Raw genomic sequence first — 56,847 nt, 5'->3', positions numbered from 1 at the left:
GCGCGTCTCGCCGAGCCTGCCCGGTGCCACCTGGTACGAGGTCGGCGGCGGCACCCTCGACGACGCGATCCGGCTGGCCGGCGAGATCAAGGCGGGCCGCTACGACGCGGTCGTCGGCCTCGGCGGCGGCAAGATCATCGACTGTGCGAAGTTCGCGGCGGCCCGGGTGGGCCTGCCGCTGGTCGCGGTGCCGACGAACCTCGCGCACGACGGTCTGTGCTCGCCGGTCGCCACCCTCGACAACGACGCGGGCCGCGGCTCCTACGGCGTGCCCAACCCGATCGCGGTCGTCATCGACCTCGACGTCATCCGCGAGGCCCCGGCACGCTTCGTGCGCTCGGGCATCGGGGACGCCGTCTCCAACATCTCGGCGATCGCGGACTGGGAACTGTCCCACCGCGTCAACGGCGAGAAGATCGACGGCCTGGCGGCCGCCATGGCCCGCCAGGCCGGCGAGGCGGTGCTGCGGCACCCCGGCGGCATAGGGGACAACGACTTCCTCCAGGTGCTCGCCGAGGCGCTGGTGCTCAGCGGTATCGCCATGTCGGTGTCGGGCGACTCCCGCCCGTCCTCCGGCGCCTGCCACGAGATCAACCACGCCTTCGACCTGCTGTTCCCTAGGCGTGCCGCCAGCCATGGCGAGCAGTGCGGACTCGGCGCGGCCTTCGCGATGTACCTGCGCGGAGCCCACGAGGAGTCCGTGTACATGGCCGATGTGCTGCGCCGGCACGGACTGCCGGTGCTGCCGGAGGAGATCGGCTTCACCGTGGACGAGTTCGTCCGGGTCGTGGAGTTCGCTCCGGAGACCCGGCCCGGCCGCTACACCATCCTCGAACACCTCGACCTCAAGACCCACCAGATCAAGGACTTCTACGTCGACTATGTCAAGGCCATCGGTAGCTGAACTCCGTCCGGTCGTGCACCCCGCTGGGGTCAAGGACCGGCGCAGCGGTGAGCACTGGATGGGGCGCCTCTATATGCGTGAGGTGTCCCTGCGGGTGGACCGCTACCTGGTGAACACCAGGGTCACGCCCAACCAGCTCACGTACCTGATGACCGTCTTCGGCGTGCTCGCGGCCCCGGCCCTGCTCGTGCCGGGGATCACGGGTGCCGTGCTCGGCGTGGTCTGTGTCCAGATGTACCTGCTGCTGGACTGCGTCGACGGCGAGGTCGCGCGCTGGAAGCAGCAGTACTCGCTGGGCGGGGTCTACCTCGACCGGGTGGGCGCGTATCTGACCGACGCGGCCGTTCTGGTCGGGCTCGGGCTGCGCGCCGCCGACCTGTTCGGCAGCGGCCGTATCGACTGGCTGTGGGCCTTCCTCGGCACCCTGGGCGCGCTCGGCGCGATCCTGATCAAGGCCGAGACCGACCTGGTCGGGGTCGCCCGGCACCAGGCCGGGCTGCCGGTGGTCAAGGAGGCCGCCGCCGAGATGCGGTCCTCCGGGATGGCGCTGGCCCGGCGGGCCGCCGCCCTGCTCAGGTTCCACCGGCTGATCCTCGGTATCGAGGCCTCCCTGCTGATCCTGGTCCTCGCCATCGTCGACAACGTCCGCGGCGACCTCTTCTTCACCCGCCTCGGCACCGCCGTACTCGCCGGCATCGCGCTGCTGCAGACCCTGCTGCACCTGGTCTCGGTCCTCGCGTCGAGCAGGCTGCGGTGAGCGCCGGGCTGAAGGTGGGCGCGGTCGTCATCACCATGGGCAACCGCCCCGACGAACTGCGGGCCCTCCTCGACTCGGTCGCCAAGCAGGACGGCGACCCGGTCGAGGTCGTCGTCGTCGGCAACGGCTCGCCCGTCCCGGACGTCCCCGAAGGCGTCCGCACCAAGGAGCTGCCCGAGAACCTCGGGATCCCCGGCGGCCGCAACGTCGGCATAGAGGCCTTCGGCCCCAGCGGCCGCGATGTCGACATACTGCTCTTCCTGGACGACGACGGACTGCTCCCCGGGCACGACACCGCCGAGCTGTGCCGCCAGGCCTTCGCCACCGACCCGAGGCTCGGCATCGTCAGCTTCCGTATCGCCGACCCGGACACGGGGCAGACCCAGCGCCGGCACGTGCCGAGGCTGCGGGCCTCCGACCCGATGCGCTCCTCCCGGGTCACCACCTTCCTCGGCGGCGCCAACGCCGTCCGCACCCAGGTCCTCGCCGAGGTCGGCGGCCTGCCGGACGAGTTCTTCTACGCCCATGAGGAGACCGACCTGGCCTGGCGGGCCCTGGACGCCGGCTGGATGATCGACTACCGCTCCGACATGGTGCTGTACCACCCCACGACCGCCCCCTCCCGGCACGCGGTCTACCACCGGATGGTCGCCCGCAACCGGGTGTGGCTGGCGCGCCGCAACCTGCCCGCCCCCCTGGTCCCCGTCTACCTCGGGGTGTGGATGCTGCTGACCCTGGTGCGCCGCCCCTCGCGCCCGGCCCTGCACGCCTGGTTCGCCGGCTTCCGGGAGGGCTGGACCACGCCGTGCGGACCCCGTCGGCCCATGCGGTGGCGCACCGTGTGGAAGCTCACGCGACTGGGCCGTCCCCCGGTGATCTGAGAAGCTCGAAGGCGCGTGTCCGCGTGCTCGGCGCGCGGACACCCCCGGGAACGTGTCCCATGGCGGATACGTGTCACCTCCGGTAGCACAATTCCGTAAGACGAACGTAAGACGAATCTGAGGACGAAGGCTTCCACCCTTGAGTGAGACAACGCATGACGTCGGAATCGCGGTGAGCGCGGTGCCGTCGCCCGACGAGGGCCTCACGGCGGCGCAGCTGGCCGCCAAGTACGGGCTCACGGTGAGCGGCGCACGTCCCTCGCTCGTCGAGTACGTACGCCAGCTCTGGGGACGCCGGCACTTCGTCCTCGCCTTCTCGCAGGCGAAGCTCACCGCCCAGTACAGCCAGGCCAAGCTCGGCCAGCTCTGGCAGGTGGCCACCCCGCTGCTGAACGCGGCCGTGTACTACTTCATCTTCGGTGTCATCCTGCATGCCAGCCGCGGGATGTCGCAGGACATCTACATCCCGTTCCTGGTCACCGGCGTCTTCACGTTCACGTTCACACAGAGTTCGATCATGACGGGCGTCCGGGCGATCTCCGGCAACCTCGGCCTGGTGCGGGCGTTGCACTTCCCGCGCGCCTCGCTGCCGATCTCCTTCGCGCTCCAGCAGCTCCAGCAGCTGCTGTTCTCGATGATCGTCATGGTCGCCGTGGTGGTCGGGTTCGGCAGCCGTCCGGGCCTGTCCTGGGTGCTGGTCGTCCCGGTCCTGGTCCTGCTGTTCCTCTTCAACACCGGTCTGGCCATGATCGTGGCCAGGCTGGGTGCCAAGACGCCGGACCTGGCCCAGCTGCTGCCGTTCGTCCTGCGCACCTGGATGTACATGTCCGGTGTGATGTTCTCGATCACCAAGATGATGGAGGGCCGGCCGGAGTGGGCGCGCACGGTCCTCCAGGTGAACCCCGCCACCGTCTACATGGATCTGATGCGCTTCGCCCTCATCGACGGCTATGGCGCCTCGAACCTCCCGCCGCACGTGTGGGCCGTCGCCCTGTCCTGGGCGCTGGTCGTCTTCGCCGGCGGGTTCGTGTACTTCTGGAAGGCGGAGGAGCGGTACGGCCGTGGCTGAGCTGAACGACACGGAGCAGAACCAGGGGGAGCGGATCCCCACCGTCATCGCGGAGGACGTGCACATCGTCTACCGCGTCCACGGCGCCAAGTCCGGCAAGGGCAGCGCGACGGCCGCCCTCAGCCGCATCGTCAAACGCGGCTCGGACGACACGGCCCGGGGCGTCCGCAAGGTGCACGCCGTGCGCGGGGTCTCCTTCGTCGCCTACCGGGGCGAGGCGATCGGCCTGATCGGCTCCAACGGCTCCGGCAAGTCCACCTTGCTGCGCGCCATCGCCGGCCTGCTGCCCGCCGAGCAGGGCAGGGTCTACACCAACGGGCAGCCCTCGCTGCTCGGCGTCAACGCGGCCCTGATGAACGACCTCACCGGCGAGCGCAACGTCATCCTCGGCGGGCTCGCCATGGGCATGTCCCGCGAGGAGATCAGGGAGCGCTACCAGGAGATCGTCGACTTCTCCGGCATCAACGAGAAGGGCGACTTCATCACCCTGCCGATGCGGACCTACTCCTCCGGCATGGCGGCCCGGCTGCGGTTCTCCATCGCCGCCGCCAAGGACCACGACGTCCTCATGATCGACGAGGCGCTGGCCACCGGTGACGCGGCCTTCCGCAGGCGGTCAGAGGACCGGATCCGCGAACTGCGCCGGCACGCGGGCACCGTGTTCCTGGTCAGCCACAACAACAAGTCGATCCGCGACACCTGCGACCGGGTCCTGTGGCTGGAGCGCGGTGAGCTGCGCATGGACGGCCCGACCGAAGAGGTGCTCAAGGAGTACGAGAAGTTCACGGGCAAGTAGCCCAGCGGTACCCGGGCCCCGTCGGAACCTTTCCGGCGGGGCCCGGCGTCTGCAAAGGAAACGTCAACTCCGGGCCGCCTAAGGAATCTTGAAGCCAATCGGTGTGTTGTTGTGATCTGCGGGACACCCCGACGAACCTCGATGCGTTGTACAACGTAAGCTGTACGGGTCCCGGAAAGCGGCAAGTGGGGCGATAATGCGCGACACCCTCGGCCGGGCCGCCCCGTGGATTGCTGGGCGGCGTGTCCGAAATAGTGTGTATTGGGTCGGCAGTGTAGAACGGGAGATGTGACGGCAATGGCTACGGAAACTCCCCAGCTCAACGCAGGCCACGCCGTCCCGGCCCCGGGCAGCGAACGGTGACGGCGGCCACCCCGGCGCGCACCGGAGACGCCGAGCGAGGCACCCTGGACAAGGCCGCGGACGAGAACTTCCCGGTGGCCCCGTTCTTTCTGCCGAGGTCCTGGCGTGACGATCTGATGGCGGTGTACGGCTTCGCCCGTCTCGTCGACGACATCGGCGACGGTGACCTGGCCCCCGGCGGCGCCGACGCCCGGCTGCTCGGCGTCTCCCCGGAGGAGGCCGAAAACCGCCTGGTCCTCCTCGACGCCTTCGAGGCCGACCTGGGCCGGGTCTTCGACGGAACCCCGCACCATCCCCTGCTGCGCCGCCTCCAGCTCACCGTTCGCCGCCGCGAACTGGCCCCCGAGCCGTTCCTCGGGCTGATCGCCGCCAACCGCCAGGACCAGCTCGTCACGCGGTACGAGACCTACGACGACCTGCTCGCCTACTGCGAGTTGTCCGCCAACCCCGTCGGCCGCCTGGTCCTCGCCGTCACCGGCACCTCGACACCCGAGCGGATCCGCCTCTCGGACGCGATCTGTACCGCACTCCAGATCGTCGAACACCTCCAGGACGTGGCCGAGGACCTCGGCCGCGACCGGATTTATCTGCCCGCCGTGGACATGAAGCGCTTTCATGTCCAGGAGGCGGATCTCGCCAGGAAAACCGCGGGCGCATCGGTGCGTGCTCTGGTTGCATACGAAGCACAACGCGCCCGCGATCTCCTGAATGAAGGCGCCCCCCTGGTGGGTAGCGTCCACGGCAGGTTGAAGCTGCTGCTCGCGGGGTTCGTGGCGGGGGGAAGGGCGGCGATCGCAGCGATCGCCGCCGCCGAATACGACGTACTTCCCGGCCCGCCCAAGCCCGGCAAGGGCCGGTTGCTGCGTGAGGTGGGCGTGACTCTGCGAGGAGAGGGGTGATCCGGACCGTGGACTCTCCCACACCTGTGTCCGCACCGGTACTCGCCGCCTACAGCTACTGCGAGACCGTCACCGGACAGCAGGCACGGAACTTCGCCTACGGCATCAGGCTGCTGCCTGCGCCCAAGCGGCGCGCCATGTCGGCGCTCTACGCCTTCTCCCGGCGCGTCGACGACATCGGCGACGGCGTGCTGGCCGACGACGTGAAGGCGGCCCGGCTGGAGGACACCCGGGCGCTGCTCGCCCGGGTCCAGGACGGCGCGGTCGACGAGGACGACACCGACCCGGTCGCGGTCGCCCTCGCGCATGCCGCCCAGGCCTTCCCGATCCCGCTGGGCGGCCTGGACGAGCTGATCGACGGTGTGCTGATGGACGTACGCGGCGAGACCTACGAGACATGGGACGACCTCAAGGTCTACTGCCGCTGCGTGGCCGGTGCGATCGGCCGGCTCTCGCTCGGCGTGTTCGGCACCGAACCGGGGGCGCGCGGTGCCGAGCGCGCGCCGGAGTATGCCGACACGCTCGGGCTCGCGCTCCAGCTCACCAACATCCTCCGGGACATCCGCGAGGACGCCGGGAACGGCCGCACCTATCTGCCCGTCGACGATCTCGCCAAGTTCGGCTGCGCGGCCGGGTTCCACGGGCCGACCCCGCCGGAGGGCTCGGACTTCGCGGGCCTGGTGCACTTCGAAGTACGGCGTGCCCGCGCCCTGTTCGCCGAGGGCTACCGGCTGCTGCCCATGCTCGACCGGCGCAGCGGCGCCTGTGTCGCCGCCATGGCCGGCATCTACCGCCGGCTGCTCGACCGCATCGAGCGGGAGCCGGAGGCGGTGCTGCGCGGCCGGGTCTCGCTGCCCGGACGTGAGAAGGCGTACGTCGCCGTACGCGGACTGTCCGGGCTCGACACCCGGCGCCACGCGTCCCGCCGGACCGTCAGGAGGCGCGCCTGATGGACAGAGTGGGCCAAGCCGACCCCACCCGAGAAAAACGGCAGGCAACCCTCCGGTGCGGCGTGGCGTCCCTGACTGCGACGGCCCGCCCTGCCCCGTTCCACCGGCACGGTGGGCGGGCAGGGGAGGCTGCACGATGACCGACGGCACGCGATCCGAACGGACGCACGACGACATCCCGTCCGGGCGCACCGCCGTCGTGATCGGCGGCGGCCTGGCCGGTGTCACGGCCGCTCTGGCACTCGCCGACGCGGGGATGCACGTCACCCTGCTCGAAGGCAGGCCGCGCCTCGGCGGGCTCGCCTTCTCCTTCCAGCGCGGCGACCTGACCGTCGACAACGGCCAGCATGTGTACCTGCGTTGCTGCACCGCCTACCGCTGGTTCCTCGACCGCATCGAGGGCGCGGCGCTGGCACCGCTCCAGGACCGGCTCGACGTGCCCGTGCTCGACCTCGCGAAACCCGAGGGGCGCCGGCTCGGCAGACTCCGCCGGGACCCGTTGCCGGTGCCCCTGCACCTGGGGCGCAGCCTCGCCGCCTACCCGCATCTCTCGCTCGCCGAGCGCGCCAGAGTGGGCCAGGCCGCACTCGCTCTCCGAGCACTCGATCTCGGCGATCCCTCGCTCGACGCACAGGACTTCGGCAGCTGGCTGGCTGCCCGAGGCCAGTCGGCGCGGGCCATCGAGGCACTGTGGGACCTGGTGGGGGTCGCCACCCTCAACGCGGTGGCCCAGGACGCTTCCCTGGCGCTCGCCGCGATGGTGTTCAAGACCGGTCTGCTGTCCGACCCGGGCGCGGCCGACATCGGCTGGGCCCATGTGCCGCTGGGTGAACTGCACGACCGGCTGGCCCGCAAGGCGCTCGACTCCGCGGGCGTGCGCACTGAGCTCCGTACACGCGTCACCTCCGTCTCCACTAACGAGAACGGGACGTGGAGCGTTCAGGTTCCCGGGGAGACGCTCACCGCCGACACCGTGGTGCTCGCCGTGGCCCACCGCGAGGCGTACGACCTGCTGCCCGAGGGCGCCCTCGACGCCCCCGAGAACCTGCTGGAGATCGGCACCGCGCCGATCCTCAACGTCCATGTGGTCTACGACCGTACGGTGCTCACCAAGCCGTTCTTCGCGGCCCTGGGCACCCCGGTCCAGTGGGTGTTCGACCGCACCCACGCCTCCGGGCTATTGAAAGGCGGGCCCGAAGGGCCTCCGTACAAGGGTGGTGGTGGGCGACGGGCGGGACAGTACCTCGCCCTGTCCCAGTCGGCCGCCCAGGACGAGATCGACGCACCCGTGGCCGTCCTGCGCGAGCGCTATCTGCCCGAGCTGGAACGGCTGTTGCCCGGCGCGCGCGGCGCCGAGGTGCAGGACTTCTTCGTGACCCGGGAGCGCACCGCGACCTTCGCCCCCACCCCCGGCGTCGGGCGGCTGCGGCCCGGCCCCCGCACCAAGGCACCCGGCCTCTACCTGGCCGGCGCGTGGACCGCCACAGGGTGGCCCGCGACCATGGAGAGTGCGGTCCGCAGCGGTGTGAACGCGGCCGACGCCGCGCTGCGCACCCTGGGCCGGCCCCGCCCCCGTCACCTCTTCGAGTTCGAGGAGGCGGCGTGATGCTCGATCAGCAGGCGGCAGGCCCCCGCACCCCCGGTACCGCAACAAGAGGAGAAACTGTGCCCACTGTGCCCCCGGCCGAGACGGCTGCCGACGCGGTGGACGTGACCGCGCTCCTGGAGCGCGGCCGGACCCTTGCCAACCCGGTACTGAAGGCGGCTGTCGACCGCCTGGCACCCCCCATGGACACCGTGGCCGCCTACCACTTCGGCTGGATCGACGCCGAGGGCAACCCCGCCGACGGCGACGGCGGCAAGGCCGTGCGGCCCGCGCTCGCCGTGCTCTCCGCCGAGGTCACCGGCGCCGCCCCCGAGGTCGGCATCCCCGGGGCCGTCGCCGTCGAACTCGTCCACAACTTCTCGCTGCTGCACGACGACCTGATGGACGGCGACGAACAGCGCCGCCACCGTGACACCGTCTGGAAGGTGCACGGCCCCGCCCAGGCCATCCTGGTCGGCGACGCCCTGTTCGCCCTCGCCAACGAGGTGCTGCTGGAACTCGGCAGCGTCGAGGCCGGCCGCGCCACCCGCCGGCTCACCACCGCCACCCGCGCTCTGATCGACGGCCAGGCCCAGGACATCTCCTACGAGCACCGCGACCGGGTCAGCGTCGAGGAGTGCCTGGAGATGGAGGGCAACAAGACCGGCGCCCTGCTCGCCGCCTCCAGCTCCATCGGCGCGGTACTCGGCGGCGCTGACGACCGCACCGCCGACACCCTGGAGAAGTACGGCTACCACCTCGGCCTCGCCTTCCAGGCCGTCGACGACCTCCTCGGCATCTGGGGCGACCCGGACGCCACCGGCAAGCAGACCTGGAGCGACCTGCGCCAGCGCAAGAAGTCCCTGCCCGTCGTCGCCGCGCTCGCGGCGGGCGGCCCCGCCTCCGAGCGGCTCGGCGAGATCCTCGCCGCCGACGCCAAGAGCAGCGACTTCGAGAACTTCTCGGAGGAGGAGTTCGCCGCCCGCGCCGCCCTCATCGAGGAGGCCGGCGGCCGTGAGTGGACCGCCGAAGAGGCGCGTCGTCAGCACACCATCGCCATCGAGGCCCTGCACGCCGTCGAGATGCCCGATCTGGTCCGGGCACAGTTCACGGCGCTCGCGGACTTCGTCGTCGTACGAAAGAGATGATCACTATCGGTCGAATAGTCCTCGCGTAGTCGCCGGCCGGTGCGAGCGCGCAACCAGCACCGGCCGACGGCGGACCCACAGCAGAACGATTTCGCACGACTGCACGAAGGGGAAGCCATGACAGCGACGACCGACGGAAGCACCGGGGCCACCCTGCCGCCCCGCGCTGCCTCGGCCAGCACCGACCTCACCACCCCCGCGGCGGCCGGGGTACAAGAAGCCGCCGAACGCGCCGTGAGGCGTGCCACCGACCATCTGCTCGCCCGGCAGGACGCGCAGGGCTGGTGGAAAGGTGACCTGGAGACCAACGTCACCATGGACGCCGAGGACCTGCTGCTCCGTCAGTTCCTCGGCATCCGCGACGAGGCCACGACGGCCGCCGCCGCGCTCTTCATCCGCGGCGAGCAGCGCGAGGACGGCACCTGGGCCACCTTCTACGGCGGTCCGGGCGAACTCTCCACCACCATCGAGGCGTACGTCGCCCTGCGGCTGGCCGGGGACGCTCCCGAGGCGCCCCACATGGCGAAGGCGTCGGCCTGGATCCGCGAGCGCGGCGGGATCGCCGCCGCCCGGGTGTTCACCCGGATCTGGCTGGCCCTGTTCGGCTGGTGGAAGTGGGAGGACCTGCCCGAACTCCCGCCCGAGCTCCTGTACTTCCCCAAGTGGTTCCCGCTCAGCATCTACAACTTCGGCCAGTGGGCCCGGCAGACCATCGTGCCGCTCACCGTCGTCTCGGCCAAACGCCCGGTGCGCCCCGCTCCCTTCCCGCTGGACGAGCTGCACACCGACCCGGCCGATCCCAACCCGCCGCAGCCCCTTGCCCCGGTGGCCAGTTGGGAGGGCGTCTTCCAACGGCTCGACAAGGTTGTCCGCGGCTACCGCAAGGTCGCGCTGCGCCGGCTGCGCGGCTCCGCGCTGAACTCCGCCGGCCGCTGGATCGTCGAACGCCAGGAGAACGACGGCGCCTGGGGCGGTATCCAGCCGCCGGCGGTGTACTCGGTGATCGCCCTGTACCTGCTCGGCTACGACCTCGAACACCCCGTGATGCGCGCGGGCCTTGAGTCGCTGGATCGTTACGCCGTGTGGCGCGAGGACGGCGCCCGGATGATCGAGGCCTGCCAGTCGCCGGTGTGGGACACATGTCTGGCGGCCATCGCCCTGGCCGACGCAGGCCTGCCCGATGACCATCCGCAACTGGTCAAGGCCGCCGACTGGATGCTCGGCGAGCAGATCGTGCGGCCCGGCGACTGGTCCGTGAAGCGTCCCCAGCTCCCGCCGGGCGGCTGGGCGTTCGAGTTCCACAACGACAACTACCCCGACATCGACGACACCGCGGAGGTGGTCCTCGCGCTGCGCCGGATCAAGCACCACGATCCCGAGCGGATGGAGAAGGCCATCGGGCGCGGGGTGCGCTGGAACCTCGGCATGCAGTCGAAGAACGGCGCCTGGGGCGCCTTCGACGTCGACAACACCAGCCCGTTCCCCAACCGGCTGCCGTTCTGCGACTTCGGCGAGGTCATCGACCCGCCCTCGGCCGACGTCACCGCGCACGTCGTGGAGATGCTCGCCTTCGAGGGCATGACCCACGACCCGCGCACCCGGCGCGGCATCGAGTGGCTGCTGGCCGAACAGGAGCCGGACGGCTCGTGGTTCGGGCGCTGGGGCGTCAACTACGTCTACGGCACCGGCTCCGTGGTGCCCGCGCTGACCGCGGCCGGGCTGCCCGCCTCGCATCCGGCGATCCGGCGCGCGGTGACCTGGCTGGAGCAGGTCCAGAACGAGGACGGCGGCTGGGGCGAGGACCTGCGCTCCTACAAGTACGCCGGTGAATGGAGCGGGCGCGGCGCCTCCACCGCCTCCCAGACCGCGTGGGCGCTGATGGCGCTGCTCGCGGCGGGGGAGAAGGACTCCAAGGCCGTCGAGCGGGGCGTGCGGTGGCTCGCCGAGACCCAGCGGGAGGACGGCTCCTGGGACGAGCCGTACTTCACCGGCACCGGGTTCCCCTGGGACTTCTCCATCAACTACCACCTCTACCGGCAGGTCTTCCCGCTCACCGCGCTCGGCCGTTACGTCCACGGCGAGCCCATGCCCGAGGCCGAGAGGAGCTGAATGAGTACCACGCCCGCTCCGGCTCCGCTGCTGATCGCCTGCGCGCTCGGCATCGAGCATCTGGCCCTGCGCGCCGGCGAACGCGGCGGCGCGGGCGGGCCGGTCACCGTGCTGCGCACCGGCATGGGCCCCAGGGCGGCGGAACGGTCCGTCACCCGGGTCCTGGCCGACCCGGCGCTCGCCGGTGCCGCCGTCCTGGCCACCGGCTTCTGCGCGGGACTCGCTCCCGGGATGCACCCCGGCGACCTGGTCGTCGCCGAGGAGACCCGGGACCCGCGCGGCAGCGTCTCCTGCGTCGCCACCGAACTCCTCGTGAAAGAACTGGTGCGGACCGTACCCGGCCGCACTGTCCACACCGGCCCCGTCACCGGCTCCGATCACGTCGTCCGCGGTCACGAACGGTCTGATCTGCTCGCGACCGGCGCAATCGCGGTCGACATGGAGTCGGCGGCCACACTCCTGAGCGCCGTACGGGCGGGCGAGCGCCCCGTTGCGGCCGTCAGGGTGGTCGTGGACGCTCCTGAACATGAACTCGTCCGGATCGGCACGGTGCGCGGTGGAATATCGGCTTTCCGCGTACTTCGATCCGTTCTTCCGGCTTTTTTCGAATGGCACCGTTCTTTGTTGCTCCCCCGGAGGTGAGCCAGATGGCCATGCCGCTGCGCCAGTCCATCAAGGTCGCGACTTACTTGGCTGAACAGAAGCTCCGCAAGCGGGACAAGTTCCCACTGATCGTGGAGCTGGAACCCCTCTTCGCCTGCAACCTGAAGTGCGAGGGCTGCGGCAAGATCCAGCACCCGGCAGGTGTGCTCAAGCAGCGCATGCCGGTCGCGCAGGCCGTCGGGGCGGTGTTGGAGTCCGGTGCGCCGATGGTGTCCATCGCGGGCGGCGAGCCGCTGATGCACCCTCAGATCGACGAGATCGTGCGGCAGCTGGTGGCGAAGAAGAAATACGTCTTCCTCTGCACCAACGCCATGCTGCTGCGCAAGAAGATGGACAAGTTCACGCCCTCTCCCTACTTCGCCTTCGCGGTGCACATCGACGGGCTGCGTGAGCGGCACGACGAGTCCGTGGCGAAGGAGGGCGTGTTCGACGAGGCGGTGGCGGCCATAAAGGAGGCCAAGCGGCGCGGCTTCCGGGTGACCACCAACTCGACCTTCTTCAACACCGACACCCCGCAGACCATCATCGAGGTGCTCAACTTCCTCAACGACGACCTCAAGGTCGACGAGATGATGATCTCGCCCGCCTACGCCTACGAGAAGGCCCCCGACCAGGAGCACTTCCTCGGCGTGGCACAGACCCGCGAGCTGTTCAAGAAGGCCTTCGCGGGCGGCAACCGGCGCAAGTGGCGGCTCAACCACTCCCCGCTCTTCCTGGACTTCCTGGAGGGCAAGGTCGACTTCCCGTGCACGGCCTGGGCGATCCCGAACTACTCGCTCTTCGGCTGGCAGCGCCCCTGCTACCTGATGAGCGACGGGTACGTGCCGACGTACCGCGAGCTCATCGAGGAGACCGACTGGGACAAGTACGGCCGCGGCAAGGACCCGCGCTGCGCCAACTGCATGGCGCACTGCGGCTACGAGCCCACCGCCGTCCTCGCCACCATGGGGTCCCTGAAGGAGTCGCTGCGCGCCATGCGCGAGACGGTCACCGGAAACCGGGAGTGACCGCATGACCGCCATTTCCCTGGGCCTCCCCGAGGTACCGGTCCGGCCGATCGCCGAGCGGCGCGTGTCGCGGCAGATCCACGTCGGACCGGTGGCCGTCGGGGGCGGCGCCCCGGTGTCGGTGCAGTCGATGACCACGACCCGTACGTCGGACATCGGCGCGACCCTCCAGCAGATCGCCGAACTCACCGCGTCCGGCTGCCAGATCGTCCGCGTCGCCTGCCCCACGCAGGACGACGCGGACGCCCTGGCGACGATCGCGAGGAAGTCCCAGATCCCGGTGATCGCGGACATCCACTTCCAGCCGAAGTACGTGTTCACGGCCATCGAGGCCGGCTGCGCGGCCGTCCGCGTCAATCCCGGCAACATCAAGAAGTTCGACGACCAGGTGCGGGAGATCGCGCGGGCTGCGAAGGACCACGGCACGCCTATCCGGATCGGAGTCAACGCCGGCTCGCTCGACCGGCGGCTCCTGGAGAAGTACGGCAAGGCGACCCCCGAGGCGCTCGTGGAGAGCGCGCTCTGGGAGGCCTCGCTCTTCGAGGAGCACGACTTCCGGGACATCAAGATCTCCGTCAAGCACAACGACCCGGTCGTGATGATCGAGGCGTACCGGCAGCTCGCCGCCCAGTGCGACTACCCGCTGCACCTCGGCGTCACGGAGGCGGGCCCGGCCTTCCAGGGCACGATCAAGTCGGCGGTCGCCTTCGGCGCGCTGCTCGCGCAGGGCATCGGCGACACCATCCGGGTGTCGCTGTCCGCCCCGCCCGCCGAGGAGGTCAAGGTCGGCATCCAGATCCTGGAGTCCCTGAACCTCCGGCAGCGGCGGCTCGAGATCGTCTCCTGCCCGTCCTGCGGGCGCGCCCAGGTCGACGTCTACAAGCTCGCGGACGAGGTCACGGCAGGGCTGGAGGGCATGGAGGTGCCGCTGCGCGTCGCCGTCATGGGCTGCGTGGTCAACGGCCCCGGCGAGGCCCGCGAGGCCGACCTCGGCGTCGCCTCCGGCAACGGCAAGGGCCAGATCTTCGTCAAGGGCGAGGTCATCAAGACCGTCCCCGAGTCCAAGATCGTGGAGACGCTCATCGAGGAAGCGATGAAGATCGCCGAGCAGATGGAGCAGGACGGCGCCGGGTCCGGAGCACCCGCCGTCACCGTGAGCTGAACAGCACGGACCGAGAGGGGGCCGAGCGTGACGATTCTGGAGACCGTCCGGGGACCACGTGACCTGAAGGCGCTGTCCGAGGCGGAACTTCGCGAACTGTCCGAAGAAATACGTGAGTTCCTGGTGCACGCGGTCGCCAGGACCGGCGGTCACCTCGGCCCCAACCTGGGCGTCGTGGAACTGACCGTCGCACTGCACCGGGTCTTCGAGTCCCCGGTGGACCGCATCCTGTGGGACACCGGCCACCAGAGCTATGTGCACAAGCTGCTGACTGGCCGTCAGGACTTCTCCAAGCTGCGCGGCAAGGGCGGCCTGTCCGGGTACCCCTCGCGGGAGGAGTCCGAGCACGACATCATCGAGAACAGCCACGCCTCCACCGCGCTCGGCTGGGCCGACGGCCTGGCCAAGGCCCGCCAGGTGCAGGGGGAGAAGGGCCATGTCGTCGCGGTGATCGGCGACGGCGCGCTGACCGGCGGGATGGCCTGGGAGGCGCTCAACAACATCGCGGCCGCCAAGGACCGGCCGCTGATCATCGTCGTCAACGACAACGAGCGGTCGTACGCCCCCACCATCGGCGGCCTCGCCAACCACCTGGCCACGCTGCGCACCACCGACGGGTACGAGAAGGTGCTGGCCTGGGGCAAGGACGTACTGCTGCGCACCCCGCTCGTCGGCAACACCATCTACGAGTCGCTGCACGGCGCCAAGAAGGGCTTCAAGGACGCCTTCGCCCCGCAGGGCATGTTCGAGGACCTGGGCCTCAAGTACGTCGGCCCGATCGACGGCCACGACATCAGGGCGGTCGAGTCGGCGCTGCGGCGGGCCAAACGTTTTCACGGTCCGGTGCTGGTCCACTGCCTCACCGAGAAGGGGCGCGGCTACGAGCCCGCGCTCGCCCACGAGGAGGACCACTTCCACACCGTCGGCGTGATGGACCCGCTCACCTGCGAGCCGCTCGCGCCGTCCAACGGGCCCTCCTGGACCTCGGTGTTCGGCGACGAGATCGTCCGGATCGGTGAGGAGCGCGACGACGTCGTGGCGATCACCGCGGCCATGCTGCACCCGGTCGGCCTCGGCAAGTTCGCCGCGCGCTTCCCCGACCGGGTCTGGGACGTCGGCATCGCCGAGCAGCACGCGGCCGTCTCGGCGGCCGGCCTGGCGACCGGCGGACTGCACCCGGTCGTCGCCGTCTACGCCACGTTCTTGAATCGTGCCTTCGACCAGCTGCTGATGGACGTGGCCCTGCACCGCTGCGGGGTGACGTTCGTGCTGGACCGGGCGGGTGTCACCGGGGCCGACGGTGCCTCTCACAACGGCATGTGGGACATGTCCGTGCTCCAGGTGGTCCCGGGCCTGCGGATCGCCGCCCCGCGCGACGCGGAACAGCTGCGCCTGCAGCTGCGCGAGGCGGTCGCCGTGGACGACGCGCCCACGCTGGTGCGGTTCCCGAAGGAGTCGGTGGGCCCGGAGATCCCGGCGGTCGACCGGGTCGGCGGCATCGACGTCCTGCACCGCGGCGAGAATCCGCAGGTGCTGCTGGTCGCGGTCGGCGTGATGGCGCCGGTCTGCCTCCAGGCGGCGGAGCTGCTGGCCGCCCGGGGCATCGGCTGCACGGTCGTGGACCCCCGTTGGGTCAAGCCCGTGGACCCCGCGCTGCCGGTCCTGGCGGCCCAGCACGAGCTGGTGGCCGTCGTCGAGGACAACAGCCGGGCGGCGGGCGTCGGGGCGGCGGTCTCGCTCGCGCTCGGCGACGCCGAAGTGGACGTGCCGGTACGGAGGTTCGGGATTCCGGAGCAGTTCCTGGCGCATGCCAAGCGGGGGGAGTTGCTGGCCGACATCGGGCTGACACCGGTGGAGATCGCCGGCCGGATCGGGGCGAGCCTCGCGGGGCGGGGGGCCGAAGCCAAGAGGGGTGCCGTGGGGAGTCGTTCGGCCGCTGCGGCGCCGTCTGGGCTGGTCGCGCCCCGCCGCGGCAGCCGCACATCGACGCGCCCGGCGTCCCTGAGGGGCGCTGATGCCGAGGGCGCTGACAAGGAGAGGCAATGAGTACGGAGTTCGACCTCGGTGCGCTGCTGGCCGAGCGTGGAGCCGAGCGGTACGAGCTGCACAGCAAGTACCTGAACCACCAGCTCCCGCGCATGCTGCACACCATCGGCTTCGACAAGGTCTACGAGCGCGCCGAGGGCGCCCACTTCTGGGACGCGGACGGCAACGACTACCTGGACATGCTCGCCGGGTTCGGGGTGATGGGCCTGGGCCGCCACCACCCCGTCGTCCGCAAGGCCCTGCACGACGTCCTGGACGCGCAGTTGGCCGACCTCACCCGCTTCGACTGCCAGCCGCTGCCCGGACTGCTCGCCGAGCGGCTCCTCACCCACAGCCCGCACCTGGACCGGGTGTTCTTCGGCAACAGCGGAACCGAGGCGGTCGAGACCGCGCTGAAGTTCGCCCGCTTCGCCACCGGCAGACCCCGCGTCCTCTACTGCGACCACGCCTTCCACGGCCTGACCACCGGCTCGCTGTCGGTCAACGGCGAGGACGGCTTCCGGGACGGCTTCGCCCCGCTGCTGCCCGACACGGCCGTCCCCCTCGGCGACCTGGACGCGCTCGCCCGGGAGCTGAAGAAGGGCGATGTCGCCGCCCTGATCGTCGAGCCGATCCAGGGCAAGGGCGTGCACGAGGCGCCGCCCGGCTATCTGCGCGGCGCTCAGGAGCTGCTGCGCAAGCACAAGGCGCTGCTGATCGCCGACGAGGTGCAGACCGGTCTCGGCCGCACCGGCGACTTCTATGCCTACCAGCACGAGGACGGTGTCGAACCGGACCTGGTGTGCGTGGCCAAGGCGTTGTCCGGCGGCTATGTCCCCGTGGGCGCGACCCTCGGCCAGGACTGGATCTTCAAGAAGGTCTACTCGTCCATGGACCGCGTCCTGGTCCACTCGGCGAGCTTCGGTGCCAACGCCCAGGCGATGGCGGCCGGACTGGCCGTGCTCTCCGTCATGGAGAACGAGCAGATCGTCGCCAACGCCCGGGCCGTGGGGGAGCAGCTCAAGTCCCGGCTCACCGCGCTGGTCGACAAGTACGAGCTGCTCGCCGACGTACGCGGCCGGGGCCTGATGATCGGCATCGAGTTCGGCAGACCCAGCTCGCTGAAGCTCCGCAGCCGCTGGACCATGCTCCAGGCCGCCCGCAAGGGCCTGTTCGCGCAGATGGTCGTCGTACCGCTGCTGCAACGGCACCGGATCCTCACCCAGGTCTCCGGCGACCACCTGGAGGTCATCAAGCTCATCCCGCCGCTGGTCGTCGACGAGTCGGACGTGGACCGCTTCGTGGCCGCCTTCACGGACGTGATGGACGACGCCCACAGCGGCGGCGGCCTGATGTGGGACTTCGGCAAGACCCTCATCAAGCAGGCGGTGGCCAACCGCTGACACCGAGCGGGGGCCTCCTGCGGGCAGGCCCCCTCTTTTGTCTCCGACGTTCTTATTGCCCTCATCGCCTCTGAATTTTTGTCTCTGAGGCAAGAAATTTGCCGCTGAGGCAAGAGACCGGCTCAATAGAGGCATGAACGCCTCAGACCCGGCGCCGTCCGCCGGTCCCGGCGACGACCTGCCCGCCGTCGCCCCGCAGCTGCGCTCCCTGCGCCGCCGCGCCGGCCTCACCCTGGAGGCCGCGGCCCGGGACGCGGGGCTGTCGCCGGCCCACCTCTCCCGGTTGGAGACGGGGCAGCGCCAGCCCTCGTTGCCGATGCTGCTCTCGCTCGCCCGTGTCTACGGTACGACGGTTTCCGAGTTGCTCGGCGAGACGGTCGCCGACCGGGACGCGATCGTGCGGACCGCGGACATGGAACCGACCAGGGCGGGCGGCTGGACGTACTGGCAGGCCGGCGCGCCCGGCCGGGGCATGCAGGCGTTGCGCGTGCGGGTGCCGCACGGTTCCCAGGGCGACATCGTGCGGGTGCATCCCGGCGAGGAGTGGCTGTACGTCCTGCACGGGCGGCTCCGGCTGCGCCTCGGTGACACCACCCACGTCCTCGCGCCCGGCGACAGCGCGCACTTCGACTCGCTCACCCCGCACCGGCTCGCCGCCGAGGACCACGACGGGGTCGAGCTGCTGTTCGTCCACACCCTGCTGCAGAGTCCCCTGGCCGCGTTGTGCCTGGGGCCGATCACTGGAGAGCTGCCGTGAGCAACATCGAGGAGAAGTTCCCCCGGGCCCTGTGGGTCCGGCTGATCATCTACATCGCCGTCGGGCACGTCTTCGCCGCGTTCCTCTACCTGCTGTTCGCCGTCGGCGGCAAGGGCTGAGCGGCTCCCGTCCCCGCCTCAGTCGAGGAGGCGCTCGCGCAGCCGCTCGCGGGTCCCCGGGGTGAGCTTCAGGCCCTGATCCAGGTACGTGTCGACGTCACCCCACGCCTCTTCGATGCTTTCGAAGGCCGCCGTCAGATACTCCGCGCGGGCCTCGAAGAGCGGGCTCAGCAGCTCCATCACCTCGGGGCTGTACGCACTGTCCCCACCGCCGCTGCGCCGCACCTTGTAGCGGCGGTGTTTGGCGTTGGACTCCAGGTAGTCGGCGAGGATCGCGTCCCGCTCCACGCCCACCGCGAGGAGCGTCACGGCTATGGAGACGCCCGCCCGGTCCTTGCCGGCCGCACAGTGCATCAGCGCCGGGACGCTGTCCTCGGCGAGGCCGTGCAGCACGCGCGAGTGCTCGTCGGTACGGTCCCTGACGATCGTGCGGTACGAGCTGACCATCCGGTTCGCGGCCTTGCCGTCGCCCAGGAGCCCGCGCAGCTGCTCGATGTCGCCCTCGCGCACCATCGTCCAGAACTCGGCGCCGTGTGCCGGGTCGGTCAGCGGCAGGTTCAGGTTCCGCACGCCGGGGAGTTCGACGTCCGGGCCCTCCAGCTTCTGGTCGGCCGCGTTGCGGAAGTCGAAGATCGTGTGCAGGCCGAGGGAGGCGAGAAACTCCGCGTCCTGCTCCGTGGCGTGCGCCAGATGCCCGCTGCGGAACAGCACACCGTGCCGGACCCGGCGCCCGTCCACGGTCGGCAGGCCGCCCACGTCACGGAAGTTGCGCACACCGGCCAGCTCGGGCTCGGTCGACGGGACCTGCTGCGTCACGGGGGCTCCTCCCGGCCGGCCCCGTCGGCGCTGCTCGTCGACGGGCACTGGGTCGACCATACGACATCGGTTTCCGCGGGCAATGAGTTGTCCACAGGCGTTGCCTCCGGGGCCCGTGGCCCTTGATGATGTTGGTGCTTGAGCGGATCTGTTGGCACCTGTGTGAGGTTTCTCGTGGTGGACATCGCCGAAAACGGTCGTACGTGGCTCCTGTCGGGCCCGGGCAGCAGCTACGCGCTGCACCTCACGGAGGGCGACGAACTGCTCCACCTGCATTGGGGCCCGAAAATCGGGCTCGCCGACGCCGAGGAGCTCAGCACCCGGGCGCTGCCCGGCTACTGGGCCTTCGAGTCCCCGCTGGACGGCCGTGAGGAGTACCCCGTCGAGGGCGGCCCCCGCTTCGTCCGCCCCGCGCTCTCCGTGCGCACCGAGGAGCGCCGCGGCACCGAGTGGACCTTCGAGTCGTACGAGACGGAGGGCGACGCGGCCGACGAGGAGCTGCGGCTGCGCTTCCGGGACGACGGGATCCTCATCACCCTGCACTACCGGATGCGCGGCGACGTCGTCGAGCGCTGGGTGACCGTCGACAACCAGGGGGACGCGCGCGTCGAGCTGCTGCGTGCCGACCCCGCCGCCTGGACACTCCCCGACCGCGAGGGCTGGCGGCTCTCCCAGCTGCACGGCCGCTGGGCCGCCGAGTCCCGCCTCACCAGCGCCCCGCTCACCTACGGCGAGAAGGTGATCGGCAGCCGCCGCGGCCACACCAGCCACCAGCACCTGCCCTGGGTCGCCCTCGACACCGACGCCACCGAGGAGCGCGGCGAGGTCTGGGGCTGCGCGCTGGGCTGGTCCGGCTCCTGGCGGATCGCCGTCGCCCAGCTCCCCGACGCGCGCGTGCAGATCACCGGCGGCGCCGGCTACGACGACTCGGGCCTGCTGATGCTGGCCGAGGGCGAGTCGTACACCAGCCCGGTCTTCGCGGGCCTGTGGACCGACGGCGGCTTCGGCGGGGCGAGCCGCGCCTGGCACGCCTACCAGCGGGCGTACGTCATCCCCGACGCGGACCGGGACCGGCCGGTGCTGTTCAACTCGTGGGAGGCCACCACCTTCGACATCTCCGAGGAGCAGCAGGCCACCCTCGCCCGGCGGGCCGCCGCGATCGGTGTCGAGCTGTTCGTGGTCGACGACGGCTGGTTCGGCGCCCGCACCAGCGACCGCGCGGGCCTCGGCGACTGGACGCCCAACCCGGACCGCTTCCCCAAGGGACTCAAGCCCCTCGCGGACTATGTGCACGCCCTCGGCATGCAGTTCGGCATCTGGGTCGAGCCCGAGATGGTCAACGCGGACAGCGACCTGTACCGCGCGCACCCCGACTGGGTGCAGTACCAGCACGGACGAAAGCGGACGGAACTGCGCAATCAGCTCGTCCTCAACCTCGCCCGTGAGGACGTCCAGGAGTACCTCTGGGTGCAGCTCGACACCCTGCTGTCCAGCGCCCCGATCGACTACGTCAAGTGGGACTTCAACCGGTGTTTCACCGACGCGGGCTGGCCCGGCGAGCCGTATCCGCAGCGGCTGTGGGTCGACCACGTCCGTGGGCTGTACGCCCTGCTCGACCGGATTCGGGCGGCCCACCCGAACGTCGCCATCGAGTCCTGCTCCGGCGGTGGCGGCCGGATCGACCTCGGCATCATGAGCCGTACCGACGAGGTGTGGACCTCCGACAACACCGACCCGCTGGACCGGCTCGCCATCCAGCACGGCTTCAGTCAGATCCACCCGGCCCGGGTGATGTCCGCCTGGGTCACCGACAGCCCGAACCACCAGCTCAACGGCCGGGTCAGCAGCTTGCGTTTCCGCTTCGTCAGCTCCATGGCCGGGGCGCTCGGCGTCGGCGGCGACCTCTCGCAGTGGACAGAGGAGGAACTCGCCGAGGCCGGCCGCTGGGTGGAGCTCTACAAGGACATCCGGCCCCTGGTGCAGCGCGGCGACCAGTTCCGGCTGCGGCCGCCGACCGGCGGGCTCAGTGCGGTGCAGTACACGCTGGGCGACGAGACCGTCGTCCTCGCCTGGCTCCAGGCGCAGAGCTACGGCGAGCCGATGCCGGCGCTGCGCTTGCAGGGCCTCGACCCGGCAGCATCGTACGAATGCCGCGAAACGGGCGAAGTGCATCGAGGTGCCGTTCTGTTGCACCACGGGCTGCGCACCGACCTGCGCGGCGACCTGGATGCGACGGTTCTCCGGCTACGTCACATCTGAGCTGTCTGACCGATTTGGCGCCTTCATTGCGACTCGGTCTGGAATAAGCTGACGTGGCGTGACGTGCGTGAGGAGCGTCATATTCGTGACCGTCCGTCGCGCGTCATGTTCACGTAATTCCGGTGCTTTTCAAGGGGATTGGAAAAGCACGGAAGGCTGTCATTCACGGAGGGTGACCGGGAATTCCCGTAACGGATCAAGCGAAACTGGAACAGACGGAAACTGCCGCTTGTTTACGCGCGTCTTACTCGCTTACGTTCGCCACGCATCCGGACGGAACGCCGAATCCTGCCGCCGTCCGGAGTCCCCACACACTTACCCGTGCCCGGCAGGAGCGGGGGACCCACCAGGCATGACCGCCTGTTCCGGTTCCCGGGACGGCTAGGGGTGTAGCCACGTCTTCCCGCGTGGCCGGGCAGCTCCAGCCCGAACCCGACAGCTCACCTCGCAGGCGCCGGAGAGGAATGCGTCATGCCCGCGAAGGGTAAGCACCGCCGCCCCAAGTCCCAGCGTTTCACCCGCTCGATGGCCGTTGCCGGAACCGGTGGCGCCGCGCTGGCTCTGCCGCTCATGGGGGCCACCGGCGCCCACGCGGCCACCTCGCAGTCCGTTTCCGAAAAGGCCACGCATTCGCTGCCGGCCGTCGAGCAGGCGGCTGTACGAAAGGCCGCCGCTCAGAAGTCCGCCGTTCAGGATTCCGTCACCGGAAACTCCACGAACCGCATCTACACGGTGGTGCCCGGCGACTATCTGTCGAAGATCGCCCGCGAACACAACGTCAACGGCGGCTGGCACCGGCTCTACGCCGACAACCGGCAGGCCGTCGGCGACAACCCCTCGCTGATCCACCCCGGTCTCAAGCTCACGCTCGGCGGCCGCCATGCCGCGACGACGGACACCCCGGGCTCGGACTCCCGGTCCCAGACGCGGTCCCACGCACAGTCCGACTCGCAGTCCTCCGCCCCCTCCTCGTCGTCGTCCTCGAACACGGCGTCCTCCTCGGACGTGTCGACGGCGACCGCCTCCGGTTTCACCCTCCCGGTCACCGGTGGCGCTGTCGGCACGGGCTACCACGTGGCCGGCAGCATGTGGTCCAGCGGCTACCACACCGGCGTCGACTTCGTCGTCCCGACCGGCACCCCGGTCAAGGCCGTCGGCGCGGGCACGGTCGTCACGGCGGGCTGGGGCGGTGCCTACGGCAACCAGGTCGTCATCAGGCTCGCCGACGGCTACTACGCCCAGTACGGCCACCTCTCCGCGCTCTCCGTCTCGGTCGGCCAGACCGTGACCGCGGGCCAGCAGGTCGGCCTCTCCGGTGCCACCGGCAACGTCACCGGCCCGCACCTCCACTTCGAGATCCGGACCACCCCCGACTACGGCTCGGACATCGACCCGGTCGGCTACCTCCGCTCGAAGGGCGTCGCCGTCGGCTGACCCGATACCCCCCTGATCTGACACACACTCCGAAGGCCGGACCCCCGATCCCCGGGTCCGGCCTCCGGCGCGTCGGTCCAGCTGATCGTCACGTCAACACCGCTGATCAGAACCTTATTCCGACCTTGGTGAAGTATTTAGCAGTGTCTTATCTCACCGCTAGTCAACCCCTTATTACGGTCGCGTAGGTCACAGTCGAAGGTGAATCATGGCCCGACGTGGCAGACGATTCGAAGAGTGACAATGCATCAGTGATCGGGTCGTACGTGGCGGTGGGGGACAGCTTCACCGAGGGCGTCGGCGACCCCGGCCCCGACGGGGCGTTCGTCGGCTGGGCGGACCGGTTCGCGGTCCTGCTGTCGGACCGGCAGCCCGAGGGCGACTTCGATTACACCAATCTCGCGGTGCGCGGGAAACTGCTCGACCAGGTCGTGGCGGACCAGGTGCCGAAGGCCCTGGAACTCGCCCCGGACCTGGTCTCCTTCTGCGCCGGCGGCAACGACATCATCCGCCCCGGTACCGATCCCGACGAGGTGGCCGAGCGGTTCGAGCGGGCCGTGGCCCAACTGACCGAGGCCGTCGGCACGGTTCTGGTGACCACCGGGTTCGACACCCGGGGCGTGCCCGTCCTCAAGCATCTGCGCGGCAAGATCGCCACCTACAACGGGCATGTCCGGGCCGTCGCCGACCGGTACGGCTGCCCGGTCCTCGACCTGTGGTCCCTGAAGGCCGTGCAGGACCGGCGGGCCTGGGACGGCGACCGGCTGCACCTGTCTCCCGAGGGGCACACGCGCGTGGCGCTGCGGGCCGGCCAGGTGCTCGGCGTCGAGGTGCCGGCCGACCCCGACCAGCCGTGGCCGCCACTGCCGCCGCGCGGCACCCTGGAGGTCCGCCGCGACGACGTGCACTGGGCCCGTGAGTACCTGGTGCCGTGGATCGGACGACGGCTGCGCGGCGAGTCGTCGGGCGACCACGTGACGGCCAAGGGGGCGCTCTCCCCGGACGACATCAAGATGCGGATCGCTTCCGTGGCTTGAGGGCGGCACGAACGCGTAAGGGGCGGCATCCTGGTGAGCCGTCCCTTACCGCTCCTCGGGAAGCCCCAGTTCGCGCGCCAGCGCCTCGTCGACCCACTCCTGCGCCCTGGAACGCGACAGGGCGCCCGGATACGAGGTGAGCTGGACGGCGAGCCCGTCGAGCAGGGCGGTCAGCCGCAGGGCTGCCGCCGAAGGGTCGGGGCACCGGAACTCGCCGGCGGCCACCCCTTCGGCGATGACCTCCGCGATCGCCGCCTTCCACTGCTGGTCCAGCTTCTTGGTGACCTCCCGCAGGGCGGGCTCGCGCAGTGCCACCGCCCAGCCCTCGATCCACAGTCGCCAGCCCTTGGCCTGCCCGGTCGGCGCGTACCAGCGCACCGCCGCCCGCAGCCGGCGCGACGCCGACGTACCCCGGCCCAGCAGCTTGCGCAGATGCGCCAGGTCGCCCTCGGCGGCGTAGGCGAAGGCGGCGGCGACCAGCTTCTCCTTCGTCGAGAAGTGGTACAGCACCAGCGCGTTGCTCACCCCGAGGGACGAGGCGACATCGGCGATCCGGACCGCCGCCACGCCCCGCGCCTCGATCTGCTCGATGGCGGCCCGCAGCAGTTCCTCCCGCCGCTCGGCCACACTCAACCGCACTCTCGCCACGCGGTCACCCTAATCGGTCGTACCCCGCGCGCGTTGCCGCCTCAGGCCAGCGGCAGCCGCATGAGCGTGAGGTCCAGCCAGCGGCCGAACTTGGTGCCCACCTCCCGGACCGTGCCGGCGTGCTCGAAGCCGAACCGCTGGTGCAGCCGGACCGACGCGATGTTCTCCGCCTCGATACCCGCGATCACGACGTGGTGACCGGCCGCGCGCGCCGCGGTGATGAGAGCGCCCAGCAGCGCCGAGCCGATGCCTAGCCCGTGCCGGTCCTCGCGGACGTAGACCGAGTCCTCCACGGTGTGCCGGTAGCCGTCCAGCTCCCGCCACGGCCCGTACACCGCGAAACCGGCCACCTCGCCCGCCACTTCGGCCACGAACGCCGAGCCGCGCGCCAGATGGGCGGCGAGCCAGGCCGCTCCCTCGACGGGAGACTGCGGGGTCTCGGTCCACAGTGCCGTCGAGTGGTCGATCGCGTGGTTGCGGATCGCGCGCACGGCCTCCGTGTCATCGGGGCGGGCCGGGCGGATCGTCACCGTCCCGCCTCTCTCGTATATTGGATTCATGTCCAACATAGTAGATCCGTCGGCGGACTCCTTGGCGGCACGGATCGCGGCCCGTGTCCGCACCGAGCGGGAACGCCGTCGCTGGACCCTGGCGCAGCTCGCGGACGCCTCCGGGGTCTCCCCGGCGATGATCAGCCGGATCGAACGTGGCGAGAGCAGCCCCACCGCCGTCGTCCTCGGCAAGCTGTCCGCCGCGTTCCAGCTGAGCGTCGCGTCCCTGCTCGCCCTCGCCGAAGGCGGCCAGGAGACCATGGCCGAGACCGCGGGAGTGCGGCGCGGCGCCGAGGCGGCCGAGTGGCGCGACCCGGGCACCGGCTACCGGCGCCGCCAGATCACCGGACCGCGCTTCCCGGCGGAGATCGCCGAGATCCGCCTGCCCGCCGGAGCCCGGGTGCCCTACCCGGCCGCCGCCTTCGCCTTCGTACGACAGCTCGTCTGGGTCCTCGACGGCCGTCTGACCTTCCACGACGGCGACACGGTCCATGAACTCGACGCCGGCGACACCGTCGAACTCGGCCCGCCCGCCGAGCGGATCTTCGCCAACACCACGGACGCCGAGTGCCGCTACGTCGTCGTCCTCACCCGCGACGCACAGCCGTAAGCGCGGTGCTTTCCAGCCTGCCCGCATGGCCGGGACGGCGATCGTGTCCCCGCTGTGGGGCTCGGGCGGCGCTGAGCGCCCGTCACCTCAGCGGTACCAGCCGAACCGTTCCGTGATCACCGGCAGCCGGTCGCTCACCAGTGCGTGGGCCGCGGCACGCGGGGTCGTGCCGTCGGACTCCGCGCGATCCAGCATCAGCTCCACCAGGACCCGCATCGAGCGGCGGGTGTGGCCGAACGCCTCGCCCGCGTCCGGGCCGATGTCGCCGAACAGGGTCCACCACCACCAGGCGTTGGTACCCGAGTTGACCACCACGTCCGGCAGCACGGTCACCCCGCGCGCCGCCAGCCGCTCCTCCGCCTCGGGCAGCACCGGCATGTTGGCCGCCTCCACGATCCAGCGGGCGGTGACCAGGTGCTCGTTGGCCGTGTCGACGGCGTACGACACCGCCGCCGGCACCAGCACCTCCGCGTCGGCGGACAGCCAGGCGTCGCCCGGCAGGTCGAGATCGCCGGGACGCAGCACCCCGCGGTCGACGGTGCCGTACGCGTCCCGCGCGCGCAGCAGCGCCTCGACGTCCAGGCCGGCCGGGTTGGCGATCGTGCCCTTGACGTCGGCGACGGCCACCACCGTGAGCCCCGCGCGGGCGAGGAAGCGCGCCGTGGCCCCGCCCATCGTGCCCAGCCCCTGCACCGCGACCCGCGTCCCCGGGTACGGCACCCCGGCCCGGTCCAGGGCCGTCAGCGCCGACTCGGCGACCCCGCAACCGCCGACCAGCTCGTCGAGACCGATCCCGTCCACCTCGATGGCGAAGGCGTCCGCCAGCCGTCGCCGGGCCGCCGCCTCGTCGTCCAGCAGCGGATACACGGCCTGGATCGAGGAGACCAGCCCCGCCTCGACGGCCGCCCGGTCCACCAGGTCCTGGGTGAGCCCGAGGTCCTCGCCGGTGGTCCAGAAGCTCTCGACATACGGCCGCATGGCACGCAGATAGCGGACCAGCAGGGCGTACGACCCCGGGTCCTGCGGATCGCAGTCGATGCCCCCCTTGGCGCCGCCCAGGGGGACGTAGCGGCCCTCGGGGTTGTAGTGCAGGGCCTCCTTCATCGTCATGCCGCGCGCCAGCCCGGTGACCTCCTCCAGGGTGCAGCCCGGCCGCATCCGCAGACCGCCGCTGGCCACGCCCCGCACCAGCCGGTCGACGACCAGGAAACCCTGCCGGCCGGTGATGTGGTCGGTCCAGACGAGAGACATCAGTGGAGCGGCCATAGTGGCTCCCGAGAGGTTCGTGAAGAGCGGGGTGTTACTGAACGGTTGGTCAGTATCCGGAGGTGGGCGGCAGGGTGTCAACGCCGACCACCGGAGGGGCCGACCATAATGGAGGACCTCGGCGACACCACTGGAGGTACCGTGACCCGTTTGCGTTCCCTGAGCTCCGGGCTCCGCGTGCTGCGGCCCGCTGCCTTCGGCGTGGACCCCAGCGGCGAGCGGATGGCCCGCATCCAGGGCTCACCGCACTTCAAGGACGGTGTCTTCCAGAACCCCGGCGGTACCGCCCGGACCCGTCCCTCGGGCTCGATGGTGGACTTCGCGAAGATCTACTTCGAGAAGGAGCAGCGGGCCCGCCGCGCTCCCCGGGGCACCGTCCCGGTGCACGCCACCACGGTCGCCGACCTCGCCCGGCCCGCCCCGAGCGGGCTGCGGGTGACATGGATGGGGCACTCCAGTGTGCTCGCGGAGATCGACGGGCACCGCGTCCTGTTCGACCCCGTCTGGGGCGAGCGCTGCTCCCCGTTCCCGTTCGCCGGACCCAAGCGGCTGCATCCGGTGCCGCTCCCGCTGGCCGCGCTCGGCCCGGTCGACGTGGTGGTCATCTCGCACGACCACTACGACCACCTCGACCTGCCCACCATCAAGGCGCTGGCCGGCACGGACACCCTCTTCGCGGTGCCGCTCGGCGTCGGCGCCCACCTCGAACACTGGGGCGTCTCCGCCGACCGGCTGCGCGAGCTGGACTGGCACGAGGAGACCAAGGTCGGCGGGCTCACCCTGACGGCCACCCCCGCCCGTCACTTCTGCGGCCGGGGGCTGCGCAACACCCAGCACACCCTGTGGGCGTCCTGGGTCGTCGCGGGCGAGCGGCACCGGATCTACCACAGCGGTGACACCGGCTACTTCGAGGGCTTCAAGGACATCGGCGCCGACCACGGGCCGTTCGACGTGACGATGATCCAGATCGGTGCGTACAGCGAGTTCTGGCCCGACATACACATGACGCCCGAGGAAGGCGTGCGAGCCCACCTGGACCTGCAGGGCGGTGGCCCGCACGGGGTGCTGCTGCCGATCCACTGGGGCACCTTCAACCTCGCCCCGCACGCCTGGGCCGAGCCGGGGGAGTGGACCAAGGACGCCGGCGACGGGGCGGGCCAGGCGGTGGCGCTGCCGCGCGCCGGTGAGCCCTTCGAGCCGTCCGGGAAGCTGCCCGCCGAACCCTGGTGGCGCGAGGTGTCGGCGCCGATCGCCCGGTCGTGGCGCCCTGCCGTCCAGCCGCGGAGCGAAGCCGGGCGGCAGCACCTCGACCTGGCCGGCGAAGCGGTGACGCCGGACGCGGACGATCTTGTGAAGTGACGGCGCCGCCGGTGTGACGGTGACGTGAAAGTGGCGTGCATGCCCCTGCACAACCTGGGCAGGGGCACTGGCATGAGTCATGCACATATGCCAACCCCTGCTTTTTTACCGGGACTTGAGCTGTCCCGGCGTTTCTACACCGAGGCCGTACGCTCGCTGCTGGAGGAGGCCGCTCCCGGCGTTCCGCACTCGGCGGCCCGGGTCGGCCCGGGTTCCGAAGTCCTCGGTTACGACACCGAACGCTCCGCCGACCACGAGTGGGGCCCGCGCCTCCAGCTCTTTCTGCACCCCCACGACGTGTCCCGCCACGGTGGGCGGATCAGACATGTGCTCGCCGAACACCTCCCGAAGACCTTTCACGGCTGGCCCACCCATTTCGCCGCAACGGGGGACCGGGACGTCCGGGTCATGCGGGTCACCGACGGCCGCGTGCACCACCGGGTCGAAGTGACCGGTGTCTCCTCCTGGTTCCGCGACGTCCTCGGCTTCGACCCGGCCTCCGGTGTCACTGCGGCGGACTGGCTCGCCACCCCCACCCAGCTCCTCGCCGAGGCCACCGGCGGCGCCGTGTTCCACGACGGCCTCCACACGCTCTCCCCGGCCCGGGCCGCCCTGGGCTGGTACCCCCATGACCTCTGGCTCCATGTACTCGCCTGCCAGTGGCAGCGCATAGCCCAGGAGGAGGCCTTCGTCGGCCGCTGCGGCGAGGTCGGCGACGAACTCGGCTCCGCCGTCGAGGCCGCCCGCCTGGTCCGCGACCTCATGCGGCTCTGCCTGCTGATGGACCGGCGATACCCGCCCTACGGCAAGTGGCTCGGCAGCGCCTTCGCCCGGACCCCCGCGGCCCCTCGGCTCACCCCCGTGCTCACCGCCGCTCTCGCCGCCACGGACTGGCACGCCCGCGAGCGGCACCTGGTACACGCGTACGAGATCGTCGCCCATCTGCACAACGAACTGGAACTCACCGACCGGGTCGACCCGGCCGCCCGCCCGTACCACTCCCGGCCCTTTCGGGTGCTGCGCGCCGACCGCTTCGCCCGGGCCCTCGTCGCCCGGATCAGGGCCCCCGGCATACGGGAGCTGCCGACCGTCGGCGCGGTGGACCAGTTCGTCGACAGCGCGGACGTCCTGAGCCGCCCGGACCGGACGCGGGCCGTGGCCGAGGCGGTGACGGACGCCGACCGGCACGACGGCCCTCCGCGGGAGAGGACACACGGCGTCCGAGAGGGAGGAGGTCACCGTGGGTGATGTTCTGGGGGGTGATGGCGAGGGTGCGGCAGGCTGCCGGGATATCCCGCCGGGCCCGCCACGGGCGTGCGGGCGGACGGCCGGCAAGGGGTGCGGTGCGCCGGCCGCTCCGGTCCTCCCTTTCTCCTTGTGACCGTTTTTGAGCAGCTCAGATCGGTCGGTGGTCGTTCAGGAGCGAGGCGGCGAGGGGATTATCGGTCTTGAGTGCGATGGCTCATACCAGAGCAGGACCATCTCCGGGGGACTTTGTCAACTGCCCACCGCACATGATGCGTTGGCGACTACTGTGAGTGTCCGTCGGGCGACACGGGGCCGAATTCTTTTGCGGTCCCCTCGGCCGGCACCGCGATGGCGCATGCCCACCTCGCGCGGCACGCGCGAGCACTTCAGGCCCGACGGACCAGTACGAGGACGCAGATGTCTCACCTCCGTGCACCGGCCGCCCGCGCCGACCGCCGTGAGGGCGGTCGGCACGGACGTCCGGTCGCCCGACCCGTTCCCGCGCTGCCCGAGACCCACATACGGCCTCAGCTGATGCGCCTCGCCGTGCTGCCGCCGGTCGCGGTGGCGCTCAGCGGCTGCGCGGCCGTCCTGTTCACCGTCCGCTCCACCGGTGCCCGGCCCAGCCTCACCCTGCTGGCCGTGCTCACCGGAGCGGTCTCGGTGACGGCCGCGGGCATCGTGATCGCCGTAGTGGCCGCGGGCCGCGCCGCCCGCTCGGTCAGCGAACGCGTCGGCGTCCTGCGCCGCAACGCCGCCCGCGGCGAGGCCGATCTGCTGGCCCTCGTCGACGCGCTGCGCCGCGGCGAGACCCCGCCCCCGCCCAAGCCGCGCGGTGGAGCGCCCGAGGACGCCGACGACTTCGAGCTGCTCGCCGCCGACCTGTCCCGCGCGCACGACGGCGCCGTCACCGCCGTCGTGCAGGCGGCCCAGCTCTCCAGCCAGGCCGGCAGCGAACAGAAGCTGGAGGTCTTCGTCAACCTGGCGCGACGGCTTCAGTCTCTCGTGCATCGAGAAATCTCGATCCTCGACGAGCTGGAGAACGAGATCGAGGACCCGGACCTCCTCAAGGGCCTCTTCCACGTCGACCACCTGGCCACCCGCATCCGGCGGCACGCCGAGAACCTCGCGGTGCTCGGCGGCGCCGTGTCCCGGCGGCAGTGGAGCAACCCCGTCTCCATGACCGAGGTGCTGCGCTCCGCCATCGCCGAGGTCGAGCAGTACTCCCGGGTCAAACTCGTCCCGCCGATCGACGGCGAACTGCGCGGGCACGCCGTCGCCGACGTCATCCACCTCCTCGCCGAACTCGTCGAGAACGCGACGGTGTTCTCCGCCCCGCACACCCAGGTGCTGCTCCGCGCCAATCTCGTCACCTCCGGCCTCGCGGTCGAGGTCGAGGACCGCGGACTCGGCATGCCGGTCGGCGAACAGTCCAAGATGAACGCCCTGCTCGCCGACCCCGACCAGGTCAACGTCGCCAGCTTGCTGGCCGACGGCCGCATCGGCCTTTTCGTCGTCTCCCAGCTCGCCCGCCGCCACGGCATCAACGTCCGCCTCCAGACCAACATCTACGGCGGCGTCCAGGCCGTCCTCGTCGTCCCGCAGGGCCTGCTGGGTACGGCACCGGGGGCACCGGGGGCGGTGCCGCAGCCGCGCGACGCCGGGGCCGGGGGCGGAGCGCAGGGGGCGCCGGGCGGTGCGCCGGGTGCCGGGGCCGCACGGCCGTCCGACGCCACCGGGACGCCGGCCGGCGCCCACGGCGGCGCCGCCGGGCCGAACGCGGGAGCCGCGGGCCGGGCGGCCGCCCCGGGCGGTGCGTCGGCGGACCGGCGGCCCGTGCCGCAGCAGGGACCGGCCCAGGCCACCGGCGGCGGGCGGCGTCGCCACGCGCAGCACGGGGGCGCCCCCGCGCCGCTGCCGGTACGCGGCACCCAGGAGACCCGGCCCAACCCCGCCGAGGCGCTGCCCGGCATCCGACCCGAGGACCGGCCCGCGGTCGCCGAGCACGCCGGTGCCCCGCCCGTCCCGCGCGGGGGAGCGGTGCGCGGCACCATGGGCAAACCCCAACTGCCGCGGCGCCGCGCCCAGGAGCACATCGTCCCGCAGCTCCGCGGAGGCCCGGCACCCCGTCAGGACAACGAGGTGCCGGCCGGACACGACCCCGGCCTGATGGCCGCCTTCCAGCGCGGCATCGGTCTCGCCGAGGCCCAGCAGCATCTGGAGGCCACCCAGACGGAGCCGACTGGCGGCGAGTCCATGGGCGGGGCACAGGGAGAGACCTTCTATAACGGGCTGACCGGTGTGGGCGTTGCCGACATGGGTCTTGCCGACATGGGCGCGAACGACATGGGCGTCGACGGCGGATCCCGCGTGACGAGGTCCGGCGAGGGGCCCGGGGACGCGGCGAGCAGCGCATCCCACGCCACACATGCGGACGTCACGCATATGGACGTCACGCGTATGGATGCCACGCACGTGGACGTCACGCACTTGGAGGCCACACCTATGGGCGCCGCCCACATCCAGGCGGCACACAGGGAGGCCGGCGGCCACATGGCTCCGGACTACACCGCCTCGGACTACACAGCCCCGGACCAGTCGGCCCTCGGCCGCATGGCGTCGGATCCCTCGGCGTCGGACCACGTGGTCTCGGACGGCCTGAGTTCGGACCGTATGGCTTCGGACCACCTGGGCCCCGACCACCGGGTCTCCGACCACATGGGCCCGCTGCACTCGGTTCCTGCACACCTGGCCTCGGACCACACGGCACCGGCACACGTGAGCCGGGCACAAGGGGTCCCGGTCGACCCCCAGCCCTCGTCCCGACCCCAGTCGCACTCCCCGGCCCTGCGCCCGGTGCACACCTCCGAATTCACCGCCCGGCCCGACGGGAGCGCACCGGCCGGATGACCCGCACCGTTTCCACCCCTACCCCCACCCCCACCGCTCCCGCGGACCTTCGTACCCCAAGGAGTCGATCCACCATGGCGAGCGATGCGCCGACCGCCCAGGTATCCGACCTCGACTGGCTGATGAGCGGCCTCGTCCAGCGCGTACCCCACACCACCAGCGCGGTGCTCCTGTCCTGCGACGGACTGGTGAAGTCCGTCCACGGCCTCGACCCGGACAGCGCCGACCACATGGCGGCGCTCGCCTCCGGCCTGTATTCGCTCGGCCGCAGCGCGGGCGTCCGCTTCGGCGACGGCGGGGACGTCCGTCAGGTCGTCGTCGAACTCGACTCGACGCTGCTGTTCGTCACCACCGCCGGCTCCGGCACCTGCCTCGCCGTGCTGGCCGGCCGCGAGGCCGACGCCGCCGTCCTCGGCTACGAGATGGCGATGCTGGTCAAGAGCGTCCGCCCGTACCTCGTCACCGCGCCCCGGCAGCATGCCGTCGAACCCACGGCGATGAGGCCTTGAGGGTGGCGGCAGCCGGCGACGGGCCATGGCTGGACGATGCGGCCGGACGCCTGGTGCGCCCGTTCACGGTCAGCAACGGCCGCACCGAGCCCAGCATCGCCTTCGACCTGATGTCGCAGGTGATGGCCACCGGGGCCACCCCCCTCGGCTACCTCGGCCCCGAGCACGCGCAGGCGCTCGACCTCTGCCGCGCACCCGTCTCGGTCGCCGAGATCGCCGCGCACCTCAAGCTGCCCGCCGTGGTCACCAAGGTGCTGCTCTCCGACCTCGTCGACTGCGGGGCGCTGACTGCCAAGCCCCCCGTTTTCCACCACAACCCCACTGACCGGTCTCTTCTGGAGGCAGTGCTCGATGGACTACGACGACAGCTGTGACCCCTTCCCCACCGCGCTGAAAATCCTGGTGGCCGGTGGGTTCGGGGCCGGCAAGACCACCTTCGTGGGTGCGGTCAGCGAGATCGCGCCGCTGTCCACGGAGGAACTCCTCACCACGGTGAGTGCCGCGACCGACAATCTCGACGGCATCGAGAACAAGGTCGAGACGACCGTGGCCATGGACTTCGGCCGCATCACCCTGGACCCCGAACATGTGCTCTACCTGTTCGGAACGCCCGGGCAGGAGCGGTTCTGGTTCATGTGGGACGAGCTGTCCGAGGGCGCGCTCGGCGCGGTCATCCTCGCCGACACCCGCCGCCTGGAGGACTGCTTCGCGGCCGTCGACTTCTTCGAGGAGCGCGGCCTCGGGTTCATCGTCGCCATCAACGAGTTCGACGGCTCCTACCGCTACGACCCAGAGGAGGTGCGCGCCGCCATCGACCTCGACCCGGAGGTCCCGGTCGTCCGCTGCGACGCCCGTATCTCCAGCTCCGGCGTCCAGACCCTGCTCACCCTCGTCCGCCATCTCATCGCCCACGCTCCGGTCTCCGCGCCGAGCCACGGCGCCCACATGTGAACCCCATACACACCTCACGGAGCCCATATATGACCCACGTCCACAGCGACGGAGCCCGCCCATGAGGTACGACCCGTCGCGCCCGGCAGGTCGTCTGCTGCTCACGCCGGAGGACAAGGAGGTGCCTGTACGTACCCGGCGTCTCGGCCAGCTGGGCCTCGGTGAACGCCCCGACCCCGGACTGGACGCCTATGCGGACCGGCTCGCCGAGGTCACCGGGACGCCGTACGCCATGGTCAACTTCATCGGCGAGAACCGGCAGTTCTTCGCGGGCCTGCACCTGCCGGCCGTGCCGCCGCCGGTGGTGAAGCCGGACGGGACCACGCCGGTGCTGGGCCGTGAGCTGGCCCGCGACCATGGGTTCTGCCCCCATGTGGTGGTCCGGCGCAAGGCGCTGGTCCTGGAGGACGTCTGCGACTACCCGCGGTTCGCGGGCAACCCGGTCGTCGACGAGTTCGGCGTCCGTTCCTATCTGGGTGCCCCGCTCATCGACAGTACGGGGACGGTGCTCGGCACGGTGTGTGTGGTCGACGTGGAGCCACGGCCTTGGGGCCGGGCCGGTCTGGAGGCCATCAAGTCGTCGGCGGCGGAGCTGGTGGCCCGCATCGAGCGACGCGAGGCGGACGGGCTCCCGCTGCTGTGACGAGGGGAACGGTTTCCTCGCTAGCCGACCGGTCGAGTACCTCCGTACGCTGGTGGTATGGGACGCACCAGTGACGCCAAGCGGAAGATCCTCGACGCTGCCCGCTCGCTGATCGAGGGGCGCGGGTACTCGACGCTCGGGGTGGCCGAGATCTGCAAGGCGGCCGGGGTGCCGAAGGGCAGTTTCTACTACTTCTTCGAGTCCAAGGAGGCCCTCGCGCTCGCCGTCGTCGACGAGCACTGGGAGGCCCAGAAACGCGACTGGACGCGGGCCCTGACCGGCGAGGCGGAGCCGCTCCAGAGGTTGCGGCGGCTGTTCGAGGAGACGGAGGCCGGTCAGCGCGCCGTCCAGCAGGGCTGCGGCACGGTGGCGGGCTGTCTGTTCGGGAACCTCACTCTGGAGCTGAGCAACCAGACCGAGGCGGTCCGCGGGCGGTTGCAGGAGATCTTCGACGCGCAGGTCGGCATGGTGGAGTCGGTCATCGGCGAGGCCCGCGAGCGCGGCGAGGTCGGCGTGACCGACACCAGGGAGGCGGCGCGGGCGGTGGTGGCCCAGCTGGAGGGCCAGGTGATGTTCGCCAAGCTGTACAACAACACCCGGCGGCTCAGCCCGATGTGGCAGAACTGCCGGGCACTGCTCGGCGTGCCGGCGACCTAACAGGCGGTCTTCTGCTGGGGCGTGTATCGAAAGCGGCTGGTTATGACTCCGTGGCCTGTGTTTCCATTCCTGAGTGAACATCGAGAGCTCCGGGGTGCCTGCTGAGAGGCGGAGCCATGGCGTCCGGCAGAGGACCGATGGCGATGTCGAGGAGTGCGTGCGGGTCCTCGCCGAGGTTCATGCGCGCGATGGCTATCCGGTGAACTGGCCCGATGAGCCCGGCGAGTGGCTGTCACGCGGTCCCCTGCTGGGCTCCTGGGTCGCCGAACGCGAAGGCCGCCTCGTCGGGCATGTCAGTTTGTCGCAGGGCGGCGAAGGCGATCTGGCTCCGATGTTGTGGAGCGAGCGGAACGGGGCGACGCGGGACATGACCGCCGTGGTCAGCAGGCTGTTCGTTTCCCCACATGCGAGGGGACACCGGATCGGTGCACTGTTGATCGGCCGCGCGGTGGAGGAAGCGCGGCGTCATGGCCTGCATCCGGTGCTCGACGTCGTCACATCCGATACCGCCGCGGCAGCCCTGTACGAGCGGTTGGGCTGGGAGCTGATGGCCACAGTCGAGCAGCAGTGGAGCCCGAGCCAGACGGTGGCCGTCCGCTGTTACGCAGCGCCGGCGTGACGTGGCCGGTCATGGCCACTCGTTGAGGGCCCCAACGAGGACGGTCGCCTCGTGGCGGACCGCAGGCTTGTCGTACCGGCTCGCCACGGCGCGGTGTCTCTTACGGTGATCGATGCCGCACTTGGCCGCGTGCCGGGCTCTGTGGTCCTGCGGGTCGAACTTCGGCGCACGATCCAAGATCACCTCACGGTCGAGTCCACTCTCGATGCACGCCCTAGGTGTGTGTGGCCTCGGCCCGCTGCCCTTGTCGTATCGGCGCTGTGAGGTCGCCGCCCATGTGGTGCGGGAAGCCGATTCGCAGCACGGCGGCGGCCGCGGCCGCGGCGAGGACCAGCGCGGCGGCCAGCAGCAGGGCCTGGTGGTAGCCGTGGCGCAACAGCGGGGCGACGACCAGCGGCCCCAGGATCTGGCCGACGGAGTATCCGGCGGTCAGGAGGGCCACGGAGCGCGGGAAGCGCAGATGAGCCCCCGTGGCCAGGGCCAGGGTGCTGACGCCCAGGAACGTGGCGCCGAACAGCACCGCCGAGCCGAGGGCTGCGGCCGTACTCCCGGTCACCGCGGGCAGGGCGATACCGACCGCCTGGACCGTGAGCGCGGTGAGCAGCAGGCCGGGACGGGACCACCGGCGCCCCAGCCGGGCCCACAGTGCCGAGGACGGTACGGCGGCCAGCCCCACCAGCACCCAGGCGCCGCTGCCCACCCAGCCGGGGGAGCCCTGGCCGATCGCCGCGACCAGGAAGGTACCGGCGACGATATAGCCGACGCCCTCCAGGAAGTAGCTGACGAACAGGGCGCCGAACCAGCGGCGGGTCCGGGCCGTGCCCCGGCTCCCGGGCACCGGGGCGGCGGGCGCATCCTCGGGCCGTAGCTTCCACGAGGCCGCGGTCAGCGCCCCGGCGAGCGCGGCGGCGGCCCACCAGGCGGCCCGCCAGTCGGCGACGGACCGCAGGGCCAGCACCAGCAGACCGGACAGTGCGATTCCGGCGCCCACGCCGCCGAAGGCCCAGCCGGGCAGGTGCGCCGGGTGCTCCCGCAGATGGTGCAGCAGAGAGGCGACGGCGACGACGAAGACCAGGGCGCTCGCCGCCCCGGCCAGCAGCCGCAGCACGCCCCACACCGCGGTGCTGTGGGTGAGGGGCATCGCGGCGAGCGTGGCGGTCAGCAGGGGCAGGGAGCCGCGCAGCACGGTGCGGGACCGGACCAGCGCGGGGACCAGCGTGCCGGCGAGCGCGCCGACCAGGTAGCCGACGTAGTTGGCGGTGGCCAGGTTCGCCCCGGCACCGGCGGACAGGCCCGCCCGGGCCTGCATCAGGGGCAGGATCGGGGTGTAGACGAACCGGCCGACTCCCATACCCGCGGCGAGCGCGGCGCCCGCCCTGACGACATGGGTCCAGGGGGATGCGGTGGTCATCGGGTGCCGTCGGCCCGGCCCGGATCGTTGGGGTGGGACTCCAGCGGGGTGACGGTCGCCGTCATCCACGGGCGCAGCGGCAGGGTGCCGAGCACCTTCTCGTGGAGTTCCTCCTCGTCGGTGGCACACCAGACGCCGATGCTGCGCAACTCGCCCACCGGGCGCCACAGTCGGGCCAGCTGGCCGGTCGCGGCCAGTTCCCCCGCGCGGACGGCCTCCGCGGCCCGCCGCCGGTCGACCTCCTCCTGGCCCGTGCCCTCGGGAACGGTGGTGGTGATCTCGACCAGGAACTCTCGCACGACGTGCTCCCTCCGCTCTCGGTGAGGTTCATCGTGCTCCCGTCACCAGCGCCGGTGCCACGACCGGCTGCCTAGCTGCTGGGAGGCGCGGCCTCCCAGCGCGCGTAGCATGGCGCGCGTGGAACTGCGTCAGCTGCGTTACTTCGTCGCGGTCGCCGAGGAACTGAACTTCGGCCGGGCCGCCGAGCGGCTGCTCATCGCGGGCCCCTCGCTCTCCCAGCAGATCAAGGCACTCGAACGGGACCTGGGCGTCCGGCTGTTCGACCGGGACCGCCGCTCGGTCTCGCTCACCCCGGCCGGCGCCGCCCTGCTGCCGGACACCCGGGCCCTGCTGGAGCGGGCCGACGACCTCAAGCTCCGGGCCGGACGGCTGTCGGGTTCGCAGTCGGTACGGCTCGGCTACGTCAACTGGCTTCCCCCGGACCTGACCAGGCGGACGGCCGCGGTGGCCCGGGTGCATGTGGACGCCTGGGTCGCCCCCTCCCACACCCAGGCCGCCCGGGTCGCCGACGGCAGTCTGGACCTCGCCGTGTGCTGGGTGCGTACCGAGGACCTCAAGCGGCTCGGGCTGCGGGCCCGGCTGCTCGGCGCCGACCGGCTGTACGCCGTCGCGAAGGGCACCGACACCAGCGATCTGGCGGCCCGGGACACCGACGTCCTCATCGACGACGACATCACCTCCTGGGCCTCCTGGAACGTGTACGCAGAGGAGCTGACGCAGGCCGTCGGTGCCCGTGCCGTGCGCATCTCCGACGGCGCCATCACCGGCCCCGCCTTCTTCGACCACGTCCGCCGCTGCACCCGTCCGGTCCTCAACTCGCCCAAGGGACAGACCGTTCCGCTCCCGCCCGACCTGGTCCGCCGGGAGATCGTCGCGCCGAAGGTGTACTGGACCTGGTCCCTGGTCCGGCGGGAGAGCGAGGACCGCGCCGGAGTCCTGGCCGCCGTCGACGCCCTGTGCGACGGCGCCGGCGACCTCGGTATCCACGCCGAGGACGCCTGGCTGCCCGCTGACGACCCGTACGCGCTCCCGGGCTGAGCTGCGCTGAGAGGCAGCGACTCCCAGTCGGAAGGAAACTGATCCTGGCGCCTTCCGATCGACCCGACCTACCTTCCAAATAGTCGACCGGTCGGCTAGTACCGGTCAGCCACTACGGAGAAGGTCACCATGAACGCACAGAACCAGAAGGTCGCGATCGTCACCGGCGCCTCGCAGGGCATCGGCGCCGCCCTCGTCGAGGGCTACCGCAAGCTCGGCTACGCCGTTGTCGCCACCTCGCGCACCATCGCCCCCGCCGACGACGCCAACGTCCTGACCGTGCAGGGCGACATCGCGGACCCGGCGACCGCCGAGCGGGTCGTCGCCGCTGCCGTCGAGCGCTTCGGGCGTATCGACACCGTCGTCAACAATGCGGGCATCTTCGTCGCGAAGCCCTTCACCGACTACACGGCCGCCGACTACGCCACCGTGACCGGCATCAACATGGACGGTTTCTTCCACCTCACCCAGCGGGCGCTGCCGCATCTGCTCGCCCAGGGCGGTGGACACATCGTGACCGTCACCACCAGCCTGGTCGACAACGCGGACGCCCGCGTCCCCTCCGTCCTGGCTTCACTCACCAAGGGCGGTCTGCAGTCCGCGACCAAGTCCCTGGCGATCGAGTACGCCACCCGCGGCATCCGGGTCAACGCGGTGTCGCCCGGCACCATCAAGACCCCCATGCACCCGGACGAGACCCACGAGTACCTCGCGGCCCTGCACCCGGTCGGCCGGATGGGTGAAGTGAGCGACATCGTCGAGGCCGTGCTCTTCCTGGAGACCGCGCCGTTCGTCACCGGCGAGATCCTGCACGTCGACGGCGGTATGAGCGCCGGACACTGACAGCGCGTCAGATCACCTACCAAGGAGTGGACATGACCACCACGACGGGCGACACGGCGATCCTGAGCGGGGTGCTCGACCGGTGGAAGGCGGCCGTCGACGCACACCGACCCGAGGGCGTCGCCGCCCAGTTCACCGAGGACGCCGTCTTCCAGGGACTGCACCCCTACAGCGTCGGACGGGAGGGTGTCGCCGCGTACTACGACTCCCAGCCCCTCGGCATGAAGGCCGAGTACCGGGTCCTGGAGACCCGGCGGCCCGCCGACGGCGTCGTCCTCGGCTACCTGGCCGTCGAGTTCTCCTTCACGGACCGGCCCCCGCTGGACGTCAAGCTCTCGGTCCTCGTGACCCGGGCCGGCGACGACTGGTACATCAGCCACTACCAGGTGTCCCGCCTCGACTAGAGCCGGCGCGCAGCGCCGTGCGGGCGTGTAGCAGCCGTGCGGGCGTGAAGCGGAGCTGTGGCGGCGGTTAAGAAATCCTCGATGGACCCGAGGCACTCGGGTACGGCAGATTGCTGTGCGATTCCACCCCCCTCCCCGGCCGCGGGACGCTTCGGCGTGCCCGCGGCCGGGACCTCACGCACAGGAGCCGTAGCGTTGAAGGCGCTGGTCAAGCAGAAGGCGGAGCCCGGGCTGTGGCTCGCGGACGTGCCGGAGCCCGCGGTCGGACCCGGTGATGTACTGATCAAGGTGCTGCGGACCGGCATCTGCGGAACCGACCTGCACATCCGGGCCTGGGACGGCTGGGCCCAGCAGGCGATCAGCACGCCCCTGGTGGTCGGGCACGAGTTCGTCGGCGAGGTCGTCGGGACCGGCCGCGACGTCGTGGACATCAAGGTCGGCGACCGCGTCAGCGGCGAAGGGCATCTCGTCTGCGGCAAGTGCCGCAACTGCCTGGCCGGACGGCGCCATCTGTGCCGGGCCACGGTCGGCCTCGGCGTCGGCCGCGACGGCGCGTTCGCCGAGTACGTCGCGCTGCCCGCCGGCAACGTCTGGGTGCACCGCGTCCCCGTCGACCTCGACGTCGCCGCGATCTTCGACCCGTTCGGCAACGCCGTGCACACCGCGCTCTCCTTCCCGCTCGTCGGCGAGGACGTCCTGATCACCGGGGCAGGGCCGATCGGTCTCATGGCCGCCGCCGTGGCCCGGCACGCGGGCGCCCGCAACGTCGTGATCACCGACATCAGCGAGGAACGCCTCGACCTCGCCCGCAAGATCGGCGTGAGCCTCGCGCTGAACGTGTCGCAGACCCGGATCGCCGACGGACAGCGGGAGTTGGGGCTGCGCGAGGGCTTCGACATCGGCCTGGAGATGTCCGGCCGCCCCGAGGCGCTGCAGGACATGATCGCCAACATGACGCACGGCGGCCGTATCGCCATGCTCGGCCTGCCCGCCCAGGACTTCCCCGTCGACTGGGCCCGGATCGTCACCTCGATGATCACCATCAAGGGGATCTACGGCCGCGAGATGTTCGAGACCTGGTACGCGATGTCCGTCCTCCTGGAGGGCGGACTCGACCTCGCCCCCGTGATCACCGGCCGCTACGGGTACCGCGACTTCGAGGCGGCCTTCGCCGACGCCGCGAGCGGCCGTGGCGGCAAGGTCATCCTCGACTGGACCCTCTGACGACAACCAAGGACTGATGATGTTCGACTCCGTGCGCGACGACCTGCGCGCCACCCTCGACGAGATCCGCGCCGCCGGCCTGCACAAGCCCGAGCGGGTCATCGGCACCCCGCAGTCCGCGACCGTCAACGTGACCGCGGGCGGCCGCCCCGGCGAGGTGCTCAACTTCTGCGCCAACAACTACCTCGGCCTCGCCGACCACCCCGAGGTGATCGCCGCCGCCCACGAGGCCCTGGACCGCTGGGGCTACGGCATGGCCTCCGTCCGCTTCATCTGCGGCACCCAGGAGGTCCACAAGGAACTGGAGGCGCGCCTCGCCGGCTTCCTAGGCCAGGAGGACACGATCCTCTACTCCTCCTGCTTCGACGCCAACGGCGGTGTCTTCGAGACCCTCCTCGGCCCGGAGGACGCGGTGATCTCCGACGCCCTCAACCACGCCTCGATCATCGACGGCATCCGTCTCTCCAAGGCCCGCCGCTTCCGCTACGCCAACCGCGATCTCGCGGACCTGGAAAGCCAGTTGAAGGAGGCGCAGGGCGCCCGGCGCAGGCTGGTCGTCACCGACGGCGTCTTCTCCATGGACGGCTATGTGGCGCCGCTGCGCGAGATCTGCGACCTCGCCGACCGCTACGACGCGATGGTCATGGTCGACGACTCGCACGCCGTCGGCTTCGTCGGCCCGTCCGGTCGCGGCACCCCCGAGCTGCACGGCGTCATGGACCGCGTCGACATCATCACCGGCACCCTCGGCAAGGCCCTCGGTGGCGCCTCCGGCGGCTATGTCGCGGCCCGCGCCGAGATCGTCGCCCTGCTCCGCCAGCGCTCCCGCCCCTACCTGTTCTCCAACACCCTCGCCCCGGTGATCGCGGCGGCCTCGCTGAAGGTCCTCGACCTGCTGGAGTCCGCGGACGACCTGCGGGTCCGGCTCGCCGAGAACACCGCGCTGTTCCGCCGCCGGATGACCGAGGAGGGTTTCGACATCCTCGCCGGCGACCACGCCATCGCCCCCGTGATGATCGGCGACGCGTCGCGGGCCGCGCGGATGGCCGAGCTGCTGCTGGAGCGGGGCGTGTACGTGATCGGCTTCTCGTATCCGGTGGTGCCGCAGGGCCAGGCCCGGATCCGGGTGCAGCTGTCCGCGGCCCACTCGACGGACGACGTCAACCGCGCGGTGGACGCCTTCGTGGCGGCCCGGGCGGAACTGGCGGCCTGAGCGGCCCGAGCACCCCGGACATATTGCAATAATCGAGCCATGATCGAGGCGCGGCGGCTCCACATCCTCCGTGCGGTGGCCGACCACCGCACGGTGACGGCGGCTGCCGCCGCGCTGTATCTGACCCCCTCGGCCGTCTCGCAGCAGCTGGCGGCCCTGGAGCAGGAGACCGGCCACCGACTGGTCGAGCGCAGCGCCAAGGGCGTACGGCTCACCCCGGCCGGTGAGATCCTCCTCGGCCACACCAACGCGGTCCTCGCCCAACTGGAGCGCGCCGAGGCCGAACTCGCCGCCTACGGCTCGGGCGAGGCCGGCACGGTCACCGTCGCCGCCTTCGCCACCGGCATCGCGCAGGTGGTCGCGCCGGCCGTGGCCCATCTCGCCCGCACCGCCCCCGGCATACGCATCCGCGTCCAGGACGCCGAGGGCGACGCCAGCCTGCCGATGGTCCTGGACCGGCAGGTCGATGTCGCGGTCGCCGTCGAGTACCGAGGGGCGCCGTCCGCCGACGACCCCCGGCTCACCCACGTCTCCCTGTACGCCGAGCCCTTCGACGCGGTCGTCCCGCTCCACCACCGCCTGGCCGGGGCCGGTGAGGTGCCCCTCGCCGAGCTGGCCAAGGACGCCTGGATCGGCCCCTACCCCGGCAACCCCTGCCATGACGTGGTCGTCCTGGCCTGCGAGAGCGCCGGTTTCCAGCCCCGCCTCGAACACTCCTCCGACGACTTCCGGGCCGTGGTGGCCCTGGCCTCGGCCGACGCGGGCGTGGCCCTCGTCCCCCGCTCCGCCCTGCGCGGCATGGACCTGACCGGCGTCGTCGTACGCCCGGTCGACGGCATCGCCCCGACCCGCCGCGTCTTCGCGGCCGTACGGCGCGGAGCCGAAGGCCATCCGCTGATCCGCCCGGTGCTGGAGGCGCTCGGCGAGGCGGCACGGCCGTGAGCCTTCCTTAACGCTGGCGTTTCATATCAGGGATATCGTCCCGAATATGAAACAGGAGCCGGAAGTGAAGCGAGACGAGACGGTCGCCCCCGATCCGGCCCTGGACCTCGCCCCGGATCCCCCTCCCGCCCCCGACCCCGTCGATGCCCGCCTCGGCCGCCGCCTCGCCGAACTGCGTTCCGAACACGGCTGGTCCCTGGGCGAGTTGGCGGAGCGCAGCGGAGTGAGCAAGTCCACCCTGTCGCGGGCCGAACGCGCCGAGACCAGCGCCACGGCCGCCCTCCTCAACCGGCTCTGCAACGTCTACGGGCGGACCATGTCCCAGCTGCTCAGCGAGGTCGAGGCGGCGCCCGCGCCGGTGCTGCGCGCGGCCGAACAGCAGGTCTGGGAGGACCGTGCCGCCGGTTTCGTGCGGCGGTCCGTGTCGCCGCCGCACGGCGGCCTGCGCGGCGAGCTCGTCGAGGGCCGGCTGGCCGCCGGCGCGGACATCGCCTACGACCGTCCGCCGGTGCCCGGCCTGGAGCAGCACCTCTGGGTGCTCGACGGGAGGCTCGCGGTGACCGCGCAGGAGGTCGAGCATCTCCTGGACACCGGGGACTGCCTGCGGCTGCGGGTGTGGGGACCGACGCGCTTCCGGTGCGCCGGGCCGGAGGAGACGCGGTATGTCCTGGCGGTGGTGCGGCCATGACGGCACTGCGCCTCGGGGCGGATCAACTGCATCAGCGGATGGGGGAGTTGGCAGATCTGCTGGCCGACACCGTGAACGGCGGGGCGTCCATCGGCTTCCTCGCGCCCTTCGAGCGGGAGCGGGCCGTCGCCTGGTGGCGGGGGCGGCTGGACGCCGTGGCCGCCGGTCGGCTCGCGGTCTGGGCGGCGCTGGACGACGGAGACCGGGTCGTCGGCACGGTCAGCCTGGCCTTCCCCTACCCCGACAAGCCGAACAGCCGGCACCGTGCCGAGCTGGTGAAGCTGATGGTCCACCGCGAGGCCCGCGGCCAGGGCATCGGGAGACGGCTACTGACCGTCGCCGAAGAGGCGGCGACCGCCGCCGGTATCACCCTGCTCCACCTCGACACCGAGACGGACAGCCCCGCCGAGCACCTCTACCGCTCGGCCGGCTGGACCCGCGCCGGAGTCATCCCGGACTACGCGGCCGACCCCGGTGGGGTGCTGCGGCCGACGACCCTCTACTACAAGCACGTCGGTGCTCTGACCAGCTGACTGTCAGTGGCAGGCGCTACGGTTCCAGGCATGCCGGAAGCCGAAGACGTACGCCGTGTCGCGCTGTCCCTGCCGGACACCAGCGAGAAGATCGCCTGGAGCATGCCCACGTTCCGGGTCGCCGGGAAGATGTTCGCCACGCTGCCCGAGAACGAGACCTCGATCGCCGTGCGCTGCCCCAAGGAGGAGCGCGACGAGCTGGTGCTCGCCGAGCCGGACAAGTTCTGGATCGCCGATCACGAGGCCCAGTTCGCGTGGGTCCGAGTGCGGCTCGCCGCCCTGGAGGACGAGGCCGAGCTGCGCGACATCCTCGCCGACTCCTGGAGACAGGCGGCCCCGCCCCGACTCCTGGATTCCCATCCGGAGGTGGGGCTGCCGGGCCCGGACTGAAACCCGCCGCACCGGCCCGAACCGCCGCGGCCCCAGGTCGAGCCGGCACTCCGCCCGGACAAAAGCCGTGCGCGACCACCGGTCCGAGTGCGGTATTGTTTCCTTGCGCGTTTCGACCAGGGAAATCCCAGGTCAGACGGCACCGGGACGTGGCGCAGCTTGGTAGCGCACTTGACTGGGGGTCAAGGGGTCGCAGGTTCAAATCCTGTCGTCCCGACTGGAGACAGTCGCAGGTCAGGGCCGGTTTCGGAGGCTTCCGAAACCGGCCCTTGATCATTCTTGGGGACCAGTTGGGGACCGGCGCCCTTGACCGGGTTCAGCGGGTCACGACGATCGGGCTCGGCAGTGAGCGTGGTGCGCGCAGCACGCTGAGGTGTGCGGAGAGCGCCGCCCCGGCGGCCGTGATCTTGTGTACGTCGGGGTGCAGGTATCGCTGAGTGGTGGTCAGGGAGCCGTGGCCGGCGATCCTGCGGAGGACGTGCACTTGGACTCCGGCGTCGGCGAACCAGGTCAGTCCGGTGTGCCGGAGGTCGTGGCGGCGCAGGTGTTCGTAGCCGAGTTTGGTGACCACGTCGTCCCAGTGTGTGGCGTCGCGCAGGACGGCTGTGGAGATGCGTCCGCCGCGCGGGCCGGTGAACAGGCGGGCGTCGGGATTGGGTCCGGCGGACAGGACGCGCTGGGCGACGAGGGGACGGATCTCCTCGACGATGGGAACCTTGCGGGCCCGTTTGCCTTTGGTGCCCTTGTCGGTCAGCCCGCCGGGCGCGGGTGTGGTCTGGCGCCGCACGGTCCAGATCCATTGGTTGGTGTCGATGTCCCCGACGCGGCAGCCTGAGACCTCGCCGATCCGTGCGGCGGTGCATGCGGCGAAGACGACCACGTCTCCCCAGCCGCGGTATTGGTCGTGGGAGGCGGTAACGAGCGCGTCGGCCAGCGCGACGAGGGTCTCCCAGTCGGGCAGGGCTAGCGCCCGTGGGTCGAGGAGTTCGTCCTCGGCCTGCTTGTAGAGCTTCTGCCAGCCGGTCACCCGGGCGGGGTTGACATTGATGATGCCGTCGCGGACTGCCTGCTCCATGACGCGTACCAGGACGGCGATGGTGTTCTTCACCGTGGAGCGGCTGTGCTCGTCGGCGATCCAGTTCTGCACGGTGCGGTCGACGACGCCATTGGTGATCATCCGCACCGCGAGGTGGCCCAGGGCGGGGACCACGCGCATCCGCCACCCCGACAGGTAGGGGTCCAGCGTTTTCAACTCCAGGCCGCGCAGGGCGAGGTCCATGTTCGCTTCGCCGTATTCGGCGAGCTTCATGGTGGCCAGCGATGGGCTCAGTCCGGCCTGCGCGGCCTCGATGATGGCCTGGAGCCATTCCTGGGCCTCATCTTCGCTGTCCTTTCCCTCGGACAGTGACTGGCGGCGCTTGCTGGTCGGATCGGTCCACCGGACACGCGCCCGATACGGAGTGGGGCGGTCAGGGCGGTATTCGATATCGGTTGAGAGCCGGACACCGACAGGAACGTTGGTCTTATCGGCCATTGAGTCCCTTGGCCGGGACGGTACGTCGGTGGCGCAGCCATTCCTCGACGTCAAGTGCGCTGTACATGACGACGCGTTCCGAGACCGTGACGAATGGTGGCCCCTGGGGTGGCTGGGCGGTGCGCCAGCGGCGCAGGGTTGAGGCGTCCACTCTCAGGCAGGCGGCAAGGTCGCTGGTCGAATACCAGGCGCCGGTGAGGAGAGCCGCTTGGCTATCAGGCGAGATGGCATGATGGTGAGCAGCTGCAGGGTCCGCTGCGGCCTCCTTCTTACTATGCAGTTCGGCGTTGGCAATGGTTGCTATCGGTTCATTGGGCAAGTGCGGCTGTTCTCCGGGGAGTACGGAACACTAGACGGATCTGCGGAAGAGTCCAGAGACGGACAGCACAGTTCGCGAACGGAGAACGCGCGGCGGATTTCCAGCAGGAAGCGGCGACGCGCCTTCGCTTCGATCTGTGGTTGTGTCCGGGTGCGGACGTTGGCGCATTAATCGTCTCCGGAAACGCCGGTTTGGCTAACCGGCGTTTCCGAGCTATGTTGCCGCCGAGCCGGACGGCGGTAGGCGGTCATTCGGATGTTTCACTGCCGTGTCCATTGACGCAGCCGGAAGTCCCAGGGGACTCCCACTGCTGACGGGTGCCTTTCGGCTCTATGCGACACCACGGGCTTGTCAAACGGACTCGCTTCCAGCGAGGGCGGGTGGAGCCTGGATGTCAAGTGACTGGCGCTCGGTCGATGCCTTGCGGGATGGTGGGGTCCTGATGATCGACGACGACTCCGCGGTCGCTGGTGGCAGTGAGCCGGCAGTCCCCGCCGGTCCCCGGACGCCCTACAGTGAGAGGCCCGTCGCGCGGGCCGGCGGGGGTCTGTACGGTGAGTGGCAACAGGCGGATCGCAACTACGAGAATCTCGGTGTCTGGAACGTTGAGGGGCTGTTGTGGTCATGTTTAGGGCAGCCGAGGATCGGAACAGCCGGCCGGATGGAACACGGGAAACATCAGACTTCGTGGCGGTCGTCCTCTGAGACAACCGAGGATCGCAACACGGCGATCATGGTGGCGAGCGACTACAAGCCCTCGTCGCGGTCGTCCTCCGGGTGACCGAGGATTGCAACGACCAGAAGATCACTTGCGAGAAGGCTGACATGCGCGTGGCGGTTGCCCTCGGGGGCGACGGTGGATCGCAACAACTCCTTCGGCCGGTATGCCGAGACCGTGCCCGGCAGCGGTGGTCACTCTCCGATGTGTCCGAGGATGGCAACCGGCAGCACACGAGCCGGGACAATGATCCGCAGCTGTGGCGATCGCCCTCCTGGGCAACCGAGGATCGCAGCTGGGACATGAGCCGGGTGTGGATTGTGCCGCTACACAGTAGCGGTCGCCTTCTGCGGCGGCCGAGGTTCGCAACCCCGACTTCTAACACCAGGTCAAGCTGGTGGCGGTCGCCCTCCCGGGGTGGCCGAGGATCGCAACCATCCTCTCTCTGAGGTTCCCCCTGCCGGTCGGACAGCTTGATACTGGGACGGATGGTCCCGGAGGAAGCAGTCACAGGTAGTGAGCGGCAAGAGCAACATGAGTAAGCGGTAGACGGCCGAGTTCAAGCGGGACGCGGTCGCCTTGGCGTTGTCCTCGGAGAAGACGGTCACCGAGGTCGCGAGGGATTTGGGTGTGAGTCCGGAAGGGCTGCGGGGGTGGGTGAAGCAGGCGAAGGTCGACCGCGGTGAGGGGCCTGCCGGGGTTTTGACCACTGCGGAGCGTGAGGAGCTGGTCCGGCTGCGGCGGAAGGTTCGCGAGCAGGAGGCCACGATCGAGGTTCTGGGAAAAGCGACCGCCTTCTTCCCTCGGGACAAGATGAGGTAGACACCGTGGCACGGTGTCGTTTCATCGATGCGGAGAAGGCATCGGAGGGTAATCCTGCGGTCACAGCGTTGCCTTTCTGTGCCGTGTGCTGGGAGTGCCCCGTTCCACCTACTACGCGCACAGAGCGTCACGGCTGGCCCGGACGGTGCGGGAGCGGGCCGAGGAGGTGCTGGTGGGCGAGATCCGGGTGCTTCACGCCGGGTCTCGCGGTGCCTACGGGGCCCCGCGGATCCACGCCGCCCTGCGGCGGGCCGGGCGGGTGGTGAACTCCAAGAAGGTCGAGCGGCTGATGCGCAAGCACCGGATCGTCGGGATCACCCGCCGCCGGCGGCGGGGCCTGACCCGGCAGGCGAAGCGGGCGGTGTTCGCGCTCGACCTGATCGGCCGGGACTTCACCGCGCCCCGGCCCGGGATGCGGCTCGTCGGCGACATGACTGAACTCAGCACGCTGGAAGGGAAGTTGTATCTGGCGACCTGTATCGATCTCGCGACGCGGGAGGTGGTCGGCTGGGCGATGGCCGACCATCATCGCGCCGAACTACCGGTCGCCGCCTTGCGGATGGCGGCCGGGCGTGGCGACCTGGAGCAGGGTTGCGTCATGCATACGGATCGCGGCAGCGAGTACACGAGTGACGAATTCCGCAGCGAAATACGCAAGTTGAGCATGAGGCAGTCGATGGGGCGTGTCGGCTCTTGCTACGATAATGCCGCCGCGGAAAGCTGGTTCGCCATCCTGAAAGCGGAGATCGGGACGACCACGTGGGAGACCCGCGAGGCCGCCCGGGCGGACGTTTTCCGCTACGTCGAGGTCGAGTACAACCGCAGCCGGCTCCGTCGGCACCCCGACTACGGGTACGTCACCCCGATCGAAACGAGATCCTTGCTCAGGCAGAACCTCGTCCCGGCAGCGTAAACCCGCGCTGTCCAGTTCGCGGGGGGAACTTCCAAGGCTGGGTAGTTAGCGTTTTCGCAGGTCACGCAAGGGGAGTTGAAGAATTCTCGACGTAGAGCAACGGAGCTCGTTGGTACAGGCAGTCGACCAAGACAGCTTGTCCCGAAGGAGCTCCGTTGCCCCGTCATTGTGTCCTGCCGTCTGCGCTGACGGCCATCACCCGAACGGTCACCGTGGCCGCGGGCCGGTTCGCTCCAGGGCATCTGGGGGAACTGACCGCCGTCGTACCGTTCGAGCTGGTGGACGCGGTCCTTGCGGAGACGAGGACGGTGCAGCAGCGGCTGCGTGATCTCCCGTCGCGGGTCGGGGTCTACTTCTTGCTGGCGATGTGCCTGTTCCCCGAGGTCGGCTATCGCCTCGTCTGGGACAAGCTGACCGCGGGTCTGTCCGGGATGCCAGTGGTCTGTCCGTCGGCGAAGGCGTTGCGTGACCTGCGCCGGCGGATCGGCAGCGCGCCGGTGCGGGCGCTGTTCGAGGTGCTGGCCGGGTTGCTGGCCCGGCCGACGACTACAGGTGTGCGTTTCGGTCCGTACCGGACGGTGTCATTCGACGGCTGCAGTTCGCTGAGGGTGCCCGATTCCGAACGGAACGGGGCCTGGCTGGGCAGGACTTCGCACCATGGCTATCCGACGCTGGAGTTGATGACGCTGGTCGAGACCGGCACCCGGGCCCTGGTCGGCGCGGTGTTCGGCCCCACCGCCGAGGGCGAGACAAGCTACGCCGGCCGGCTGCTGCATCTGCTGCGGCCGGACATGCTGGTGCTGTGGGACAAAGGATTCGACAGCAACGCCTTCCTCGCGCAGGTCACCGACACCGGCGCCCAGGTCCTGGGCCGGCTCCGCAGCAACCGGCGCACGCCGGTCCTCACCCGCCTCGCTGACGGCTCCTACCTGTCGGTGATCGGCACCGTGAAAGTGCGGATCATCGACGCACAGATTGCCGTGACCTGCGCGGACGGCACGTCCTTCACCGGGTCCTACCGACTGGTCACCACCCTGACCGACGCCCGCCGTTACCCCGCCACCGCGCTGGTGGGTCTCTATCACCAGCGGTGGGAACACGAATCCGCGTACTACGCGCTCCGCCACACGATCATGAACGGGCGCAACCTCCGCTCGGGCGACCCGGCAGGCATCGAGCAGGAGATGTGGTCACTGCTCACGCTCTATCAGGCCCTGCGCACCGTGATGGTCGGTGCCGCCGAGTCCCTCCCCGGCACCGACCCGGACCGCTGCTGTTTCAGCATCACGCTCCACACCGCCCGCGACCAGGTGATCCAGGCCACCGGCATCGTCACGACGGACACCGATCGGGACACTCTCCTCGGGACGATCGGCCGTCGGATCCTGACCGGCCTGCTCCCGTCCCGCCGGCAACGGGTCAGCACCCGCAAGGTCAAGTCACCGATGTCCCTCTACAGCGAGCGACGCGAAGACGGCCGCCCCGACACCAGCCGCACCGTCACCCACCTCAACGTCACTGTCCTCCTCGAACCCCTGGATCACTCACCCGCACTTCCCTCGGCCTCCCGGGACGACCGGCACGCCGCCCCAGCCGCGCGGCGCCGACACCGCATCCTGGCCCTGCTCCAGGAAGACCCCACGCGTCTTTGACAGCCCCGTGACATCGCCGCCCACTTCGGCGACGTCACTCTGGAGACCATGTACAGACAACTGAATCGGTGGGCCGCCAGCGGCCTCATCCACAAACTCGGCCCCGGCCTCTACGCCGCAACACCGTGGTCTCCAGCCCCACTTGCGTGACCTGCGAAAACGCTAACTACCCGGCCTTGGGGGAACTTCACCGCGGTGGCGGTCGTCTTTCGGGGCGACCGAGGATCGCAATGCCGGCCACCGCCTCGGCATGCGTTCCGGCGACCGTGTGGCGATCGTCCTTGGGGACGACGAGGACCGCAACCACTGGGGTGCGCCGGGTCCGGCGAGGGCGCGGGTGTAGCGGTCGTCCTTCACGACCGAGGATCGCAACACCAAGAGCCTGACCGGCTCGGCGAGCGAGATCGCCTGTGGCGGTCGTCCTTCGGGACCACCGAGGATCGGAACAGCATAGGCGACAAGTGCGGAGCATCAGCCACTGACGTAGCGGTCGTCCTTCGGGACGACCGTAGATGCCTTGCGGGATCGTAGGTTCCTGATGATCGGCGATGACTCTGCGGTCGCCGGCGGCAGTGAGCGGGCGGTGTTTGCCAAGCCTCGCGCGCCCTACAGCGAGCGGCCCGTCGCGCGAGCCCGGTGGGCGAAGGTGCAGGAACTGGTCGAGCGGCTCGCCGCCGAAGGACGCATCCGGATCACCGCTCCGGATGGCGACACCGTCGCGGAGTGGCGGCGTGTCGTCAACTATACGAAGCGGCACGTCCTGGATGCGGCGAGTAAGCGCATCGAGAAGGTCCCGTACGGCTGGCCGGGGCTGGGGCGACGCGGGGAGTCGGTACGTCTCTGCCAGGTCCAGGGTCTACGCCGAGTGACCGTCAATCGGAGAAGTTGATCCCTTCGTCGATCCAACCAACCGCACTCAAGTCACGGACCAGCCAACTGTAGGCCAGGTTCGTCGCCTGCCGTTCTAGGCCCATCGAGAGCTGTTGCTCATGCATGGCCGGAAGGCGGAAAACAGATGAGCGGACGGCGCGGATCTGCTGCCAGATGTCGTTCGGCACGTCCGGCTCTTCGGCGAGCCCCATGTCGACGACCGGGGGGCCGTGATCGCTGGCGGTCGCGTCGTGGTGGATGGCGAAGGCGACCGAGGCGGACCACGCCTGGGTGTCATCAGGGCTCGGCATGATGACGATGCCTTTGGCTCGGGCAGGAAACACGTCGTACAGACCGAGGGCCGCTCCGAACTGCGGAAAGTTGGTCTCCACCAGTTCGCGGTACCCCATGAGGGCGTCCCGCAGTACCTCGGCCGTGATGGACCGGGTCAGTTCGGGCGAGTAGGTCTGCCAGTAGTAGCGCGGATTGCCACCGGTCCGGTCGGGTGTGGGGCGAGGGCTGTCCAGTACATCGCCATGGACATGCCGCAGTTGGGCGTCGAGCCAGCGGACGTCATCCGAGTCAAAGGACTTGCTTCCACCGTGCTGCCATCTCGATCGGACTGTCTTTGCCGCGTGCGCCACAAGACGTTCCACTTCGGTGCGTAGATCGGCCACGGGGATCTGTCGGACGGGCTTTCTGCCATGTCGGTACTCCATGATCAACCGCGCGAGGAACCACATGCGCTCGATCGCCAGGGGCGACTCGGGCGGAACGGGCAGCGTGCGTTGGCGTAGGCGACGTGTCAGGGAGGCGCGGAGCTGGTCGCGCGTCCAATTCCACCGCGCGAAGGGCTCACCTGGCTTGTCGAAGACGCTGATGTCGTGAAAGTGCTGGAGCCAACGCCCGACGCCGAACTCAAGGTCGCTCCGCAGGAGCACGTCTCCATCCAGCACGCCGGCACGGGCGTGCCCGACGAACAGCACGTCCTCCGCCACCAACCTCACACCCCAAGGTGCGAGCTTTCCGTGATGGTGCGGCACGAGGTATGGCCCCAGCGTGCCGACGCCCTGTAGCCAGGCGAGCATCGCCTCCCGGAGCCGGACCCCCAAGGCGACCGCCGGATCCTTGCCGTCCTCGTCGGGCAGGTTGATTCTAACGGCGGGCTGATGCTCCGGTGACGGCGGGTGAGCGCTTCGGGATTGGTCATCCGTTTCCTCCAGCACCCAGGCTGCCGCTGCCGGGTTCGTACGGGCCATGCGAAGCATCAATTCCTCGGCGACCTCGTGTGCCGCGCCTTTGAGGGCGAATGCGAGTGCGTAGCGCCAGCGGGGGAACTGACGCGGGCTGGCGGCGAATTCGATCGACGTGTGCCCGTCTTGGAGCGCCTGAGCGGCAAAATGCTGCTCGAACAGGGGGAGCGCGAATCTCAGGAGTCCGCTGTCGTGGACGACGAGGCCGGTCTCCTCCAGTTCCCAGATGGCATAGGGGCGGGCGAACGAATGGGCGGTAACCATGCCATCCGCGTCCAGAATGCGCGCCGCCAACCTGGGCAGGGTGTCCCACACTTGCTGTGAAGCCTGCGGGCGTTCGCGCTGCAGGATGGACGCGGCCAGCCCTGACAACAGCTCGTGCGTGGAAACGCGGCCGTCGCGGCCCGCACCCAACCAGGTTGCCAGGGCGTGGACTTGCAGGGGAGTGGTGAGCAACTGCTCTACCTCGTAGACCTCCAGGGCCCGGAAATGGGTGTCGTCGGTCACGGTCCTCAAGAGATCGAATCCTCTTGCGGGCGACCAGGGTTCCACGTCGATGCGCTCGCCCTTGTCGACCGTACCGGCTCCTGGGCGGGTCGTCGCTAGCACGCTTATCAGCGGCCAGGTCAGTACGAGGCGGCGGGCTTCGTCAAGGAGTCGGTCGGCTTGCTGCGGGCTGACCGCGTCCAGGTTGTCCACGACAACCCGGCACTCTCGCAGTGGATCGCCGCCGATCGCATCCTGGAGCGCGGCGGTCAGTGTCGCCGGGATGTCCCGTGCCTCCAGCCATACCGGAATCTCCACGTCGGTGTCCCGCCACGCCGCGGTCAGACCTTCGCTCCACCACTGCTCCGCCTTCTCGCTCTTGCCGGCTCCCATGGGTGCGACGAGCACGCGCAATGCTCCCTGGGGCACCTCGACTTCAGGCGTGGCTTGCCGGGCCTTCCAGGCCAGCGCAGCCTCGACGCGGTCGGCTGGAGTACTGCGCAGGCGGACCTTACTGCGGGCCATGCAGCTCTTGGACGCCAGCACCAGCGCCTGCGCTCGTGACCGCGAGCGGGCAGAGAACGGCAGGACGGCAGTCAGTCGGTCCATGAGATCGCCGGAGCTGAAGGAAGCGTTGGCGACCTCCGCCACCTCGGCATCGGAGAGAGCCAGATGCCGTGCCCGGGAGTGAGACTCGACCTGAATTCGCTTCCACTCACGTAGAACTTCTGCCGGATAGTGCTCGGGCGTGATGTCGATCTCGGAAGCGTGCCGCTCGCACAGAAGGATCAAATTGTCGAAGTCTCGGTTAGCTTCCCTGCTCATGGTTGGGTCCCATCGCGGCCCACCCTCGCTACGTGCGTGGATGTGCGCCACGCGGCTGTTGAGCAGGCGCCTGCCGGTGGAGGCGCTGTCCCGGTACAGCGGTTCATGGCAGTCCGGGATGCCGCACGCCAACGCTGTTGCGTACAGCTCCTTGATGGTCGAGTCGGTCGGCTCACGGTGACGAACGGGCGGAGGAGGCGCGTCAGGGCTCACGCACTCAGTTTGATGCGTAGACGGTGTTACGAGTGCCAGAGTTGTATCTGCAACCGTGCGGCGATCTTCGAACGTACTCGCCTTCTAGTTCCGCAGCCAGCGCGACGATGCTCCGGCCGGGGTGCCAGGGGCGCTTGGTGCCGCTTCCGGATCGCGGTGCCCGCTGCGGCCTCCTGACGGCCATCGCCCAGCCATGGATCGACACGGGGGGTATCCACGGCGGGGTAACGTCCAGTACGAGTTCGGCCTGAATGGCCAGGATGCTGAAACCGCCTGCAGTTCTCTACCCGAGGTGCACATCGACAAGCCGTCCGCCGCAGAATTGACCGATACACCAGCGGGCCGTTCCGGGCGACGCCCCGCCCGCCCTCATCCTGCGCTCCGTTGAACTGGCGGCGGCGACGGCTTCCACGTATTGCGCCACGCATACGCCTCGGTGATCCCCGAAGCGGGCGAGTCCGTGTCACCCGGCTGGCTGGCCAGATGGAGACTGGGGACGGCTTGGACGAGCATGGTGACCTGGGAGGTTGTGAGGGCCGCTCACCGGAACACACGTTCTGCGTGTCGGCTGCCCACCGAAGAAGGGGGCATGAGCGTAGGGACTGTGTCCCCGGTCTACTGGTGTCTGATCCGGCGTTCCTCGAAGAGCCTTCTGGCTTCTGCCGACAGGGCGGTCGTCATGGCCAGCATGTTCAGCAGGACTTCGCCAGAGCTGGACAAACGCACCTGGACTACGTTGCCTGCTTGGCCCTGGACTGTCCGCTCCAGTAGACCCAGCGTGGCCCACTCACGGCCGTGCGCGAACCCGCTGCAGATCTGCCACAGGTTCTGGGCTGATGACTCCTTGCCTCCGCTCAGCTGCTCGTCCACGTACTTGAGCTGATGCTGAGTGCTCCAGCGTCCGCACACGCCGTTCGGATCGATGCCGTGCTGGGTGGCGAGATCTCGAATCTCCTGTATGCGTGTCGGGGTCGGCCTACCTGAGGGCTGTATTCCGGCCAGGTCCGTGAACTCCTTTCCTTTGCTGACGTTCTCGTAGGCCCGCTTGAGGCAACGACGTATACGCTCCTGGCGGCTGCTGGGGCCCAAGACCCAGATCGCTTCACCTGCAGCCTCAACGGCGGCGCGAAGCAGGCTGTACGGCGCGTACGCGTGCAGGACCTTGGCTTCGAAGAGCAGCGCCTGCACCGCGTGCAGATGATCGACAGCGTGGGAGAAGCACTGGTAGGCAGCGCTGGAAACCATGAGCGTAGGGACCTTGGCATCGTCACCGCTGAGGCTGCTGCCCGGCTCCACTGGAGGGATGTGCTCACCGGACTCTCGCTGCCACACGTTGATCATGTGGAGAGCGTGCTGAACATGAGGCGGAACTGGCGTCTGTGCTTGCGACATAGCGCATGATCCCGCACGGAAGTGCTCCACGGCATCCCAGTTCTTATGCGTTTGTCTGCAGACATGGAGTGATCTCACGGACGAAGCCGAGCGCGACAGCACCGAGCAATGCTCATGACCTGTGGATCGGTGTCGGGAGACACGCGAAGGGCGTACCTTCCCGAATGATCCTTTGATGGTGATCGAGTAGGCCGACGTTGGCGCGTCGGTTGGGAAGGCACGCCCGTGCTCACCGTAGTGAATGACGACGACTCCACGCGAGACGGCTCCTTGATCGACGACATCGTCCGCGAGGGCGCTCGGCGGATGCTGGCTGCCGCGTTGGAAGCAGAAGTCAACAGTTACATAGCCGAGTTGGCTGATCAGCGGGATGGTGACGGTCGCCGTCTAGTCGTGCGCAACGGCTACCACCAGTCCCGGAAGGTGACCACAGTCGCCGGGGCAGTGGAGGTCAGGGCCCCGCGGGTGAACGACAAGCGCATCGACGATGCCACCGGGGAGCGCAAGCGGTTTGCCTCGGCGATCCTGCCGCCGTGGTGCCGGAAGTCCCCGAAGATCAGCGAGGTACTGCCGCTGCTCTACCTAATTCCTTGTTAACAGCTCCAGTAGCGGGGACCACGCCCGCGCCGGACTGTTCGAGCGCGGGACTACGACGCCTAATTCCTTGTTAACAGCTCCAGTAGCGGGGACCACGCCCGCGCCGGACTGTTCGAGCGCGGGACTACGACGCCTTTCTGGACCCTGGCCGTT

General features: G+C 70.1%; 52 protein-coding genes, 1 tRNA gene, 4 pseudogenes and 1 riboswitch (1 of these 58 only partly in view). Of the genes and pseudogenes, 47 read left to right on the top strand and 10 right to left on the bottom strand.

Features of this window, described 5'->3' with window-relative positions:
- The 18 genes from AB0D59_RS47045 to AB0D59_RS46960 all read left to right on the top strand — a co-directional run.
- On the top strand, positions 1 to 904 hold the 3' portion of the coding sequence (locus tag AB0D59_RS47045; RefSeq protein ID WP_362578068.1) for an iron-containing alcohol dehydrogenase family protein. The gene continues 158 nt to the left of window position 1, outside the view; 904 of the gene's 1,062 nt are visible here — the last part of the coding sequence; the start codon falls outside the window, past its left edge; its stop codon occupies positions 902 to 904.
- Positions 905 to 917: 13 nt separating this feature from the next.
- A complete protein-coding gene (locus AB0D59_RS47040) occupies positions 918 to 1,661 on the top strand; it encodes a CDP-alcohol phosphatidyltransferase family protein (RefSeq protein WP_362578066.1) in 744 nt (247 codons plus the stop codon).
- Positions 1,658 to 2,542: a glycosyltransferase gene (locus AB0D59_RS47035; protein WP_362578064.1), complete on the top strand. Its 885-nt coding sequence runs from the start codon at positions 1,658 to 1,660 to the stop codon at positions 2,540 to 2,542. The genes AB0D59_RS47040 and AB0D59_RS47035 overlap by 4 nt, the downstream gene beginning before the upstream one ends.
- Before the next feature lie 139 nt (positions 2,543 to 2,681).
- Positions 2,682 to 3,611: an ABC transporter permease gene (locus AB0D59_RS47030; protein WP_362578062.1), complete on the top strand. Its 930-nt coding sequence runs from the start codon at positions 2,682 to 2,684 to the stop codon at positions 3,609 to 3,611.
- Positions 3,604 to 4,407 carry an ABC transporter ATP-binding protein gene (locus AB0D59_RS47025; RefSeq protein WP_362578061.1) on the top strand — a complete coding sequence of 268 codons (804 nt, stop codon included), beginning with the start codon at positions 3,604 to 3,606 and terminating at the stop codon, positions 4,405 to 4,407. Before AB0D59_RS47030 ends, AB0D59_RS47025 begins: the two co-directional genes overlap by 8 nt.
- Positions 4,408 to 4,766: 359 nt before the next feature.
- Complete coding sequence (gene hpnC / locus AB0D59_RS47020) at positions 4,767 to 5,669, top strand: squalene synthase HpnC (RefSeq protein ID WP_362578059.1); 903 nt, start codon at positions 4,767 to 4,769, stop codon at positions 5,667 to 5,669.
- Positions 5,666 to 6,619: a presqualene diphosphate synthase HpnD gene (gene hpnD / locus AB0D59_RS47015; RefSeq protein ID WP_362578057.1), complete on the top strand. Its 954-nt coding sequence runs from the start codon at positions 5,666 to 5,668 to the stop codon at positions 6,617 to 6,619. Before hpnC ends, hpnD begins: the two co-directional genes overlap by 4 nt.
- On the top strand, positions 6,619 to 6,759 hold the full coding sequence (locus AB0D59_RS47010) for a DUF6380 family protein (RefSeq protein ID WP_362578055.1): 141 nt from the start codon (positions 6,619 to 6,621) through the stop codon (positions 6,757 to 6,759). Before hpnD ends, AB0D59_RS47010 begins: the two co-directional genes overlap by 1 nt.
- Positions 6,756 to 8,225: a hydroxysqualene dehydroxylase HpnE gene (gene hpnE / locus AB0D59_RS47005; protein WP_362578053.1), complete on the top strand. Its 1,470-nt coding sequence runs from the start codon at positions 6,756 to 6,758 to the stop codon at positions 8,223 to 8,225. The genes AB0D59_RS47010 and hpnE overlap by 4 nt, the downstream gene beginning before the upstream one ends.
- The gene (locus AB0D59_RS47000; protein ID WP_362578051.1) at positions 8,225 to 9,352 is read left to right on the top strand and encodes a polyprenyl synthetase family protein; all 1,128 of its coding nucleotides are present in this window, start codon (positions 8,225 to 8,227) and stop codon (positions 9,350 to 9,352) included. Before hpnE ends, AB0D59_RS47000 begins: the two co-directional genes overlap by 1 nt.
- A 117-nt stretch (positions 9,353 to 9,469) precedes the next feature.
- Positions 9,470 to 11,461 carry a squalene--hopene cyclase gene (shc, locus tag AB0D59_RS46995; RefSeq protein ID WP_362578049.1) on the top strand — a complete coding sequence of 664 codons (1,992 nt, stop codon included), beginning with the start codon at positions 9,470 to 9,472 and terminating at the stop codon, positions 11,459 to 11,461.
- Positions 11,462 to 12,103: a 1-hydroxy-2-methyl-2-butenyl 4-diphosphate reductase gene (locus AB0D59_RS46990; RefSeq protein ID WP_362578047.1), complete on the top strand. Its 642-nt coding sequence runs from the start codon at positions 11,462 to 11,464 to the stop codon at positions 12,101 to 12,103.
- A 5-nt stretch (positions 12,104 to 12,108) separates the two neighbouring features.
- Complete coding sequence (gene hpnH / locus AB0D59_RS46985; RefSeq protein ID WP_362578045.1) at positions 12,109 to 13,131, top strand: adenosyl-hopene transferase HpnH; 1,023 nt, start codon at positions 12,109 to 12,111, stop codon at positions 13,129 to 13,131.
- Positions 13,132 to 13,135: 4 nt separating this feature from the next.
- A complete protein-coding gene (gene ispG, locus AB0D59_RS46980) occupies positions 13,136 to 14,293 on the top strand; it encodes a flavodoxin-dependent (E)-4-hydroxy-3-methylbut-2-enyl-diphosphate synthase (RefSeq protein WP_362578043.1) in 1,158 nt (385 codons plus the stop codon).
- Between the two features lie 27 nt (positions 14,294 to 14,320).
- Positions 14,321 to 16,339, top strand: a complete 2,019-nt coding sequence (dxs, locus tag AB0D59_RS46975; protein ID WP_362578041.1) for a 1-deoxy-D-xylulose-5-phosphate synthase — start codon at positions 14,321 to 14,323, stop codon at positions 16,337 to 16,339.
- Positions 16,336 to 17,721 (top strand): aspartate aminotransferase family protein, encoded by a 1,386-nt coding sequence (locus AB0D59_RS46970; protein WP_362578039.1) that lies wholly within the window; start codon positions 16,336 to 16,338, stop codon positions 17,719 to 17,721. Before dxs ends, AB0D59_RS46970 begins: the two co-directional genes overlap by 4 nt.
- 133 nt (positions 17,722 to 17,854) lie before the next feature.
- Complete coding sequence (locus AB0D59_RS46965) at positions 17,855 to 18,478, top strand: XRE family transcriptional regulator (protein WP_362578037.1); 624 nt, start codon at positions 17,855 to 17,857, stop codon at positions 18,476 to 18,478.
- The gene (locus AB0D59_RS46960; RefSeq protein WP_123972047.1) at positions 18,475 to 18,597 is read left to right on the top strand and encodes a DUF6126 family protein; all 123 of its coding nucleotides are present in this window, start codon (positions 18,475 to 18,477) and stop codon (positions 18,595 to 18,597) included. Before AB0D59_RS46965 ends, AB0D59_RS46960 begins: the two co-directional genes overlap by 4 nt.
- Positions 18,598 to 18,615: 18 nt before the next feature.
- Here the strand turns inward: AB0D59_RS46960 and AB0D59_RS46955 are convergent, their stop codons facing one another.
- Positions 18,616 to 19,413 carry a tyrosine-protein phosphatase gene (locus AB0D59_RS46955; protein ID WP_362578035.1) on the bottom strand — a complete coding sequence of 266 codons (798 nt, stop codon included), beginning with the start codon at positions 19,411 to 19,413 and terminating at the stop codon, positions 18,616 to 18,618.
- Positions 19,414 to 19,587: 174 nt separating this feature from the next.
- Here AB0D59_RS46955 and AB0D59_RS46950 point away from each other — a divergent pair, with 174 nt between their 5' ends.
- The 3 genes from AB0D59_RS46950 to AB0D59_RS46940 all read left to right on the top strand — a co-directional run bounded on the left by AB0D59_RS46950 (position 19,588) and on the right by AB0D59_RS46940 (position 24,143).
- Positions 19,588 to 21,672, top strand: coding sequence for an alpha-galactosidase (locus AB0D59_RS46950; protein WP_362578105.1), 2,085 nt, complete (start codon positions 19,588 to 19,590; stop codon positions 21,670 to 21,672).
- Between the two features lie 306 nt (positions 21,673 to 21,978).
- A riboswitch (cyclic di-AMP (ydaO/yuaA leader) is annotated at positions 21,979 to 22,139 on the top strand.
- Positions 22,140 to 22,143: 4 nt separating this feature from the next.
- The gene (locus tag AB0D59_RS46945) at positions 22,144 to 23,106 is read left to right on the top strand and encodes a LysM peptidoglycan-binding domain-containing M23 family metallopeptidase (RefSeq protein WP_362578033.1); all 963 of its coding nucleotides are present in this window, start codon (positions 22,144 to 22,146) and stop codon (positions 23,104 to 23,106) included.
- Between the two features lie 251 nt (positions 23,107 to 23,357).
- Complete coding sequence (locus AB0D59_RS46940; protein ID WP_362578031.1) at positions 23,358 to 24,143, top strand: SGNH/GDSL hydrolase family protein; 786 nt, start codon at positions 23,358 to 23,360, stop codon at positions 24,141 to 24,143.
- Positions 24,144 to 24,188: 45 nt separating this feature from the next.
- Here the strand turns inward: AB0D59_RS46940 and AB0D59_RS46935 are convergent, their stop codons facing one another.
- Together AB0D59_RS46935 and AB0D59_RS46930 are read right to left on the bottom strand one after the other, a co-directional pair.
- Positions 24,189 to 24,791, bottom strand: coding sequence for a TetR family transcriptional regulator C-terminal domain-containing protein (locus AB0D59_RS46935; RefSeq protein WP_362578030.1), 603 nt, complete (start codon positions 24,789 to 24,791; stop codon positions 24,189 to 24,191).
- 41 nt (positions 24,792 to 24,832) lie between these two features.
- A complete protein-coding gene (locus tag AB0D59_RS46930) occupies positions 24,833 to 25,351 on the bottom strand; it encodes an N-acetyltransferase family protein (RefSeq protein ID WP_362578028.1) in 519 nt (172 codons plus the stop codon).
- On the opposite strand from AB0D59_RS46930, the gene AB0D59_RS46925 reads away from it, so the two are divergent.
- Positions 25,350 to 25,952 (top strand): XRE family transcriptional regulator, encoded by a 603-nt coding sequence (locus AB0D59_RS46925; RefSeq protein WP_362578026.1) that lies wholly within the window; start codon positions 25,350 to 25,352, stop codon positions 25,950 to 25,952. The two genes, AB0D59_RS46930 and AB0D59_RS46925, sit on opposite strands and share 2 nt — an antisense overlap.
- A gap of 87 nt (positions 25,953 to 26,039) precedes the next feature.
- Here AB0D59_RS46925 and AB0D59_RS46920 read toward each other — a convergent pair whose 3' ends face one another.
- The gene (locus AB0D59_RS46920; protein ID WP_362578025.1) at positions 26,040 to 27,218 is read right to left on the bottom strand and encodes a Glu/Leu/Phe/Val dehydrogenase dimerization domain-containing protein; all 1,179 of its coding nucleotides are present in this window, start codon (positions 27,216 to 27,218) and stop codon (positions 26,040 to 26,042) included.
- 141 nt (positions 27,219 to 27,359) lie between these two features.
- Between AB0D59_RS46920 and AB0D59_RS46915 the strand changes: the two genes are divergently transcribed.
- The 9 genes and pseudogenes from AB0D59_RS46915 to AB0D59_RS46875 all read left to right on the top strand — a co-directional run bounded on the left by AB0D59_RS46915 (position 27,360) and on the right by AB0D59_RS46875 (position 36,114).
- Positions 27,360 to 28,577 (top strand): MBL fold metallo-hydrolase, encoded by a 1,218-nt coding sequence (locus tag AB0D59_RS46915; protein WP_362578024.1) that lies wholly within the window; start codon positions 27,360 to 27,362, stop codon positions 28,575 to 28,577.
- A gap of 87 nt (positions 28,578 to 28,664) precedes the next feature.
- Positions 28,665 to 29,825, top strand: coding sequence for a DUF4037 domain-containing protein (locus tag AB0D59_RS46910; RefSeq protein WP_362578023.1), 1,161 nt, complete (start codon positions 28,665 to 28,667; stop codon positions 29,823 to 29,825).
- A gap of 417 nt (positions 29,826 to 30,242) precedes the next feature.
- A pseudogene (locus tag AB0D59_RS46905) lies at positions 30,243 to 32,042 on the top strand (ATP-binding protein); the annotation flags it as partial.
- A gap of 767 nt (positions 32,043 to 32,809) precedes the next feature.
- Positions 32,810 to 33,244, top strand: a complete 435-nt coding sequence (locus tag AB0D59_RS46900; protein ID WP_046728213.1) for a roadblock/LC7 domain-containing protein — start codon at positions 32,810 to 32,812, stop codon at positions 33,242 to 33,244.
- 2 nt (positions 33,245 to 33,246) lie between these two features.
- On the top strand, positions 33,247 to 33,618 hold the full coding sequence (locus AB0D59_RS46895) for a DUF742 domain-containing protein (protein WP_351705625.1): 372 nt from the start codon (positions 33,247 to 33,249) through the stop codon (positions 33,616 to 33,618).
- A complete protein-coding gene (locus tag AB0D59_RS46890; RefSeq protein WP_351705628.1) occupies positions 33,596 to 34,195 on the top strand; it encodes an ATP/GTP-binding protein in 600 nt (199 codons plus the stop codon). The genes AB0D59_RS46895 and AB0D59_RS46890 overlap by 23 nt, the downstream gene beginning before the upstream one ends.
- 61 nt (positions 34,196 to 34,256) lie before the next feature.
- The gene (locus AB0D59_RS46885) at positions 34,257 to 34,838 is read left to right on the top strand and encodes a GAF domain-containing protein (protein ID WP_362578022.1); all 582 of its coding nucleotides are present in this window, start codon (positions 34,257 to 34,259) and stop codon (positions 34,836 to 34,838) included.
- Between the two features lie 57 nt (positions 34,839 to 34,895).
- Positions 34,896 to 35,495, top strand: coding sequence for a TetR/AcrR family transcriptional regulator (locus tag AB0D59_RS46880; RefSeq protein WP_362578020.1), 600 nt, complete (start codon positions 34,896 to 34,898; stop codon positions 35,493 to 35,495).
- Between the two features lie 157 nt (positions 35,496 to 35,652).
- Positions 35,653 to 36,114 carry a GNAT family N-acetyltransferase gene (locus AB0D59_RS46875; protein WP_362578103.1) on the top strand — a complete coding sequence of 154 codons (462 nt, stop codon included), beginning with the start codon at positions 35,653 to 35,655 and terminating at the stop codon, positions 36,112 to 36,114.
- Positions 36,115 to 36,328: 214 nt separating this feature from the next.
- On the opposite strand, the gene AB0D59_RS46870 is transcribed toward AB0D59_RS46875, so the two are convergent.
- The gene (locus AB0D59_RS46870; protein WP_362578018.1) at positions 36,329 to 37,525 is read right to left on the bottom strand and encodes a YbfB/YjiJ family MFS transporter; all 1,197 of its coding nucleotides are present in this window, start codon (positions 37,523 to 37,525) and stop codon (positions 36,329 to 36,331) included.
- Positions 37,522 to 37,824, bottom strand: a complete 303-nt coding sequence (locus AB0D59_RS46865; RefSeq protein WP_362578016.1) for a muconolactone Delta-isomerase family protein — start codon at positions 37,822 to 37,824, stop codon at positions 37,522 to 37,524. Before AB0D59_RS46865 ends, AB0D59_RS46870 begins: the two co-directional genes overlap by 4 nt.
- A 109-nt stretch (positions 37,825 to 37,933) precedes the next feature.
- Here AB0D59_RS46865 and AB0D59_RS46860 point away from each other — a divergent pair, with 109 nt between their 5' ends.
- The 10 genes from AB0D59_RS46860 to AB0D59_RS46815 all read left to right on the top strand — a co-directional run bounded on the left by AB0D59_RS46860 (position 37,934) and on the right by AB0D59_RS46815 (position 45,317).
- Positions 37,934 to 38,863 carry a LysR family transcriptional regulator gene (locus AB0D59_RS46860; RefSeq protein ID WP_362578014.1) on the top strand — a complete coding sequence of 310 codons (930 nt, stop codon included), beginning with the start codon at positions 37,934 to 37,936 and terminating at the stop codon, positions 38,861 to 38,863.
- A gap of 129 nt (positions 38,864 to 38,992) precedes the next feature.
- Positions 38,993 to 39,706, top strand: a complete 714-nt coding sequence (locus AB0D59_RS46855) for an SDR family oxidoreductase (RefSeq protein ID WP_362578012.1) — start codon at positions 38,993 to 38,995, stop codon at positions 39,704 to 39,706.
- Between the two features lie 32 nt (positions 39,707 to 39,738).
- Positions 39,739 to 40,110 carry a nuclear transport factor 2 family protein gene (locus AB0D59_RS46850; protein WP_362578010.1) on the top strand — a complete coding sequence of 124 codons (372 nt, stop codon included), beginning with the start codon at positions 39,739 to 39,741 and terminating at the stop codon, positions 40,108 to 40,110.
- A gap of 195 nt (positions 40,111 to 40,305) precedes the next feature.
- Positions 40,306 to 41,334 carry an L-threonine 3-dehydrogenase gene (gene tdh / locus AB0D59_RS46845; protein WP_362578008.1) on the top strand — a complete coding sequence of 343 codons (1,029 nt, stop codon included), beginning with the start codon at positions 40,306 to 40,308 and terminating at the stop codon, positions 41,332 to 41,334.
- 19 nt (positions 41,335 to 41,353) lie between these two features.
- On the top strand, positions 41,354 to 42,547 hold the full coding sequence (locus AB0D59_RS46840) for a glycine C-acetyltransferase (protein ID WP_362578101.1): 1,194 nt from the start codon (positions 41,354 to 41,356) through the stop codon (positions 42,545 to 42,547).
- Positions 42,548 to 42,586: 39 nt separating this feature from the next.
- On the top strand, positions 42,587 to 43,489 hold the full coding sequence (locus AB0D59_RS46835) for a LysR family transcriptional regulator (protein ID WP_362578006.1): 903 nt from the start codon (positions 42,587 to 42,589) through the stop codon (positions 43,487 to 43,489).
- A 100-nt stretch (positions 43,490 to 43,589) separates the two neighbouring features.
- Positions 43,590 to 44,177: an XRE family transcriptional regulator gene (locus AB0D59_RS46830; RefSeq protein WP_362578100.1), complete on the top strand. Its 588-nt coding sequence runs from the start codon at positions 43,590 to 43,592 to the stop codon at positions 44,175 to 44,177.
- Positions 44,174 to 44,710 carry a GNAT family N-acetyltransferase gene (locus AB0D59_RS46825; RefSeq protein ID WP_362578004.1) on the top strand — a complete coding sequence of 179 codons (537 nt, stop codon included), beginning with the start codon at positions 44,174 to 44,176 and terminating at the stop codon, positions 44,708 to 44,710. Before AB0D59_RS46830 ends, AB0D59_RS46825 begins: the two co-directional genes overlap by 4 nt.
- A 30-nt stretch (positions 44,711 to 44,740) precedes the next feature.
- Entirely contained in the window at positions 44,741 to 45,100 is a 360-nt protein-coding gene (locus tag AB0D59_RS46820; RefSeq protein ID WP_362578002.1) for an MmcQ/YjbR family DNA-binding protein, read from the top strand.
- Positions 45,101 to 45,243: 143 nt separating this feature from the next.
- Positions 45,244 to 45,317, top strand: a tRNA-Pro gene (locus AB0D59_RS46815).
- 99 nt (positions 45,318 to 45,416) lie between these two features.
- Here the strand turns inward: AB0D59_RS46815 and AB0D59_RS46810 are convergent.
- Positions 45,417 to 46,634 (bottom strand): site-specific integrase, encoded by a 1,218-nt coding sequence (locus AB0D59_RS46810; protein ID WP_362578001.1) that lies wholly within the window; start codon positions 46,632 to 46,634, stop codon positions 45,417 to 45,419.
- On the bottom strand, positions 46,624 to 46,953 hold the full coding sequence (locus tag AB0D59_RS46805) for a helix-turn-helix domain-containing protein (RefSeq protein ID WP_362577999.1): 330 nt from the start codon (positions 46,951 to 46,953) through the stop codon (positions 46,624 to 46,626). The genes AB0D59_RS46810 and AB0D59_RS46805 overlap by 11 nt, the downstream gene beginning before the upstream one ends.
- A 442-nt stretch (positions 46,954 to 47,395) precedes the next feature.
- Between AB0D59_RS46805 and AB0D59_RS46800 the strand changes: the two genes are divergently transcribed.
- From AB0D59_RS46800 to AB0D59_RS46780, 5 genes and pseudogenes are all read left to right on the top strand, one after another.
- Complete coding sequence (locus AB0D59_RS46800; protein ID WP_362577997.1) at positions 47,396 to 47,734, top strand: hypothetical protein; 339 nt, start codon at positions 47,396 to 47,398, stop codon at positions 47,732 to 47,734.
- Positions 47,735 to 48,232: 498 nt separating this feature from the next.
- Positions 48,233 to 48,493: pseudogene (locus tag AB0D59_RS46795) on the top strand (transposase); the annotation flags it as partial.
- Positions 48,494 to 48,566: 73 nt separating this feature from the next.
- A pseudogene (locus AB0D59_RS46790) lies at positions 48,567 to 49,406 on the top strand (IS3 family transposase); the annotation flags it as partial.
- A gap of 155 nt (positions 49,407 to 49,561) precedes the next feature.
- Positions 49,562 to 51,058, top strand: coding sequence for an IS4 family transposase (locus AB0D59_RS46785; protein WP_362577995.1), 1,497 nt, complete (start codon positions 49,562 to 49,564; stop codon positions 51,056 to 51,058).
- 538 nt (positions 51,059 to 51,596) lie between these two features.
- Positions 51,597 to 51,947, top strand: coding sequence for a hypothetical protein (locus AB0D59_RS46780; RefSeq protein ID WP_362577993.1), 351 nt, complete (start codon positions 51,597 to 51,599; stop codon positions 51,945 to 51,947).
- Here the strand turns inward: AB0D59_RS46780 and AB0D59_RS46775 are convergent.
- Positions 51,931 to 54,705 (bottom strand): hypothetical protein, encoded by a 2,775-nt coding sequence (locus AB0D59_RS46775; protein WP_362577992.1) that lies wholly within the window; start codon positions 54,703 to 54,705, stop codon positions 51,931 to 51,933. The genes AB0D59_RS46780 and AB0D59_RS46775 overlap by 17 nt on opposite strands.
- 615 nt (positions 54,706 to 55,320) lie before the next feature.
- On the bottom strand, positions 55,321 to 56,046 hold the full coding sequence (locus AB0D59_RS46770; RefSeq protein ID WP_362577990.1) for a hypothetical protein: 726 nt from the start codon (positions 56,044 to 56,046) through the stop codon (positions 55,321 to 55,323).
- Positions 56,047 to 56,322: 276 nt separating this feature from the next.
- On the opposite strand from AB0D59_RS46770, the pseudogene AB0D59_RS46765 reads away from it, so the two are divergent.
- Positions 56,323 to 56,682: pseudogene (locus AB0D59_RS46765) on the top strand (transposase); the annotation flags it as partial.
- Positions 56,683 to 56,847: the final 165 nt, after the last annotated feature.

Source organism: Streptomyces sp. NPDC048417, assembly GCF_040651615.1.
Lineage (GTDB): Bacteria > Actinomycetota > Actinomycetes > Streptomycetales > Streptomycetaceae > Streptomyces.
This window is presented reverse-complemented; position numbering and strand designations above follow the sequence as displayed.

Excerpts from the sequence above, each read along its gene's own strand:
- AB0D59_RS47010 (WP_362578055.1), top strand. The coding sequence starts at position 6,619 with ATGGACAGAGTGGGCCAAGCCGACCCCACCCGAGAAAAACGGCAGGCA.
- hpnE (WP_362578053.1), top strand. The coding sequence starts at position 6,756 with ATGACCGACGGCACGCGATCCGAACGGACGCACGACGACATCCCGTCC.
- AB0D59_RS47000 (WP_362578051.1), top strand. The coding sequence starts at position 8,225 with ATGCTCGATCAGCAGGCGGCAGGCCCCCGCACCCCCGGTACCGCAACA.
- shc (WP_362578049.1), top strand. The coding sequence starts at position 9,470 with ATGACAGCGACGACCGACGGAAGCACCGGGGCCACCCTGCCGCCCCGC.
- AB0D59_RS46990 (WP_362578047.1), top strand. The coding sequence starts at position 11,462 with ATGAGTACCACGCCCGCTCCGGCTCCGCTGCTGATCGCCTGCGCGCTC.
- hpnH (WP_362578045.1), top strand. The coding sequence starts at position 12,109 with ATGGCCATGCCGCTGCGCCAGTCCATCAAGGTCGCGACTTACTTGGCT.
- ispG (WP_362578043.1), top strand. The coding sequence starts at position 13,136 with ATGACCGCCATTTCCCTGGGCCTCCCCGAGGTACCGGTCCGGCCGATC.
- AB0D59_RS46970 (WP_362578039.1), top strand. The coding sequence starts at position 16,336 with ATGAGTACGGAGTTCGACCTCGGTGCGCTGCTGGCCGAGCGTGGAGCC.
- AB0D59_RS46965 (WP_362578037.1), top strand. The coding sequence starts at position 17,855 with ATGAACGCCTCAGACCCGGCGCCGTCCGCCGGTCCCGGCGACGACCTG.
- AB0D59_RS46945 (WP_362578033.1), top strand. The coding sequence starts at position 22,144 with ATGCCCGCGAAGGGTAAGCACCGCCGCCCCAAGTCCCAGCGTTTCACC.
- AB0D59_RS46925 (WP_362578026.1), top strand. The coding sequence starts at position 25,350 with ATGTCCAACATAGTAGATCCGTCGGCGGACTCCTTGGCGGCACGGATC.
- AB0D59_RS46930 (WP_362578028.1), bottom strand. The coding sequence starts at position 25,351 with ATGAATCCAATATACGAGAGAGGCGGGACGGTGACGATCCGCCCGGCC.
- AB0D59_RS46920 (WP_362578025.1), bottom strand. The coding sequence starts at position 27,218 with ATGGCCGCTCCACTGATGTCTCTCGTCTGGACCGACCACATCACCGGC.
- AB0D59_RS46910 (WP_362578023.1), top strand. The coding sequence starts at position 28,665 with ATGCCAACCCCTGCTTTTTTACCGGGACTTGAGCTGTCCCGGCGTTTC.
- AB0D59_RS46900 (WP_046728213.1), top strand. The coding sequence starts at position 32,810 with ATGGCGAGCGATGCGCCGACCGCCCAGGTATCCGACCTCGACTGGCTG.
- AB0D59_RS46890 (WP_351705628.1), top strand. The coding sequence starts at position 33,596 with ATGGACTACGACGACAGCTGTGACCCCTTCCCCACCGCGCTGAAAATC.
- AB0D59_RS46885 (WP_362578022.1), top strand. The coding sequence starts at position 34,257 with ATGAGGTACGACCCGTCGCGCCCGGCAGGTCGTCTGCTGCTCACGCCG.
- AB0D59_RS46880 (WP_362578020.1), top strand. The coding sequence starts at position 34,896 with ATGGGACGCACCAGTGACGCCAAGCGGAAGATCCTCGACGCTGCCCGC.
- AB0D59_RS46870 (WP_362578018.1), bottom strand. The coding sequence starts at position 37,525 with ATGACCACCGCATCCCCCTGGACCCATGTCGTCAGGGCGGGCGCCGCG.
- AB0D59_RS46860 (WP_362578014.1), top strand. The coding sequence starts at position 37,934 with ATGGCGCGCGTGGAACTGCGTCAGCTGCGTTACTTCGTCGCGGTCGCC.
- AB0D59_RS46855 (WP_362578012.1), top strand. The coding sequence starts at position 38,993 with ATGAACGCACAGAACCAGAAGGTCGCGATCGTCACCGGCGCCTCGCAG.
- AB0D59_RS46850 (WP_362578010.1), top strand. The coding sequence starts at position 39,739 with ATGACCACCACGACGGGCGACACGGCGATCCTGAGCGGGGTGCTCGAC.
- AB0D59_RS46840 (WP_362578101.1), top strand. The coding sequence starts at position 41,354 with ATGTTCGACTCCGTGCGCGACGACCTGCGCGCCACCCTCGACGAGATC.
- AB0D59_RS46835 (WP_362578006.1), top strand. The coding sequence starts at position 42,587 with ATGATCGAGGCGCGGCGGCTCCACATCCTCCGTGCGGTGGCCGACCAC.
- AB0D59_RS46825 (WP_362578004.1), top strand. The coding sequence starts at position 44,174 with ATGACGGCACTGCGCCTCGGGGCGGATCAACTGCATCAGCGGATGGGG.
- AB0D59_RS46820 (WP_362578002.1), top strand. The coding sequence starts at position 44,741 with ATGCCGGAAGCCGAAGACGTACGCCGTGTCGCGCTGTCCCTGCCGGAC.
- AB0D59_RS46810 (WP_362578001.1), bottom strand. The coding sequence starts at position 46,634 with ATGGCCGATAAGACCAACGTTCCTGTCGGTGTCCGGCTCTCAACCGAT.
- AB0D59_RS46800 (WP_362577997.1), top strand. The coding sequence starts at position 47,396 with ATGATCGACGACGACTCCGCGGTCGCTGGTGGCAGTGAGCCGGCAGTC.
- AB0D59_RS46780 (WP_362577993.1), top strand. The coding sequence starts at position 51,597 with ATGATCGGCGATGACTCTGCGGTCGCCGGCGGCAGTGAGCGGGCGGTG.
- AB0D59_RS46770 (WP_362577990.1), bottom strand. The coding sequence starts at position 56,046 with ATGATCAACGTGTGGCAGCGAGAGTCCGGTGAGCACATCCCTCCAGTG.